Annotated in this window: 57 protein-coding genes and 1 pseudogene (2 of these 58 only partly in view); 30 read left to right on the top strand and 28 right to left on the bottom strand. The window is 71.9% G+C overall.

The window, feature by feature from the left end:
• Positions 1–619: the 3' portion of a short-chain dehydrogenase/reductase gene (locus tag AB0M56_RS18660; protein ID WP_364177392.1), read on the top strand. Its footprint begins 131 nt before the window's first position; only the last 619 of its 750 coding nucleotides appear in the window; its start codon lies beyond the left edge, outside the window; its stop codon occupies positions 617–619.
• 1 nt (position 620) lies between these two features.
• On the opposite strand, the gene AB0M56_RS18655 is transcribed toward AB0M56_RS18660, so the two are convergent.
• Entirely contained in the window at positions 621–1,280 is a 660-nt protein-coding gene (locus AB0M56_RS18655; protein ID WP_364177389.1) for a helix-turn-helix domain-containing protein, read from the bottom strand.
• Positions 1,281–1,415: 135 nt separating this feature from the next.
• Between AB0M56_RS18655 and AB0M56_RS18650 the strand changes: the two genes are divergently transcribed.
• On the top strand, positions 1,416–2,231 hold the full coding sequence (locus AB0M56_RS18650) for a class I SAM-dependent methyltransferase (RefSeq protein WP_364177387.1): 816 nt from the start codon (positions 1,416–1,418) through the stop codon (positions 2,229–2,231).
• Positions 2,232–2,461: 230 nt separating this feature from the next.
• On the opposite strand, the gene AB0M56_RS18645 is transcribed toward AB0M56_RS18650, so the two are convergent.
• Entirely contained in the window at positions 2,462–3,286 is an 825-nt protein-coding gene (locus AB0M56_RS18645) for an oxidoreductase (protein WP_364177384.1), read from the bottom strand.
• Between the two features lie 69 nt (positions 3,287–3,355).
• Here AB0M56_RS18645 and AB0M56_RS18640 point away from each other — a divergent pair, with 69 nt between their 5' ends.
• On the top strand, positions 3,356–3,895 hold the full coding sequence (locus AB0M56_RS18640; RefSeq protein WP_364177382.1) for a MarR family transcriptional regulator: 540 nt from the start codon (positions 3,356–3,358) through the stop codon (positions 3,893–3,895).
• A gap of 3 nt (positions 3,896–3,898) precedes the next feature.
• On the opposite strand, the gene AB0M56_RS18635 is transcribed toward AB0M56_RS18640, so the two are convergent.
• Positions 3,899–4,885 (bottom strand): aldo/keto reductase, encoded by a 987-nt coding sequence (locus tag AB0M56_RS18635; RefSeq protein WP_364177379.1) that lies wholly within the window; start codon positions 4,883–4,885, stop codon positions 3,899–3,901.
• Positions 4,886–4,975: 90 nt separating this feature from the next.
• Here AB0M56_RS18635 and AB0M56_RS18630 point away from each other — a divergent pair, with 90 nt between their 5' ends.
• A complete protein-coding gene (locus tag AB0M56_RS18630; RefSeq protein ID WP_364177376.1) occupies positions 4,976–5,377 on the top strand; it encodes a MerR family transcriptional regulator in 402 nt (133 codons plus the stop codon).
• A 47-nt stretch (positions 5,378–5,424) separates the two neighbouring features.
• Here AB0M56_RS18630 and fdhA read toward each other — a convergent pair whose 3' ends face one another.
• Entirely contained in the window at positions 5,425–6,639 is a 1,215-nt protein-coding gene (gene fdhA / locus AB0M56_RS18625) for a formaldehyde dehydrogenase, glutathione-independent (RefSeq protein ID WP_364177373.1), read from the bottom strand.
• 192 nt (positions 6,640–6,831) lie between these two features.
• Here fdhA and AB0M56_RS18620 point away from each other — a divergent pair, with 192 nt between their 5' ends.
• Positions 6,832–7,830, top strand: coding sequence for an acetamidase/formamidase family protein (locus tag AB0M56_RS18620; protein WP_364177370.1), 999 nt, complete (start codon positions 6,832–6,834; stop codon positions 7,828–7,830).
• 11 nt (positions 7,831–7,841) lie between these two features.
• Entirely contained in the window at positions 7,842–8,603 is a 762-nt protein-coding gene (locus tag AB0M56_RS18615) for an SDR family oxidoreductase (protein ID WP_364177367.1), read from the top strand.
• A 3-nt stretch (positions 8,604–8,606) separates the two neighbouring features.
• Here the strand turns inward: AB0M56_RS18615 and AB0M56_RS18610 are convergent, their stop codons facing one another.
• The 4 genes from AB0M56_RS18610 to AB0M56_RS18595 form a co-directional block, all read right to left on the bottom strand.
• The gene (locus AB0M56_RS18610) at positions 8,607–9,545 is read right to left on the bottom strand and encodes an alpha/beta hydrolase fold domain-containing protein (protein ID WP_364177364.1); all 939 of its coding nucleotides are present in this window, start codon (positions 9,543–9,545) and stop codon (positions 8,607–8,609) included.
• Positions 9,546–9,682: 137 nt separating this feature from the next.
• Positions 9,683–9,958: a YggT family protein gene (locus AB0M56_RS18605; protein WP_364177361.1), complete on the bottom strand. Its 276-nt coding sequence runs from the start codon at positions 9,956–9,958 to the stop codon at positions 9,683–9,685.
• An 88-nt stretch (positions 9,959–10,046) separates the two neighbouring features.
• The gene (locus tag AB0M56_RS18600) at positions 10,047–12,341 is read right to left on the bottom strand and encodes a glycoside hydrolase family 3 N-terminal domain-containing protein (protein ID WP_364177358.1); all 2,295 of its coding nucleotides are present in this window, start codon (positions 12,339–12,341) and stop codon (positions 10,047–10,049) included.
• Entirely contained in the window at positions 12,338–13,357 is a 1,020-nt protein-coding gene (locus tag AB0M56_RS18595; protein WP_360586953.1) for a LacI family DNA-binding transcriptional regulator, read from the bottom strand. Before AB0M56_RS18595 ends, AB0M56_RS18600 begins: the two co-directional genes overlap by 4 nt.
• A 133-nt stretch (positions 13,358–13,490) precedes the next feature.
• Here AB0M56_RS18595 and AB0M56_RS18590 point away from each other — a divergent pair, with 133 nt between their 5' ends.
• The 4 genes from AB0M56_RS18590 (at position 13,491) to AB0M56_RS18575 (ending at position 18,373) form a co-directional block, all read left to right on the top strand.
• On the top strand, positions 13,491–14,783 hold the full coding sequence (locus tag AB0M56_RS18590; protein ID WP_364177355.1) for an extracellular solute-binding protein: 1,293 nt from the start codon (positions 13,491–13,493) through the stop codon (positions 14,781–14,783).
• Positions 14,783–15,748, top strand: a complete 966-nt coding sequence (locus tag AB0M56_RS18585; RefSeq protein ID WP_364177352.1) for a sugar ABC transporter permease — start codon at positions 14,783–14,785, stop codon at positions 15,746–15,748. Before AB0M56_RS18590 ends, AB0M56_RS18585 begins: the two co-directional genes overlap by 1 nt.
• 1 nt (position 15,749) lies before the next feature.
• Positions 15,750–16,574, top strand: a complete 825-nt coding sequence (locus AB0M56_RS18580) for a carbohydrate ABC transporter permease (RefSeq protein ID WP_364177349.1) — start codon at positions 15,750–15,752, stop codon at positions 16,572–16,574.
• A gap of 65 nt (positions 16,575–16,639) precedes the next feature.
• Positions 16,640–18,373, top strand: coding sequence for an IlvD/Edd family dehydratase (locus AB0M56_RS18575; protein ID WP_364177346.1), 1,734 nt, complete (start codon positions 16,640–16,642; stop codon positions 18,371–18,373).
• Between the two features lie 29 nt (positions 18,374–18,402).
• Here AB0M56_RS18575 and AB0M56_RS18570 read toward each other — a convergent pair whose 3' ends face one another.
• The 3 genes from AB0M56_RS18570 to AB0M56_RS18560 all read right to left on the bottom strand — a co-directional run bounded on the left by AB0M56_RS18570 (position 18,403) and on the right by AB0M56_RS18560 (position 21,072).
• Positions 18,403–18,678 (bottom strand): hypothetical protein, encoded by a 276-nt coding sequence (locus AB0M56_RS18570; protein WP_364177344.1) that lies wholly within the window; start codon positions 18,676–18,678, stop codon positions 18,403–18,405.
• A 7-nt stretch (positions 18,679–18,685) separates the two neighbouring features.
• Entirely contained in the window at positions 18,686–18,925 is a 240-nt protein-coding gene (locus tag AB0M56_RS18565) for a hypothetical protein (RefSeq protein ID WP_364177341.1), read from the bottom strand.
• 188 nt (positions 18,926–19,113) lie between these two features.
• Positions 19,114–21,072 carry a LuxR C-terminal-related transcriptional regulator gene (locus tag AB0M56_RS18560; protein ID WP_364177338.1) on the bottom strand — a complete coding sequence of 653 codons (1,959 nt, stop codon included), beginning with the start codon at positions 21,070–21,072 and terminating at the stop codon, positions 19,114–19,116.
• Positions 21,073–21,435: 363 nt separating this feature from the next.
• Between AB0M56_RS18560 and AB0M56_RS18555 the strand changes: the two genes are divergently transcribed.
• The 7 genes from AB0M56_RS18555 to crcB (AB0M56_RS18525) all read left to right on the top strand — a co-directional run bounded on the left by AB0M56_RS18555 (position 21,436) and on the right by crcB (AB0M56_RS18525) (position 26,622).
• Positions 21,436–22,776: an alginate lyase family protein gene (locus AB0M56_RS18555; protein ID WP_364177336.1), complete on the top strand. Its 1,341-nt coding sequence runs from the start codon at positions 21,436–21,438 to the stop codon at positions 22,774–22,776.
• Positions 22,777–22,885: 109 nt separating this feature from the next.
• A complete protein-coding gene (locus AB0M56_RS18550) occupies positions 22,886–23,911 on the top strand; it encodes a 4Fe-4S binding protein (protein WP_364177333.1) in 1,026 nt (341 codons plus the stop codon).
• A 95-nt stretch (positions 23,912–24,006) separates the two neighbouring features.
• The gene (locus tag AB0M56_RS18545; RefSeq protein WP_364177330.1) at positions 24,007–24,288 is read left to right on the top strand and encodes an isoamylase early set domain-containing protein; all 282 of its coding nucleotides are present in this window, start codon (positions 24,007–24,009) and stop codon (positions 24,286–24,288) included.
• A 60-nt stretch (positions 24,289–24,348) separates the two neighbouring features.
• Entirely contained in the window at positions 24,349–24,987 is a 639-nt protein-coding gene (locus AB0M56_RS18540; protein ID WP_364177327.1) for a helix-turn-helix domain-containing protein, read from the top strand.
• Positions 24,988–24,999: 12 nt separating this feature from the next.
• Positions 25,000–25,671 carry an enoyl-CoA hydratase/isomerase family protein gene (locus tag AB0M56_RS18535; RefSeq protein WP_364177324.1) on the top strand — a complete coding sequence of 224 codons (672 nt, stop codon included), beginning with the start codon at positions 25,000–25,002 and terminating at the stop codon, positions 25,669–25,671.
• A 121-nt stretch (positions 25,672–25,792) separates the two neighbouring features.
• Entirely contained in the window at positions 25,793–26,260 is a 468-nt protein-coding gene (gene crcB / locus AB0M56_RS18530; protein WP_364177321.1) for a fluoride efflux transporter CrcB, read from the top strand.
• Positions 26,257–26,622: a fluoride efflux transporter CrcB gene (gene crcB, locus AB0M56_RS18525; RefSeq protein WP_364177318.1), complete on the top strand. Its 366-nt coding sequence runs from the start codon at positions 26,257–26,259 to the stop codon at positions 26,620–26,622. The genes crcB (AB0M56_RS18530) and crcB (AB0M56_RS18525) overlap by 4 nt, the downstream gene beginning before the upstream one ends.
• A 1-nt stretch (position 26,623) precedes the next feature.
• On the opposite strand, the gene AB0M56_RS18520 is transcribed toward crcB (AB0M56_RS18525), so the two are convergent.
• The 3 genes from AB0M56_RS18520 to AB0M56_RS18510 form a co-directional block, all read right to left on the bottom strand.
• Positions 26,624–27,220: a class F sortase gene (locus AB0M56_RS18520; protein WP_364177316.1), complete on the bottom strand. Its 597-nt coding sequence runs from the start codon at positions 27,218–27,220 to the stop codon at positions 26,624–26,626.
• A gap of 4 nt (positions 27,221–27,224) precedes the next feature.
• Complete coding sequence (locus AB0M56_RS18515) at positions 27,225–28,079, bottom strand: hypothetical protein (RefSeq protein ID WP_364177314.1); 855 nt, start codon at positions 28,077–28,079, stop codon at positions 27,225–27,227.
• 256 nt (positions 28,080–28,335) lie between these two features.
• The gene (locus AB0M56_RS18510) at positions 28,336–29,571 is read right to left on the bottom strand and encodes an alpha/beta fold hydrolase (protein WP_364177312.1); all 1,236 of its coding nucleotides are present in this window, start codon (positions 29,569–29,571) and stop codon (positions 28,336–28,338) included.
• An 810-nt stretch (positions 29,572–30,381) separates the two neighbouring features.
• Between AB0M56_RS18510 and AB0M56_RS18505 the strand changes: the two genes are divergently transcribed.
• Positions 30,382–30,849: a nucleotide disphospho-sugar-binding domain-containing protein gene (locus AB0M56_RS18505; protein WP_364177310.1), complete on the top strand. Its 468-nt coding sequence runs from the start codon at positions 30,382–30,384 to the stop codon at positions 30,847–30,849.
• Between the two features lie 25 nt (positions 30,850–30,874).
• Here the strand turns inward: AB0M56_RS18505 and AB0M56_RS18500 are convergent, their stop codons facing one another.
• Positions 30,875–31,177, bottom strand: a complete 303-nt coding sequence (locus AB0M56_RS18500; RefSeq protein ID WP_354868000.1) for a hypothetical protein — start codon at positions 31,175–31,177, stop codon at positions 30,875–30,877.
• Positions 31,178–31,406: 229 nt separating this feature from the next.
• Here AB0M56_RS18500 and AB0M56_RS18495 point away from each other — a divergent pair, with 229 nt between their 5' ends.
• Entirely contained in the window at positions 31,407–33,233 is a 1,827-nt protein-coding gene (locus AB0M56_RS18495) for a coagulation factor 5/8 type domain-containing protein (RefSeq protein ID WP_364177306.1), read from the top strand.
• 67 nt (positions 33,234–33,300) lie between these two features.
• Here AB0M56_RS18495 and AB0M56_RS18490 read toward each other — a convergent pair whose 3' ends face one another.
• The 3 genes and pseudogenes from AB0M56_RS18490 to AB0M56_RS18480 all read right to left on the bottom strand — a co-directional run bounded on the left by AB0M56_RS18490 (position 33,301) and on the right by AB0M56_RS18480 (position 36,346).
• Positions 33,301–33,918: an RraA family protein gene (locus AB0M56_RS18490; RefSeq protein ID WP_364177303.1), complete on the bottom strand. Its 618-nt coding sequence runs from the start codon at positions 33,916–33,918 to the stop codon at positions 33,301–33,303.
• Positions 33,919–34,019: 101 nt separating this feature from the next.
• Positions 34,020–34,673, bottom strand: coding sequence for a GPR1/FUN34/YaaH family transporter (locus AB0M56_RS18485; RefSeq protein ID WP_364177301.1), 654 nt, complete (start codon positions 34,671–34,673; stop codon positions 34,020–34,022).
• A gap of 792 nt (positions 34,674–35,465) precedes the next feature.
• Positions 35,466–36,346, bottom strand: a pseudogene (locus tag AB0M56_RS18480) (DMT family transporter).
• Between the two features lie 70 nt (positions 36,347–36,416).
• Between AB0M56_RS18480 and AB0M56_RS18475 the strand changes: the two are divergent.
• Positions 36,417–37,301: a LysR family transcriptional regulator gene (locus tag AB0M56_RS18475; RefSeq protein WP_364177298.1), complete on the top strand. Its 885-nt coding sequence runs from the start codon at positions 36,417–36,419 to the stop codon at positions 37,299–37,301.
• 99 nt (positions 37,302–37,400) lie between these two features.
• Here AB0M56_RS18475 and AB0M56_RS18470 read toward each other — a convergent pair whose 3' ends face one another.
• From AB0M56_RS18470 to AB0M56_RS18450, 5 genes are all read right to left on the bottom strand, one after another.
• Positions 37,401–38,255 carry an LLM class flavin-dependent oxidoreductase gene (locus AB0M56_RS18470; RefSeq protein WP_364177295.1) on the bottom strand — a complete coding sequence of 285 codons (855 nt, stop codon included), beginning with the start codon at positions 38,253–38,255 and terminating at the stop codon, positions 37,401–37,403.
• Between the two features lie 107 nt (positions 38,256–38,362).
• On the bottom strand, positions 38,363–39,793 hold the full coding sequence (locus AB0M56_RS18465) for an alpha/beta fold hydrolase (protein WP_364177293.1): 1,431 nt from the start codon (positions 39,791–39,793) through the stop codon (positions 38,363–38,365).
• A 105-nt stretch (positions 39,794–39,898) separates the two neighbouring features.
• Complete coding sequence (locus AB0M56_RS18460) at positions 39,899–41,155, bottom strand: bifunctional 3,4-dihydroxy-2-butanone-4-phosphate synthase/GTP cyclohydrolase II (RefSeq protein WP_364177290.1); 1,257 nt, start codon at positions 41,153–41,155, stop codon at positions 39,899–39,901.
• A gap of 92 nt (positions 41,156–41,247) precedes the next feature.
• Positions 41,248–42,153 carry a hydroxymethylglutaryl-CoA lyase gene (locus AB0M56_RS18455; protein ID WP_364177288.1) on the bottom strand — a complete coding sequence of 302 codons (906 nt, stop codon included), beginning with the start codon at positions 42,151–42,153 and terminating at the stop codon, positions 41,248–41,250.
• 9 nt (positions 42,154–42,162) lie between these two features.
• Positions 42,163–43,380 carry a CaiB/BaiF CoA-transferase family protein gene (locus AB0M56_RS18450; protein ID WP_364177286.1) on the bottom strand — a complete coding sequence of 406 codons (1,218 nt, stop codon included), beginning with the start codon at positions 43,378–43,380 and terminating at the stop codon, positions 42,163–42,165.
• A 161-nt stretch (positions 43,381–43,541) separates the two neighbouring features.
• Here AB0M56_RS18450 and AB0M56_RS18445 point away from each other — a divergent pair, with 161 nt between their 5' ends.
• Entirely contained in the window at positions 43,542–44,048 is a 507-nt protein-coding gene (locus AB0M56_RS18445; protein WP_364177283.1) for a flavin reductase family protein, read from the top strand.
• 8 nt (positions 44,049–44,056) lie between these two features.
• On the opposite strand, the gene AB0M56_RS18440 is transcribed toward AB0M56_RS18445, so the two are convergent.
• Positions 44,057–45,064 carry an AraC family transcriptional regulator gene (locus AB0M56_RS18440; protein ID WP_364177281.1) on the bottom strand — a complete coding sequence of 336 codons (1,008 nt, stop codon included), beginning with the start codon at positions 45,062–45,064 and terminating at the stop codon, positions 44,057–44,059.
• 313 nt (positions 45,065–45,377) lie between these two features.
• On the opposite strand from AB0M56_RS18440, the gene AB0M56_RS18435 reads away from it, so the two are divergent.
• The 3 genes from AB0M56_RS18435 to AB0M56_RS18425 all read left to right on the top strand — a co-directional run bounded on the left by AB0M56_RS18435 (position 45,378) and on the right by AB0M56_RS18425 (position 49,046).
• Positions 45,378–46,868, top strand: a complete 1,491-nt coding sequence (locus tag AB0M56_RS18435) for an aldehyde dehydrogenase (RefSeq protein ID WP_364177278.1) — start codon at positions 45,378–45,380, stop codon at positions 46,866–46,868.
• A gap of 30 nt (positions 46,869–46,898) precedes the next feature.
• The gene (locus tag AB0M56_RS18430) at positions 46,899–48,077 is read left to right on the top strand and encodes an LLM class flavin-dependent oxidoreductase (protein WP_364177275.1); all 1,179 of its coding nucleotides are present in this window, start codon (positions 46,899–46,901) and stop codon (positions 48,075–48,077) included.
• 120 nt (positions 48,078–48,197) lie between these two features.
• A complete protein-coding gene (locus AB0M56_RS18425; RefSeq protein ID WP_364177272.1) occupies positions 48,198–49,046 on the top strand; it encodes a helix-turn-helix domain-containing protein in 849 nt (282 codons plus the stop codon).
• Between the two features lie 3 nt (positions 49,047–49,049).
• On the opposite strand, the gene AB0M56_RS18420 is transcribed toward AB0M56_RS18425, so the two are convergent.
• On the bottom strand, positions 49,050–50,513 hold the full coding sequence (locus AB0M56_RS18420; RefSeq protein ID WP_364177269.1) for an amidase: 1,464 nt from the start codon (positions 50,511–50,513) through the stop codon (positions 49,050–49,052).
• Positions 50,514–50,688: 175 nt separating this feature from the next.
• On the opposite strand from AB0M56_RS18420, the gene AB0M56_RS18415 reads away from it, so the two are divergent.
• Genes AB0M56_RS18415 through AB0M56_RS18405 form a run of 3 tightly spaced genes read left to right on the top strand, consistent with a single transcriptional unit; the run spans position 50,689 to position 52,275 of the window.
• Complete coding sequence (locus AB0M56_RS18415; RefSeq protein ID WP_364177266.1) at positions 50,689–51,189, top strand: methylated-DNA--[protein]-cysteine S-methyltransferase; 501 nt, start codon at positions 50,689–50,691, stop codon at positions 51,187–51,189.
• A gap of 41 nt (positions 51,190–51,230) precedes the next feature.
• Positions 51,231–51,626 carry an RNA polymerase sigma factor gene (locus AB0M56_RS18410; protein ID WP_364177263.1) on the top strand — a complete coding sequence of 132 codons (396 nt, stop codon included), beginning with the start codon at positions 51,231–51,233 and terminating at the stop codon, positions 51,624–51,626.
• A 49-nt stretch (positions 51,627–51,675) separates the two neighbouring features.
• Entirely contained in the window at positions 51,676–52,275 is a 600-nt protein-coding gene (locus AB0M56_RS18405) for a methylated-DNA--[protein]-cysteine S-methyltransferase (RefSeq protein WP_364177260.1), read from the top strand.
• A gap of 10 nt (positions 52,276–52,285) precedes the next feature.
• Here the strand turns inward: AB0M56_RS18405 and AB0M56_RS18400 are convergent, their stop codons facing one another.
• Positions 52,286–52,468, bottom strand: a complete 183-nt coding sequence (locus AB0M56_RS18400; RefSeq protein ID WP_364177257.1) for a hypothetical protein — start codon at positions 52,466–52,468, stop codon at positions 52,286–52,288.
• A gap of 533 nt (positions 52,469–53,001) precedes the next feature.
• On the opposite strand from AB0M56_RS18400, the gene AB0M56_RS18395 reads away from it, so the two are divergent.
• Together AB0M56_RS18395 and AB0M56_RS18390 are read left to right on the top strand one after the other, a co-directional pair.
• On the top strand, positions 53,002–53,232 hold the full coding sequence (locus tag AB0M56_RS18395) for a hypothetical protein (RefSeq protein ID WP_364177254.1): 231 nt from the start codon (positions 53,002–53,004) through the stop codon (positions 53,230–53,232).
• Between the two features lie 138 nt (positions 53,233–53,370).
• Complete coding sequence (locus AB0M56_RS18390; RefSeq protein ID WP_364177251.1) at positions 53,371–53,676, top strand: hypothetical protein; 306 nt, start codon at positions 53,371–53,373, stop codon at positions 53,674–53,676.
• Positions 53,677–53,682: 6 nt separating this feature from the next.
• Here AB0M56_RS18390 and AB0M56_RS18385 read toward each other — a convergent pair whose 3' ends face one another.
• Complete coding sequence (locus AB0M56_RS18385) at positions 53,683–54,075, bottom strand: hypothetical protein (protein WP_364177249.1); 393 nt, start codon at positions 54,073–54,075, stop codon at positions 53,683–53,685.
• A gap of 106 nt (positions 54,076–54,181) precedes the next feature.
• Between AB0M56_RS18385 and AB0M56_RS18380 the strand changes: the two genes are divergently transcribed.
• Entirely contained in the window at positions 54,182–54,832 is a 651-nt protein-coding gene (locus tag AB0M56_RS18380) for a response regulator transcription factor (protein WP_364177681.1), read from the top strand.
• A 227-nt stretch (positions 54,833–55,059) separates the two neighbouring features.
• Here the strand turns inward: AB0M56_RS18380 and AB0M56_RS18375 are convergent, their stop codons facing one another.
• Positions 55,060–55,094, bottom strand: the final stretch of a protein-coding gene (locus AB0M56_RS18375; RefSeq protein WP_364177246.1) for a hypothetical protein. The gene runs 802 nt beyond the window's last position; the window shows 35 of its 837 coding nt (coding positions 803–837); the start codon falls outside the window, past its right edge; the stop codon is at positions 55,060–55,062.

Below are 55,094 nucleotides of genomic sequence, written 5' to 3'. Positions count from 1 at the left end.
CGAAGCCCTCGCCAGGAAGCTGCGGGAGGCGCACGGGGTCGAGGTGACCGTGCACGTCGTCGACCTGCGCGAAACGGCCGATCTCGAACGGCTCGCCGAGGCCACGGCCGACGCCGACATCCTCGTGAACAACGCCGGCGACATCCCGGCCGGCACGCTCGACCAGGTCGGCCCCGACCGCTGGCGGCACGCGTGGGACCTCAAGGTCTTCGGCTACGTCGACCTCACCCGGCTCGTCTACGCGCGGCTTCGCGAGCAGGGTCGCGGCGTGATCGTCAACGTGATCGGCGCCGGCGGTGAGCGGCCGAAGACGGAGTACATCGCCGGCGGCGCGGGCAACGCCGCGCTGATGGCCTTCACCCGGGCGCTCGGCGCCGAGGGCCCGCGCGACGGCGTGCGCGTGGTCGGCGTGAACCCCGGCCCGGTCGCGACCGAGCGAATCACCACCATGCGCGCGGCCAACGCCGACGTCGACGCGAGCTTCGCCGCGCTGCCCTCGCGCCGCGTCGCCGAGCCGGGCGAGGTCGCCGACCTGGTGGCGTTCCTGGCCTCGGCCCGCGCCGACTACATCAGCGGCACCATCGTGACCATCGACGGCGGGCTGTCCGCCGCGTCCTGATTCACCCGGCGGCGAAGACGTGCCGCCATCGTTCGGCCGAGTCGGCGAGGTCGCGGCCGACGTGGTCGAAGTAGTCGCCCATCGCGGCCAGCCGCGCGGCGGCGGGGGAGCCGGCCAGCAGGCCGGCGCCCTCGCGCGCCGAGGTGGCCCACGCGGTGCAGACGTCGGCTTCGCGGCGGCACGAGCGGTACCACGCGTCGTCGTCGACCCGGTAGTGCTCGCGGCCGCCGGGTTCGCGGACGCGGCGGACGAGTTCGAGCTGCTCCAGGTACGCGATCGCCTTCGACACCGACGCCGGGCTCACGCGCACGCGCGCCACGAGGTCCATCGCGGAGAGCGTTCGCCGGTCGCTGGTGAGGAGCGTGGCGAGCACGCGGGCCGGCATGCGCGGGAGTCCGGTGTGGACCATCATCTCCGTGAACCGCTCCTCGAACCCGCTCACCGCCGGGGCGCCCACGGGCACGCGCCGGCCCCGCTCGTGTGTGGCCTCCTGGGCGTGGTCGGCCCGGTAGCCGCGCGGGCCGCCGTTGCGCCGGACTTCCCGGCTCACCGTCGACGTCGGCCGCCCCAGCAGCCGCGCGATCTCGGCGTAGGCGAGCCCGGCTTTCAGCCCCTCAGCGACGCCTCGACGGTCCTCGTGGGTCAGACGGGTTCCCGGCATGTGCCCGAGCCTACCGCGTCATTGCAACAACGGCGCCCCGTTGCACTCGTGACAGCCATTGCAACACAAGGAAAACCCGAGTTGACGGACCCCGGTGGACAGTCGTAGTTTCCCGATCGGGAAAAGGGGGTCACCATGGACACGACGGCGTTCACCGCGGTGGAGAACAGCCTGTACCTCACGCTCGACGGCCGCGCGCTCGACGCCCGCGCACCCCGCCCGGTGCTCGGCGACCCCGCGGCCGCGGGCGTCGTGGCGGCACTCGGGCACGACCCCGCCGCGGGGCCGCTGGTGAAGAGCCAGGTGTTCGACATCGCCGTGCGCTCGCGCATGCTCGACGACGTGGTGCGCTCGTTCGTCGGCCGCCACCCCGACGCCGTGGTGCTGGAGCTCGGCTGCGGGCTCGACGGACGGATCGAACGCGTGCGGCCACCCTCCACAGTGGACTGGTACGACCTCGACCTGCCCGCCGTCGTATCGGTGCGCGAACGGCTCTTGCCGCCGCCCGCGAACGTCCACCCGGTGGCCGCCGACCTCACCGACCCGGCGTGGCTCGAGCGGATCCCGGTCGGCCGGCCCGCCGTCGCGGTCGCCGACGGGCTCGTCGCCTTCCTGCCGCAGGACGCGTTCGTCGCCCTGCTCGCCGGGATCGCCGGGCGCTTCCCGACGGGCGAGATCGCGTTCAACAGCTACACGCGCTTCCACGTCTGGGCCATCGAGCACTACGGCGGCACCGGTTCCATCGCGGGCGTCGTGGCCAACCCCGGCTTCGACGACCCGCGCGCCCCGCAGCGCTGGGTCCCGCAACTGGAGCTGGTCGACGAGCAGTTCGCGTCCCGCGCGCCCGAGGTCGCGCTGCAGCCGCCGGCGCTGCGCTGGTTCACCCGGCTGGCGGCCCGCAGCACGGCGGTGGCCAGGCGGGGGACGTGCGTGCTGCGCTACCGCTTCTGACTCCTCGTCGGGGCCGCGCTGCCTTGGACTGCTCACGCTGACGTACCCCCGCGACGAGCCCGCCGGTTCGGCGCACCCGCACGGCACTCACGGAAGTCGTCGCGGCAGCTGTAACGGCGCGGCCTGGTGAACCGCCGCGGGCACCGGCCCCCGCGGGGACCGGCGCCGGCGCCCGCGGGACGATCCCTGTCCCGCGCAGACAGGAGCGTGCCGCAGCCGACAGCCCTGACTCACGCGTCCGGATACCGCGTATCCAGCGCGAGCGCCTCCCACTCCACCAGGTCCGCGAGCTGCTTCTCCAGCTTCGCCCTGATCCGCGTCACCGCTTCAGGTCCGAGTGGCAGCCGCAGCGGTGCGTCGGGGGTGTCGACGAGCGTGAGGATGGCCGCGGCGGCGCGGGCGGGGTCGTTGGGCTGGTGGCCGTCCTGCCCGGAGAACTGGGAGCGCAGCCGGCCGGCGGGGGTGTCGGCGTAGTCGGCGATCGGGTCGGCGAAGGTCATGGACCGGCCGGCGAACTCGGTGCGGAAGGGGCCGGGCTCGACGATGCTGACGCGGATCCCGAGCGGCCCCACCTCGCCGGCGAGGGCTTCGGACAGGCCTTCCAGCGCGAACTTCGACGTCGCGTAGATCGCGTGGCCCGGGTTGCCGACGACGCCGCCCACGGAGGAGAGCTGCACGATGTGCCCGCTGCGCCGCGCGCGCAGGTGGGGCAGGACGGCGCGCGTCACGGCGAGCACGCCGAACACGTTGGTCTCCATGACCTTGCGCGTCTGCTCGTCGGTGAGCTCTTCGAGCGCGCCGATGAGACCGTGGCCCGCGTTGTTCACGAGGACGTCGATCTGCCCGTACTCGGCGAGCGCGGCGTCGACGGCCGAGTGGATCGACGCCGGGTCGGTCACGTCGAGGCGCGCGACGAGCGCGCGGTCGGCGAAGTCCTTCACCGACTCGACGTCCCGCGCGGTGGCCACGACCCGCTCGCCCCGCGCGAGCACCGCCTCGGCGAGCACCCGCCCGAAACCGGCGCTCGTGCCCGTGATGAACCAGACCCGGCTCATGTCCGTCTCCTCGATTCGCGGTATCTTGATACTCAAACCAAACTACCTTGAGACTCAAGGGAGTGTCCAGTGGACCAGGACTCGGTCGGCGCCGGCCTCGCGGCGTGGCTGCGTGTGATGCCCGCCGGGGTCGACGCGGACGTCGAGGCCGCGCGCCAGCGGATCGGCCGGCTGTCGCGGCAGTTCGAGCAGGTGCTGGGTCGCGCGGCCGTCGTCCACGACCTCACCCCCGGCGACTGGCAGGCGCTCTCGGCCCTGCACCGCTCCGGAGAACCGCCCGTGCTCACGCCCAAGGAGCTCGGTGACCTGCTGGGGGTCACGTCGGGCACCGTCAGCGTCCGCATCGACCGGCTCGCCCGCGCGGGGCTGGTCGAACGCGTCGCGGCCGCCGACGGCCGCAGCCGCCCGATCCGCCTCACCCGCAAGGGCCGCGCCCGTTGGGCCGCCGCCACGAAGCAGCGCACCGACGACGAACGCGGCCTCTTCGCCGGCGCCCTCGAACCCGACCGCCTGGCGGCGCTCAACGCGCTGCTGGCCGATCTCCTGGCCCGCTTCGAATCGGAGTTCGGCCCGGCGTCCACAGTGGACCGTATCAACGGCGAGTCCTGACTGTCACCGCAACCGGGCGAGGACGTTGTGCGGGAACGGCAGCTCCGGCGCGCTCACCTCCGTGAGCCGGTCGAGCACCGCGGCGGGCAGGTCCAGCGTCAACGCCCCGAGCGTGTCCGTGAGCTGCCGCGTCGAGCGCGCCCCCACGAGCGTTCCCGCGATGCCGGGCCGCCGCAGCACCCAGTGCATCGCGACCTGCGCCGGCGTGTGGCCGGTCTCCGCGGCGACCTCGCGCACGGCGTCGAGCACCGCCCAGCGCCGTTCGGAGTGCTTCGTGCCGTCGAGCCGGCCGGGCCCGGCGCCGTCGCGGGAGTACTTGCCGGTGAGGGAGCCGCCGGCCAGGGCGCTCCACGGCTGCATCGCGATGCCGAATTCCGCGGCGAGCCGGACGTGCTCGGTCTCGATCGAGCGCTCCACCAGTGAGTACTCCAGCTGCAGCGCCGTGATCAGCGGTCCGCCGAGCATCGCGGCCTTCGCGGCGTACCACGCGGGCACGTCGCTCAGCCCCACCGCGCGGACCTTGCCCGCGCGCACCAGCGCGTCGAACGCCGCCACGACCTCTTCGGCCGGGGTGAACCCGTCCCACACGTGCAGCCAGTACAGGTCCACGTGGTCCACCCGCAGGCGCCGCAGCGACCGCTCCAGCGAAGCGACCATGTTCTTGCGCCCGTTGCTGCGGCCCAGGACATCGCGCACCGGCTCGCCGTCGACGAACCGCGGGCCCGAGTACTTCGTGGCCAGCACCAGCTCGTCGCGGTCGGGCACCTCGCGCAGGAACTCGCCGACGAGCTCCTCGCTGCGTCCGTCGCTGTAGTTGTCGGCCGTGTCGACGTAGTTGCCACCGGCGCCGAGGTAGGTGCGGAACACCTCATGCGAGGTCGCGTCGTCGGAGGAGAGGCCGCTCGGGCCGAACGTCATCGCACCCAGCGCCAGCGGCGAGACCCGGAGCCCGGAACGGCCCAGGGGCCGGTAGTCGTCCAAACCAGTCATGCCCCGAGCGAACAACCCGGACCGAGGTCCGGGTCAAGTCCCGAACCCGGAGCTTGACCTGGAGCGCGCTCCAGGTGGGAGTCTGGACGGGTGGATTCCTACTCACCCTCCGAAGTGACCGCCCGGACCGGCTTCAGCATCGACACGCTCCGCTACTACGAACGCATCGGCCTGCTGCGCGACGTCCACCGCACCGCCGGCGGGCGCCGCCGGTTCACCGAGGACGACCTGCGGTTCCTGCACCTGCTGCGCTGCCTGCGCGACACCGAGATGCCGATCGCCCAGATGCTGCGTTACGTGGAGCTGCTGCGCGAGGGCGACGACACCCAAGCCGAACGCCTCGCCGTGCTGCAGGACCACGAGACGCGCGTGGCCGAGCAGATCGACCGGCTGCGCGGGCACCAGGAGCACATCCGGATGAAGATCGCCTTCTACGGTGCCGCGGTCGACCAGACGCCGCTGGAACAAACCGAAAACCTGGCAAAGGTCTGAGCCGAGCCGGTGGAGCGGCGCCGCGACGCCACCCCACCGGATGGTGCTCAGTTGAGCAGACCGTGCGGGTCAAGCACGTACTTGCGTGCCGCGCCCTGGTCGAACTCGTGGTAGCCGCGCGGCGCGTCGCCGATGCTGATCGGCGTCGCGTTCACGGCCTTCGCGATCTGCACGCGGTCGTTCAGGATCGCCATCATCAGCTTCCGGTGGTACTTCATCACCGGGCACTGGCCCGTGGTGAACGAATGCGACTTCGCCCAGCCCAGCCCGATCCGGATCGACAGCGAGCCATGGCGCGCCGCCTCGTCGCCGGCCCCGGGATCCCCTGTCACGTACAGGCCGGGAATGCCCAGCGCCCCGCCCGCGCGGGTGAGGTCCATCAGCGAGTTCAGCACCGTCGCCGGGTGTTCGGTCGCCGACTCCCGGCCGTGCCCGCGCGCCTCGAACCCGACGGCGTCGACCGCGCAGTCGACCTCCGGCTCACCAACGATGGCGGCGAGCTGGTCCTTCGGGTCGCCCTCCGACACGTCGATGGTCTCGCAGCCGAAGCTTCGGGCCTGCGCGAGCCGTTCGGCGTTGAGGTCACCCACGATCACCACCGCGGCGCCGAGCAGCTGCGCCGACGCGGCCGCGGCCAGCCCCACCGGGCCGGCTCCCGCCACGTAGACCGTCGACCCCACCGTGACGCCCGCCGTGACGCAGCCGTGGAAGCCCGTCGGGAAGATGTCCGAAAGCATCGTGAGGTCGAGGATCTTCTCCATCGCCTGGTCGTGGTCCGGGAATTTCAACAGGTTCCAGTCGGCGTACGGAACCATCACGTACTCCGCCTGGCCGCCGACCCAGCCGCCCATGTCGACGTAGCCGTACGCCGAACCCGGCCGGTCCGGATTCACGTTCAGGCAGATCCCCGTCTTGCCCTCCTTGCAGTTGCGGCAGCGTCCGCACGCGATGTTGAAGGGCACCGAAACCAGATCGCCCACCTTGATGAACTCCACGTCACGGCCGGTCTCGATCACCTCTCCGGTGATCTCGTGACCCAGCACCAGTCCTGCCGGTGCCGTCGTGCGGCCACGGACCATGTGCTGGTCGGAACCGCAGATATTGGTCGCGACGTTCTTCAGGATCACGCCATGAGGGGTCTCGCGACCCACGTTCGCCGGGTTTACACCCGGACCGTCCTTGAGCACGAAGCCGGGGTACTCGATCGTGTCGACCTCGACCTTGCCCGGGCCCACATAAGTGACTGCTTTGTTGCCTGCCATGAGTTTCTTGCCGCCTTTCCTCGTTCGTCGGTGAACAGGTGGCGCGGCGTGGAGTTCCCCCGTCACGTCAGGCACTCCATGCTAACCCTGTCACGGACGCCGGCGCGCTGACTTGTGCGCGGCCTCGAGGGTGGGCAAGATCGACCGCGGCGGGGGGCCGGTCGTGTGCAGCCTTCGGCATGAGGAGCCAGTGTGGAGATCGTCGAGTTCACCCCCGAGCGCGAGCAATACGCGTGGACCTTCGGCGGGGTCGCCCCCATCCGGAAGGTGAAGCCCGGCACGGTGTTGAAACTCTGGACCGAGGACGCGTTCAGCGGCCGGCTGCAGAGCGCGTCGGACAAACCGAGTGAAAAACTCGACATGCGGGAGGTCAACCCGCAGACGGGACCGTTCTTTGTGGACGGCGCGGAACCTGGTGACACATTGGCGCTGCACTTCGTGGACCTGGAACCGGCGCGTGACTGGGCCGCGTCGGCGACCATCCCGTTCTTCGGCGGGCTCACCGCCACCGACCGCACCGCGATGCTGCACGAGCCGCTGCCCGAGCTGACCTGGATCTACCAGCTCGACCGCGAGAAGCAGGTCGTGGTGTTCGAGGCGCTGCGCGGCGACTTCCGCGTGGACCTGCCGGTGGAACCGATGCTCGGCACGGTCGGCGTCGCCCCGGCGGGGCGTGAGGTGCGCACGTCGCTGGTGCCGGACATGTTCGGCGGCAACATGGACACGCCCGAGATGAAGGCGGGCGCCACCTGCTACCTCGGCGTGAACGTGCCGGGCGCGCTGTTCTCCGTCGGCGACGGGCACTACCGCCAGGGCGAGGGCGAGGCCTGTGGTACGGCCGTGGAAGGCGCCATGAACGTGACGCTGATCGTCGAGCTGATCAAGGGCGGTGCGCCGGTGTGGCCGCGCATCGAGCAGGACGAGAACTACGTGGTGGTCGCTTCCTCACGCCCGCTGGAAGACGCGTGGCGCTCGAGCCAGCACGGCATGATCGGCTGGCTCGGCGAGCTCTACGGGCTCGACCCGCTCGACGCCTACCAGCTGCTCACGCAGATCAGCCAGGCCCCGCTGGCCAACGTCGTCGACGCGAACTACAGCGCCGTCACCAAGATCGCCAAGCGCCTGCTGCCCACGGGCGAGGCTTACGGCGGAATGCACCGGTACCTGCGCGAGCAGGCCGCGAAGCTCTAGGAGGAAAACGCATGGATCTGCGGCTGGCCGGGCGCAAAGCCCTGGTGACCGGCGGTACCAAGGGGATCGGGCGCGCGGTCGTCGCCTCGCTCGCAGGTGAGGGCGCCGCGGTGGCGTTCTGCGCGCGTACCGAATCCGAGGTGCGCGCCACGGAGAAGGAGTTCCGCGACGCCGGCGCGACGGTGTCGGGCGAGGCCGTGGACGTCGCCGACGGCGCAGCGCTGACCGCGTGGGTCGAGCGCGCCGCGGCCGACCTGAACGGCCTCGACATCGTGGTGGCGAACGTCAGCGCCCTGTCCATCGGCCCGACCGAGGAGAACTGGCGCTCCAGCTTCGAGGTCGACCTCATGCACACGGTGCGCGTCGCCGAGACCGCGCTGCCGCACCTGGAACGCAGCGAGGCCGCCTCGATCATCGCCATCTCGAGCGTCTCGGGCCGCGAGATCGACTTCGCCGCCCCCGCGTACGGGACGATGAAGGCCGCGGTCGTGCACTACATCCAGGGCCTGGCGCTGCAGCTGGCGCCGAAGGGCATCCGCGCCAACACGGTGTCGCCCGGCAACACCTACTTCGAGGGCGGCATCTGGCACAGCACCGAGAGCGGCAACCCGGAGCTGTTCAACCAGGCACTGGGTCTCAACCCGATGGGCCGCATGGGCACGCCGGAGGAGATCGCCTACGCGGTGACCGTGCTGGCCAGCCCGCTGGCGTCGTTCATCACCGGCACCAACCTGGTGGCCGACGGCGCTCTCACACGAGGTGTGCAGCTGTAGGTCTCAGTTCTGTACGGCGCTGTGGCGTTCGGCGCTCCGGATCCTCGGGTTCGGAGCGCCGAGCTGTTCGCGGAGGAAGTCGATGCCCGCCGTGGTCATGGTTTCGCGGGTACCGAGACCGTAGACGTGGCCGGCGTCCTCGAGCCACCTGAACTCGGCATCGGCGCCTGCCTGCCAGTAGGTGGCGACGAGGGTTTCGCTCTGGGTGATGGGCACGACGTCGTCGGCGGTGCCGTGCACGACCAGCAGCGGCGCGGCGGACTCGCTCACGTGCGTGAGCGGGCTGGCCGCGGCGGCGAGCGCCGGGTGCTGCGCGGGCGCGCCGCCGAGCAGCCACGCGTGCGGGTCTTCCCCGGTGGCGTGGAACGGTGAGCTCGGCGGAGGCGGTGGCAGCCGCGTGAAGTCCGACGGCGGGCTCCACGCCACGGCCGCCTGCACGCCGCTGTCCGGGCCGAGCACGCCGATGTCGCCTTCGAGTTCGGGCCGGCCGCCGGTCACGGCGAGCATCACCGCGAGGTGCCCGCCCGCGGCGTGGCCCCACGCGGCGAACCGGTCCGGGTCCAGCGCCAGCGTCGTGTGGTGGTGACGCAGCCAGCGCACCGCGGCCTTCACGTCGTGCAGCTGTGCCGGGTACACCGCTTCGCGGCTGTGTCTGAAATGGACCAAGCTCACGGCGAACCCGGCCGCGGGCAAGCGTTGGGCGAGGTACCGGCCGAGCGGCGCGTGCTTGGGCGAACCCACGGCGAACGCGCCGCCGTGCACGAACACGACCACCGGCCATCCGGTGGGCGGCGGCGGACCGGCCGGCACGGCGAGGTCGAGCAGCAGCGGCCGGTAGCCGAGCAGGGGAGCGACCACGGCGTCGCGGTAGAGCACCCGGCCGGCGGCGGGCTCGGGGTCCGGCGGGGCCGTCTGCGGGAGAACGGGGAGCACCTGGGTCACGAGCCGACTATCACCCACCCCGGCTCCCGACCGGTAGCCGTACCAGGAAGCGGGACGAGGTGGTGTTTCCCGGCATCCGGACCGATTTCGCGCAACGGTGAGGTGCTGCCCCTCGCCCGGGCGGTGAGGGGCAGCCGTCACAGGGCGAACGCGATCGACCGCACGATCACCGCCGCGAAGAAAACCACGGTGAACGCGAGATCGATCGACAGCCCGCCGGCGCGCACCGGCCGCAGCACGCGGCGCACGGGCGCGATCACGGGCTCGGTGGCGCGGTGGCTGTAGTGGCGCGCCTTCCCGAGCCAAGACGGCCCGGTGGTCACCAGGCGCGTCCAGTCCAGGATCATGCGCGCGATCAGCACGAGGATGAACAGGGTCAGCACGTACCCGACCAGCGTTCCGATCAGGCTCATCACACACTCCTCAGGGTGGGTCGTTCACCTGGCTCAACGCCGGGAGCGCCCGCGGAGTGTCCCGTTTGCCGGAGTTCTCAGCGAGTTATCAGCCGGGGACCACCGTGACCTGCGGCTGGAGCACGCGGTCGAACCCCACGAGCCTTCGCGCGCCCGTGATCGGCACCGCGAGCACGGTGTGCGCGACGGCGCTCGACGGGCCCACGAGCAGCTCCACCGGCCCGGTGTCGACGATCCGGTCGCCGGCCCGCCCGGTGTAGGAGGCGAGGTCCGCGTGCAGGGCCAGGTGCACCACGCGGGTCTGCCCGGGTGGGAGCGGCACGCGCGGCGCGGCGATCAGCTGCCGCAGCGGGCGCGCGACCTCGGCGACCGGGTCGTGGAGGTAGACCTGCACGACTTCCGACGTCTCCGTGTCGTGCGGGTTGTGCAGCGTCACGCTCACCCGGCACGAGCCGTCGGCCGGCCACACGGTCGCGCCGGCCACCGAGACCCACGTGGCCGGGTGGTAGGTGAGACCGTGCCCGAACGGGAACACCGGCGTGGGGTCGACCGAGCTGACGTCGCTGCGCGCGGCCAGCGCCGCGCCGAGGTAGGTCGACGGCTGGGTCGCCCCGGCGGCGGGGAAGCTCACCGGCAGGCGGCCCGACGGCTCGACCCGGCCCGTGAGCACCCCGGCGAGCGCCGCCGCGCCCTCTTCACCCGGGTAGAACCCGCACACGACGGCCGCCAGGCGCTCGACCTGGCGCGAGAGCTCATAGGGCCGGCCGGACAACAGCACCAGCACCACGGGTGTGCCCGTCGCCAACACCGCTTCGAGCAGTTCCTCCTGCCGGCCGGGCAGCCGCAGGTCGGCGGCGTCGCAGCCTTCGCCGGACGTGCCGCCGCCGAACAAGCCCGCCCGGTCGCCGAGCACGGCAACGCAGACGTCCGCCGCCGCGGCCGCCTCGACGGCCGCGGCGAGGTCGGAGTCCGAGCCGCCGGTGACGCCGCAGCCCTCGGCGAAGGTGACGTCGAACGACTCCCGCAGCGCCTCGGCGACCGTGGGCACGTCGAGGCCGAACGGCACGTCCGGGTGGTGGACGCCGACGTGCATCGGGAACGAGTAGCAGCCGAGCATCGCGCCCGGTTCGTCCGCGCGCGGACCCACGACCGCCAGCCGAACACCGGAACGCAGCGGCAACGCTCCGGTGTTCGACAGCAGCACCACCGACCGCTCGGCGAGCTCTCGCGCGAGCGCCCGCGACTCGGCGTCGTCCAGCTCGGTCAACCCCCGGTGGGGCGACCACTCGGGATCCAGCAGGCCCAGCTCGAACTTCTGCGTCAGCACGCGGTGCAGCGCGCGGTCCACCAGGGACTCCTCGACGCTGCCGTCGGCCAGTGCGGCCAGCAGCGGCGTGCCGTAACAGTCCACTGTGGGCAGTTCGACGTCGATGCCCGCGCCCAGCGCCTGTCCTGCCGCGTCCGCCGGTCCGGTGGCGACGTGGTGCAGGGCGTGCAGGAACGCCACGGAGAAGTAGTCGGACACCACCGTGCCGGTGAACCCGTAGCGTTCGCGCAGCAGCGTGGTGAGCAGTTCCGGGTCGGCCGCGGCCGGCAGCCCGTCGAGGTCGGTGTAGGAGTTCATCACCGACCGCGCCCCGGCCCGCAGCGCGTGCTCGAACGGCGGCAGCAGCACGTCGGCGAACTCGCGCGGCCCGACCGACACCGGCGCGAGGTTGCGCCCGGCCTTCGACGCGGAGTAGCCCGCGAAGTGCTTGAGCGTCGCGACGATCCCGGCCGACTCGAGCCCGGCGACGTAGGCCGCGCCGATCGTGCCCACGAGGTACGGGTCCTCGCCGATGGTCTCCTCGACGCGGCCCCAGCGCAGGTCCCGCGCGACGTCCAGCACCGGCGCCAGCCCCTGGTGCACGCCGAGGGCCCGCATGGTCTCGCCGATGCGGAAAGCCATGCGGCCCACGAGGTCCGGGTCGAAGCTCGCGCCCCAGCACAGCGGTGCCGGGTACACCGTGGCCTGCCACGCCGCCAGGCCCGTGAGGCACTCCTCGTGCACCACGGCGGGGATGCCGAAGCGCCCGCGCGCCACGATCTCCTCCTGCGTCCGCGCGAGTCCCCGCGCGCCGATCTCCGGGTCGACCGGCCGCGTACCGAACGCGCGGGTCAGCTGCCCGACCCCGTGCGGCACGAGCGCGTCCCAGTCCGGCGGGTCGTGGGCGAAGTCGTGTTGGTGTGGCGCGACCTCGCCACCGGAGTCCATGCCGACCCAGATCCCGGACAGCTGCGCCACCTTCTCGCGCGTGGTCATCCGGGCCACGAGATCGCGGACACGCTCGGCTACGGACAGCCGCGGGTCGCGCCAGGGCTCGGGCGCGGTCTCGGTCGTCACGAGCCGGCCCGCGGCGCGGCGCTCGATGAGCGCACAACCAGTTCCGTGTCGAGCACCACGGGCTCACGCTCCTCGGGGTCGCCGTTGATGAGTCCGATGAGGACGGTGATGGCGCGGTGGCCCATCTCGCGGATGGGCTGTTGCACCGTGGTCAGCGGGGGAGTGCACAGCGCCGATTCGGGGATGTTGTCGAAGCCGACCACCGACACGTCGTCCGGTACGCGCAGGCCCAGCGCCGCCGCGGCGGCCAGGGTCGCGATCGCGGAGGTGTCGTTGGCGGCGAACACGGCCGTCGGCCGGTCGGGGCGCGTCAGCAGCTCCCGCGCCGACGCGGCCGCCAGCTCGCCGTCGTAGTCGCCGGCCACGACGAGGGTTTCGTCCACCTCGACGCCCGCCGCGGCCAGCGCGCGCCGGTAGCCGGTTTCGCGCAGCTGCGCCGACTGAAGGTCCGGCCGGCCGGCGAGCAACGCGATCCTGCGGTGCCCGAGCTCCAGCAGGTGCTCGGTCGCCAGCTGCGCGCCGCGCAGGTTGTCGGAGACGATCGCCGGCAGCGGCGAGCGCCCGGTGTGCGGATCGACCGCGACGACCGGAGTTCCGGGCAGGCCTTCGAGCTCGGCCGCGGGCGTCACGAGCACCGCGCCGTCGACGAGCGTGCCGCTCAGCCGCGACAGGTACCGGCGCTCCCAGCCCACCGGGTCGCCGGTGCGCCCGCCCGCCGAGTACACGACGAGCTCGAATCCGGTGCCGCGGATCGCGTCCGCCGCGCCCTTGAGCAGCTCCGTGCTGAACGGCTCGAGGTCGGCCACGAGGATGCCGATCACGTTGGTCTTGTGGTTGCGAAGGCTCTGCGCCACGAGGCTCGCCTCGTACCCCAGCTCGTCGATCACGGCGCGGACGCGCGCGAACGTGTCGGCGGCGACGCCGTAGCGCTGGTTGATCACTTTCGAGACCGTCGCGACCGACACTCCGGCGCGGGCGGCGACGTCACGGATCGTGACACGGGAACGAGGCTGCACCGGCCCAGACTAGCGATGTAAAACGTTATCGACAACGATTGACACAGGATTTTCGGACGCGCAGACTCTTCGCCATCCCGGGCACCGTCACGCCCCGTCCAACTCGGCCGAAGTCGTCAGGAGTGGATCCGTCATGCGTCACAGCCGGAGATTCCCCCTCGCCGCGCTCGTCGCGGCAGCCGCGCTCGTGCTCTCCGCGTGCGGGGGAGGTGGCGACGAAGGCCCGGCCGCCGCGTCGGGTCCGGTCACCCTGACCTGGTGGCACAACGGCACAGCGGAACCCGTGCGGTCGCTGTGGCAGCAGGTCGCCGACGACTACCACCAGGCGCACCCCGATGTGTCGTTCACGGTGCAGCCGATCCAGAACGAGGAGTTCCCCACCAAGGTGCCGCTGGCGCTGCAGTCGAACACGCCACCGGACCTCTACCAGCAGTGGGGCGGCGGGGACGAGGCTTCGCAGGTCGACTCGGGCCGCGTGGCGGACCTGACGTCGTCCGTGCAGGGCTGGATCGGCGGCCTCGGCTCGATGGCGCAGGGCTGGCAGGTCGGCGGAAAGCAGTACGGCGTGCCGTACGTGCAGCACGTCGTCGGGTTCTGGTATCGCAAGGACCTCTTCGCGCAGGCCGGGATCACGGCCCCGCCGACGACCATGGCCGATTTCGCCGCCGCCGTCGGCAAGCTGAAGTCCGCGGGCATCGCGCCGATCGCGCTCGGGGGCAAGGATCGCTGGCCCGACGCGTTCTACTACGACTACTTCGCCGTGCGCGCGTGCTCCACGCAGGTGCTCAAGGACGAGATCGCGGCCGTGAAGCTGCAGAACCCGTGCTGGGTCAAGGCCGGCCAGGACCTGCAGGGCTTCCTCGCGACGCAGCCTTTCCAGACCGGCTTCAACGGCACGCCGGCGCAGCAGGGCGCCGGCAGCTCGGCCGGGCTCGTCGCCAACGGCAAGGCCGCGATGGAGCTGCAGGGCGACTGGGACCCGAGCACGATGTCCTCGCTCACCGACGACAAGGACCTCGACTCGAAGCTCGGGTGGTTCCCCTTCCCGTCGGTGCCCGGCGGGAAGGGGAACCCCGCCGTGCTGCTCGGCGGCGGTGACGGGTTCTCCTGCACGACGCGCGCGGCGGCCGCGTGTGCCGGGTTCCTGCAGTACCTCACGAGCGCGCCGGTGCAGCGGAAGATCGCCGAGGCCGGCTCCGGTCTGCCGGTGAACGCGGACGCCGTGGCGTCGTTGAAGAACGAGTCGCTCAAGTCCGTTGCGGAGCAGACGCGCAAGGCGTCGTACGTGCCGATGTACTTCGACCGCGCGTTCCCGACCGCTGTCGGTCAGGCGCTCAACGACGCCGTCGCGAACCTGTTCGCGGGGCAGGGCAACCCGGAAGCGGTGGTGCAGGCCGTGAACCAGGCCGCCACCGGGAACAAGTGATGGCGGCTCCCGCCCCGCCCCGGCCGCTCGCGCGGACCGTCCACAGTGCACCCCGGCGCCCGGCGCGGCGCCGGGGCCGCACTCGGCTCGAGCTGGTTTTGCTGCTCGGCCCCGCGCTGGTGCTGTTCGCCGGGTTCGTGCTCGTGCCCATCGGCATCGCGGTGTACTACAGCTTGTACTCGTGGAACGGGTTCGGCCCGCTCACGAACTTCGTGGGGTTCCAGAACTACGCCGACGCGTTCGGCGGCGCCGTGTTCCGCGGCGCGATCGGGCACAACGTGCTCATCGCCGTGCTGTCGATCGTGGTCCAGCTGCCGCTGAGCATCGGCATCGCGCTGCTGCTGGACCGCAAGCTCAAGGGCCGCACGTTCCTGCGGATGGTCGTGTTCGCGCCGTACGTGCTGTCGGAGGCGATCACCGCCGTGATCTGGCTGCTGATGCTGCAACCGAACGGGTTCGTGGACGAGCTCCTGCGCGGCGTGGGCTTGGGCGGGCTCGTGCACCAGTGGCTCGCGGACCCGGGCATCGTGCTGTACACGCTGTTCGTGGTCATGACCTGGAAGTACCTCGGCTTCGGCATCATCCTGCTGCTCGCGGGCCTGCAGGGCGTGCCGCCGGAGCTGCGGGAAGCCGCCGCGCTGGACGGCGCCACCTCGTGGCAGACCACGCGCCACGTGGTGCTGCCGCTGCTGGGCCCGACGATCCGGATCTGGGTGTTCCTGAGCGTCATCGGTTCGCTGCAGCTGTTCGACCTCGTGTGGATCATGACGCTCGGCGGCCCGGCCAACGCGTCGACCACGATGGCCAGCTATCTCGTGGACCACGGGTTCAAGCGCTACGAGTTCGGCTTCGGCAGCGCGGTCGCCGTGGTGCTGTTCGCGATCTGCTTCGTGTTCGCTCTGGCCTACCAGCGGTTCGCGCTTCGCCGCGACACCGCGGGTGCCCTGACCCGGGTGGTGGGCTGACGTGGCGGGCCGGCGCTGGGGCCTGGTCGTGGGCTACGCGGCGGCGGTCGTCGTCGTGGTGGTCACGGTGGTGCCGCTGCTGTTCGTGGTGCTCGGCGGCTTCCGCACCAACGGGCAGCTCAACACCGACCCGGCCGGCCTGCCGGGGCCGTGGGTGTGGGACAACTACCGCAGTGTGCTCACCTCACCCGATTTCTGGCGGTTCCTCGGCAACAGCGCGTTGATCGCGGTGATCGCGACGGTGCTGGCCGTGGGCCTGGGTTCGATGGCGGCGTTCGCCTTGTCCCGCTATGCCTTCAAAGGCCGCGAAGCCGTGTATGTCCTGTTCACGCTCGGCCTGCTGTTCCCGCTGGGCGTCGCCACGCTGCCGCTGTACCTGTGGTTGCGCCAGCTCGGGCTGCTGGAGAACCCGCTGGGCGTCGCGATCCCGGAGGCGGCGTTCTCGCTGCCGGTGACCATCGTGATCCTGCGGCCGTTCATGCACGCCGTGCCCGGGGAGCTCGAAGACGCGGCCGTGCTCGACGGCGCGAGCCGGCTCGGGTTCTTCTGGCGGATCATGCTGCCGCTCTCGGCGCCCGCGCTCACCACGGTGGCGGTGCTCGCGTTCGTCACGAGCTGGAACGCGTACCTGCTGCCGTTGCTGGTGTTCAACGACAGCGCGCACTTCACGCTGCCGCTGGGCGTGGCGACGTTCCAGTCGCAGTATTCGCAGGACACGGCGCGGGTGCTGGCGTTCACCGCGCTGTCGATGGTGCCGGCGCTGGGGTTCTTCGTGGTGGCGCAGCGCCGGATCGTCGGTGGGCTGACCGGGTCGGTCAAGGGCTGATCACTTGCCCCGCCGCGTGGTCTGCGGTGGAGTGGGGGTTCGGGCACCGGGCACGGGAGGTTCGTGTGGAGCAACGGCAGGGCGAGCGGCGCAGCGCGGCTTGGTTCGGCGCGTCGGGCCGCGCCGGGATGATCCACCGGTCGTGGATGCGGTCGCAGGGCTTCGGCTCGGACGTGTTCGACGGCCGGCCCGTGATCGGGATCGCGACGAGCGCGTCGGAGCTGGCGCCGTGCAACGTGCACCTCACGCGCGTGGCCGAGGCGGTGAAGCGCGGTGTGTGGCAGGCCGGTGGGTTCCCGTTGGTGTTCCCGACGATGGCCACCGGCGAGACGCTCATGCGCCCCACCGCCATGCTCTATCGCAACCTGATGGCGATGGAGGTCGAGGAGCTCATCCGCGCCAACCCGCTCGACGGTGTCGTGCTGCTGTCCGGTTGTGACAAGACCACCCCGGCGATGCTCATGGGCGCGGCGAGCGTGGACCTGCCCGCGGTGATGGTGACCGGCGGGCCAATGCTTAACGGCAAGTTCCGCGGTGAGGACGTGGGGTCCGGCACGCACGTGTGGAAGTTCGAGGAGGAGCTCAAGGCCGGGCGGATGAGCCAGGAGGAGTGCTTCTTCGCCGAGGGCTGCATGGCACGGTCCAACGGCCACTGCATGACCATGGGCACCGCGTCCACCATGGCGTGCCTCGCCGAGGCGCTCGGCATGCAGCTCCCCGGCTCGGCGACGTGGCCGGCCGTCGACGCGCGCCGCTTCGAGACGGCGCAGGCCGCCGGGCAGCGGATCGTGGCGATGGTGGACGAGGAACTGCGGCCGTCGTCGATCCTGACCCGCGAGGCGTTCGAGAACGCGATCAGGGTGAACGCGGCCATCGGCGGCTCCACCAACGCGATCATCCACCTGCTGGCGCTCGCCGGCCGCGTCGGCGTCCCCCTGGAGATGGCGGACTTCGACGCGCTGGGCCGCGAAGTGCCGACGCTCGTGAACCTCATGCCGTCGGGCAAGTTCCTGATGGAGGACTTCTGTTACGCCGGCGGCCTGCCCGTCGTCGTGCGGCGCTTGGCCGAAGCCGGGCTGCTGCACCCCGGCACGGTCACGGTGACCGGGAAGTCCTTGGCCGACAACGTGTCCGACGCCGAATGCTGGAACGACGAGGTGATCACCCCGATGGCCGAGCCGTTCCAGCCCACGAGTTCGGGCACGGCCGTGCTCACCGGGAACCTCGCTCCCGACGGCGCGGTGATCAAGCAGTCTGCCGCCTCGCCGGAGCTGCTCACGCACACCGGCCCGGCTCTGGTGTTCGACACCGCCGAGGACTACCACCGCGTCGCCGACGACCCGGATCTCGACGTCACGGCCGACACCGTCCTGGTGATCCGCGGCGCCGGCCCGAAGGGCTACCCGGGCATGCCGGAGGTCGCCAACGTGCCCCTGCCGGCCAAGCTGCTCAAGGACGGGGTCACCGACCTCGTGCGCATCTGCGACGGCCGCATGTCCGGCACCGGCTACGGCACAGTCGTGCTGCACGTCAGCCCCGAGTCCGCCGCGGGTGGCCCACTCGCCCTGGTGCGCACGGGCGACCGGATCACGCTGGACACCCCTGCGCGTTCACTGACCCTGCACGTGTCCGACGAGGAGCTGGCGGCCCGGAGAGCGGAGTGGTCGGCGCCGGAATCGCCCTATGTCAGCGGGTACACGTGGCTGTACACGCACCACGTGACCCAGGCGCACCGAGGTGCGGACTTCGACTTCCTGCACGGCTCCCGCGGCCCTGGTGTGCCGCGCGATTCGCACTGAGATCGACGCCCGCGAGTTCGACGCTCAGCTCAGACGTGAGAAAGTTTGTCCGGGTTGACCACCCGCCGATACGCGGTGATCAGGCCGTCGGTGATCTGCACGGTGTCGACGGAGTACACGCGGCCCTGCCAGTGGCACACGAGGGCGAGCTCGCCGCCCACTTCGATGACCCCGATGTGGTCCGGGCGCCACATCCGGCCCACCCGCACCATCACGTCGGCCATGCGCTCGGCACCGCGGATGATCTTGCGTGCCGCCGTGACCTTGCCACCGCCGTCGGTGATGTAGACCGCGTCCGGGTGCACGCGCCGCCTAGAATCCGGTGACCTGGCCGGCCTGGCCCGGCTCCTCGGTGACGCGGATGATCGTTTTGCCGGGCCTGCGCTTCGAGCCGAACGCCTGAACACGTTCGTCGAGACGGACCGGCTGGAGGACGCCGGCGAGGTCGACGTGGTGTTCAACGTGTTCGGCGGGGACATCCTCGATCGCTCCACCGCTCTGGTGCGCGCCGGCGGCACGCTCAGGACGTCGTTCTCCGCCGTGCGCGGACAAGGTATGTCCTCAACGGACAGTCCGGCGACACCGGCGTCACGTTCGCGGACGGTGATGGCTTGCATGGAGGTCCTCATCTGCTAGCCCGGTTGTCGTCAGGGAGACGAGGCAGCCCCGGCGCGTGTGACAGCCCGAGTGGTCCGAGTTGATCACCCGATCGTGGGCACGCGCTGCACCCGCCACACGCTCTAGTCGGTTTCGGCTGTCGTGCGGGTGAACCACGCGGCCAGCGCCGAGCGGGGGCGCACGCCCAGTTTGGCGCGGATGCGTTCCAGGTGGGTGGCGACCGTGCGGGGCGCGATGCCGAGGCGGCGCGCGATCTGCTGGTTGGTCAGGCCGTCGGTCACCAGCGCGGCGACGGTGTGCTCCTGGGGGGTCAGCCCGCCGTGGCCCGTGGCGTGGAAGTGCGCGCTCGCGTCGAGGGCGTGCGCGACGGCGGCGACGAGGGAGACGCGGGCGCCCGCGCGGGTGGCCGCCCGGGCGCGGCGCGGGTCCAGACCAGCGGTCGCGGTGTCCAGGGCGTCGCGGACCCGCCGGCGCCACGCGGGTTCCGCCACGGCGCCCAGGCTCCGGCGGACGGCGTCGGCGCAGGCGAAGAGGCTCAGGGCGCGCTCGTGTTCGCCGCGGGTGGTCAGGACCACGGCGACGCCTTCGGTGAAGTAAGGCACTTTGAGGCCGTCCGTGGGGTTCGTGACGAGCAGGGCCTCCACGAACCGCGCCTCGGCCGTGGCGTGGTCGCCGGCGGCGAGGGCGACGGCGCCGGCGGTGTGCAGCACGCTCGCGAGCCGGCCGGGTGTCGCGTGGGTGCGGGCCAGCGGCAGGCCTTCGGCGAGCACTTCGCGGGCCCCGTCGAGGTCGCCCGATTCCAGGGCGCCCCACGCGAGGTCGTTGAGCAGCAACGAGATCACGGCCGGATCGGCGAGGCCACGCGCGATCGCCAAGGCCTCGTGGTAGCGCGCGGCGGCGTCCGCTCCCGACGCGCGCAGCCCGGCGGCGAGCAGGTCGAGGACCGAGGCGACCCGAGCAGGGCGGTCCAGTGTGGACTCCAGCGCCAATGCCGCTTCCCCGAAGCGCAGCTGCTCGGCGTACCGGCCCGCGCGGTGTGCCGCCTTGCACAGCCCGGCCAGCAGCGACGCGGTGAGGTCCGGCCGATCGGCGACGTGCGGCAGAGCTTCGCGCAGCAACCGTTCGCTGTCGGCGAGGTTGCGGCCCAGCGCGAGCCACGACCGCGCGAGCCCGCACGCCAGCACCGCGAGCCGGGCGTCGCCGCGGCCGGTGAGCCGGCGGATCACCGCGAGCACGGGCTCGGCGCGCGCGACTAGCCGCCGGCAGAGACCGTCGGGCAGGAGGAACGCCGGCAGGTGCGGCTCGACCTGCGCCACGAGGTGGGCCGTCAGCAGTTCGAACGCGGCGTCGGTGCCACCCTCGGCTTCGAGTGCCTCGCGGCCGAACGCGCGCGCGGCCGCCCACAGCCGCAGCCCGGTCGTGCCGTCGGCGGCGGGCTCGGGGACCAGCAGAGACACCGCGACCAGCCGCTCCAGCACCTCGGGCCCGGCGCCGAGAGCGGCCGCCAGCTCCGGGTCGAACGGACCGGGCAGCACCGAAAGCCGGTGCCACGCCTCGCGTTCGGCGGGCGAAAGTCGCCGGTGGTCGCTCTCCAGATCCGCGCGCACCTTGCCCGGGGCCAAGTCGAGGGCGGTCGCCAGACCTTCGGCTGCCCCGGTCACGCCCAGAAGCCGCACGCGCGGCGCGGCCAGCTCCAGCGTCGCCGGCACCCCTTCGAGCACGCGGCACAACTCCGTCACGTCGGCCGGCGCGACGGTGAGGAACGGGTCCAGCAGGTGGATCCGCTCCACGAGCAGCTGGGCCGCGTCGGCGGGGGAGAGGCCGCGCAGCGGCAGCACCTGCTCACCCTCGACCCCGAGCGCGACGCGGCTCGTGGCCACCACCCGCAGGCCCGGGCGCTCACGCAGCAGCTGCGTGACGAGTGCCGCGCACGCGCCGAGCCTGTCTTCGCAGCCGTCCAGCACGAGCAGGTCCCCGAGCTCGGCCGGAAGCTCCACAGTGGACGGATCGACGCGCACCGCGCCCGTCAGCTCGGCCGCGAGCCGCGTCTTGCCGACGCCGGCCGGGCCGGTGATCGTCACGAGCCGGTGGCTCGCGAGCAGCCGGCGCAGCGTCGCAGTCTCAGCTCGCCGCCCGGTGCACCCGGCCCCCGGCCGACGCGCCCGCACCCGTCGGCGGTACGCGCGCTGGCGGCAAGCGCCGGAGCAGAACCGCGGCCGTCGTCCGCCCTGGCGCCCGGCCGCTGCCGGCAACGGTGCACCACAAGTGAGGCAGAGCGTCGGCATGGCGGAAGCCTAGATGTAACGCAGCCAGTGGCCAATTGATGCGCCTGTTGCTGGGGTTTCGTAACGGCAGGCCGTGCTGCCGACTGGGCTCCACCTGTTCGACTCCCTAAGTTGAATTCACATATCTGCTAGTTATTCAGATACTTGAATGGAGTTGCAGTGCTGCCTCCTTCACGGTCCCGTTTCCGGCTGGGTCGGATCTCCCTCGTCTTCGCCACCGTCGCCGGCCTGCTCACCGCCACCGCGGGCGCGGCCGGAGCCGTCCCGGCTCAGCAGCCACCGAAGTCGGTGTGCGACCTGCCGATCGTCTCGCTCGCATGCCGGCCCGACACCGTCGTGCTCGACGGGGCGCGGCTGACGAAGAACCGCGTCGGGTTGCTGCTCGGCGACAGAACCCTGCGCACGTCGCTGACCGACCTCCTCAAGCAGGCCGACACGGCGCTCACCAAGGGCCCGTGGACGGTCGTCGACAAGCAGCGCGTGCCGCCGAGCGGCGACAAGCACGACTACCTGAGCCTCGCGCCGTACTGGTGGCCCAGCCAGCCCGCGACGGCCGACAACCCGCAGGGCTGCCCCTACGTCCAGCGCGACGGCGTGCTCAACCCCGAGACCACCGCCGTACCCGACAAGGCCGAGCGGCTCACCGCGTTCAGCTCGATCTACCAGCTCTCGCTCGCCTGGTTCTACACGCGCAAGCCCGAGTACGCGCAGCGCGCGGCCCTCGACCTGCGCACCTGGTTCCTCGACGCGGCCACGAAGATGAACCCGAACCTGAACTTCGCGCAGGGCATCCCCTGCAAGAACGACGGCCGCGGCATCGGCATCATCGAGTTCGCCTACACCTTCACCCAGGTCCTCGACGCGGCGCGGATCCTCGACGCGGGCGCGCCCGGCTGGTCGAAGACCGACGCCACGGCGATGAAGGGCTGGTCGGCCGACTTCCTCACCTGGCTGCGCACGAGCAAGAACGGCACGGACGAAGCCGCCGAGACCAACAACCACGGCTCGTTCTACGACATGCTCTCCGCCGGCATCGCGCTCTACACCGGCGACAAGGCGCTCACGAAGCAAATCGTGGTCGACGCCGAGAAAACCCGCCTCGACCACCAGATCGCGGCCGACGGCAGCCAGCCCGAGGAGTCGACGCGCACGCGCAGCTTCCACTACCACACGTTCAACCTCGTCGCGCTGACCCGCCTCGCGCAGATCGGCCGCCACGTCGGCGTGGACCTGTGGGCCTACCGGACGCCGGAGGGTGGCAGCCTGTTCAAGGCCGTCGACCACCTGCTGCCCGCCGCGACCGGTGGGGCGTCGCAGTGGCCGCTGCCCGACCTGAACTTCCTGCAGTACGCGGCGCTCGACAGCGTCCACGCCGCCGCCGACGCGGGTGACGCCCAGGCGAGGGCCGCGCTCCCGCACATCCCCGCCCCGCCGGGAGGTGATCTCTACCCGGTCCGCCCGGCCGCCGAGCAACTCGACGACATCTCGGTCACCGGCTGAGCCCGGCGCCGCGGCGGGGGTGGGTCCCCGCCGCGGCAGGATCGGTCTTGTTATCAGACTCAGCACGTGGGACTGTTGGTTGGAAATTCCTACCGATGGAGGACTCCTCGTGACCGAGCTGCCGCGCAAACTCGCCGCCCACCCGTCGGTGCGGGCCGTGCTGGAGCGCGGCACGCGGCCGAAGCCCGGGCCGATCGACGCCGCGTGGCTGCGCGAGCTGGCGCTGGCCGCGGGTGCCGACGACGTCGCGGCCGTGTCGCTGGAGCACCCCGACCTGACGGGGGAGCGGCCGCACGTCCTCGCCGCACTGCCTGGCACGCGCAGCCTCATCTCGCTCGTCGTGCGGATGAACCGCGACAACGTGCGCACGCCGGCACGCAGTGTCGCGAACCGGGAGTTCCACCGCAGCGGCGAGATCATCAACGAGGCGGCTCGCACGATCACCCGCGAGCTGCAGGACGCCGGCTACCGGGCGCTCAACCCGTCGGCGACCTTCCCGATGGAGATGGACCGCTTCCCCGGCCGGATCTGGGTGGTGGCGCACAAGACCGTCGCGGTCGCGGCCGGCCTCGGCGTGATGGGCCTGCACCGCAACGTGATCCACCCGAAGTTCGGCAACTTCGTGCTGCTGGCCACGCTGCTCGTCGACGCCGAGGTGACCGGCTACGGCGAGCCGCTGGACTACAACCCCTGCGTGGAGTGCAAGCTGTGCGTGGCCGCGTGCCCCGTCGGCGCCATCGCCAAGACGGGCGAGTTCGACTGGGCCGCCTGCTCCACGCACAACTACCGCGAGTTCATGGGCGGGTTCACCGACTGGGTGGAAACCGTGGCCGACAGCGCCGACGGCGCGGAGTTCCGCGAGCGCGTCACCGATTCCGAGAACGCGTCAATGTGGCAAAGCCTTTCCTTCAAGGCCAATTACAAGGCGGCCTACTGCATGGCGGTGTGCCCGGCGGGCGAGGACGTGCTCGGCCCATACCTCGAAGATCGTCGCGAGTTCATGCGCACGGTGCTGCGACCGTTGCAGGACAAAGAAGAAACGATCTACGTGACCCCGGCATCGGCTGCGAAGTCCCATGTGGAACGCCGGTTCCCGAACAAGACGGTGAAGGTCGTCCCCGGCCGCACGCCGTGAGTTCACCCGGACGGGCAGGCGGTTCTCACGCCCGCGAGCCCGAACGCGTGGAACGCTTTTCGGCGGAACCGGCCGGAAAGTGAAGGGGAGCGCTCGTGATCAAGACCAGCCGAGGCGGCGGCGGGGTGCGGAAGGTGACGTTCGTCCTCCCGCACGACACCCCGCCGGGGCCCGTCAGCGTGGTCGGCGACTTCAACGACTGGCAGCCCGGGTGCCACGAGCTGCGCAAGCGGTCCAACGGCACGCGCTCGGCCGCCGTCGAGGTGCGGCCCGGTGTGAAGCTGCGCTTCCGCTACCTCGCGACGGGCGGGCAGTGGCTCGACGACCCCGACGTGACCATCCGCGACGGGTACGACTGCGTGTTCGTCGCCGAATAGAGGAACGTGTGCTCCACAAAACCGTTGTTGTGGAGCGCGTGTTCCTTTACGCTCGGGTTCGTGCCCAGGCCGCGGATCCACGACCCCGAACGGCTGCTCGACGTCGCCGAGCGGCTCGTCGCCGACCGCGGGCCGGAAGAAGTCACCGCGCGCGGACTTGCGCTGGCCGCGGGCGTGCCCAACAGCGTGATCTACCACAGCTTCGGCTCGCTGCCCGCGCTCGTCGGCCGCGCGTGGCTGCGGGCCGCGACCCACTTCGTCGACGTGCAGGAGGGCCTGGTCGACGCCGCGCTGGCCGAGGCGGGCCCGGTCGCGGCCGTGGTCGCCGCGGCCGACGCGCCGGCCGTGGTGGCGGCGCAACGCCCCGACGCCGCGCGCCTGATGATCACCGTCTCACCCGACCGCGTGCTCGGCCCGCAGCTGCCCGACGAGGTCGTCGAGGCGCTGCACGCGCTGGACAAACGCCTGGTGTGCCTGCTCGTGCGCCTCGCGCGCGAGCTGTGGCAGCGCGGCGACGGCGTGGCCGTCGAGGTGATCACCACGTGTGTCGTCGACCTGCCGAGTGCGATCTACCGCCGTGAGCTGGCCGAAGGCCGCGTCGGCGAAGACAGCCGCCGCCGGCTCGCCGCCGCCGTCCGCGCGGTGCTCGCTCTGCCGCCGCCGAAGCGGCGTTCGTCCCGTACCGCAACCACCGGCTGAAAAGACTCTCGCATGCCCGCACTGACCAGCCACGATGCCGTCCACGTCCTGGACTTCGGCGCCGACGAGAACCGGTTTTCACCCGCGTGGCTGGAGGAGGTGAACACCCACCTCGACACCGTCACGGCCGGCTCCGCGCCCGCGGCGCTCGTGACCACGGGCAGCGGCAAGTTCTACTCCAACGGCCTCGACCTCGACTGGCTGACCAACCACGGTGACGAAGCCGGCAAATACGTCACCGACGTCCACGAGCTGCTCGCCCGCGTGCTCGCGCTGCCGGTGCCGACCGTCGCGGCGGTGAACGGGCACGCGTTCGGGGCCGGCGCGATGCTGGCGATGGCCCACGACTTCCGCGTGATGCGCACCGATCGCGGGTTCTTCTGCTTCCCCGAGGCCGACATCAACATCCCGTTCACGCCCGGCATGGCCGCGCTCATCCAGGCCAAGCTCACGCCGGCCACGGCGGTCGCGTCGATGACCACCGGGCGCCGCTTCGGCGGCCCGCAGGCCAGGGAGCTGGGCCTGGTCGACGCGACGGCCGACGAGGCCGCGCTGGTCAGCACGGCGACCGAGGTCGTCGCGCCGCTGGCAGGCAAGGACCGCGGCACGCTCGGGGCGATCAAGTCCACCATGTTCGCGCCCGCGTTGACCGCCCTGCGCACGCCGGCGGATCTGGTCCGGTAAGCTGAGCGCGCGGCGGTGGGGCTCGCCGCTCCGGGCCTTCCGGACAACCGCAGCGCTCGCTGCCAACAGTCCCTACTCGAACCGAGGGCGCTAGCATGCCCGCGTGGAGTAGGAGACGTTTGTGCCCGAATCAACTGGGTCTTCGCAGCGGACGCCGCTGTGGCGCCGCACGGCCGTGCGGGAGAACGCGCCGGTCCTCGCCGTGGTCGCCCTCGGCGGCGGCCTCGGCGCGCTCGCCCGGTACGGCCTCGCGGTCCTGCTCCCCACCGCACCCGGGCACTTCCCGCTGGCGACGTTCCTGATCAACTTCACCGGCTGCTTCCTCATCGGGGTGCTCATGGTCGCGGTCACCGAGGCGTGGACCGTGAACCGGCTGGTGCGGCCGTTTCTCGGGGTCGGGATCCTGGGCGGCTACACCACGTTCTCGACCTACGCCGTCGAGATCCACGGGCTGCTGCGGCCGGGCACGGTCGGGCTCGCGTTCGGCTACCTCGCGGGCACGCTCGTGGCGGCGCTGCTCGCGGTCGTGGCCGGCATGGCGCTCGCGCGAAGACTGTTCGTCCGTCCGGAAAGGACGGTCGAGGCGTGACGGCGCTGCTCGTGTTCCTGGGCGCGGTGGTCGGGGCACCGCTGCGGTACGTCACCGATCGCTTCGTGCAGGCGCGCCACCACAGCGCGTTTCCGTGGGGCACGTTCACGGTCAACCTGGTGGGATCCTTGGTGCTCGGCTCGCTCGCCGGCGCCGGGTCGGCGTTGCCCGGTACCGTCTCGATTCTAGTGGGCACGGGGTTCTGCGGGGCGCTGACGACGTACAGCACTTTCGGCTACGAGACCGTGCGCCTGCTGGAGCGGCGGGCGTACGGCGCGGCGGTGGCCAATGTGGTGCTGAGCGTGGCCGCCGGACTGGGGGCGGCCACGCTCGGGTACGCGGTGGTCCACGCGCTCGTCTGAGTTATGTGGCGAGGTTGGCGTACACCACGATGTTGTCCTCGTAGCTGTGCTCGGCGTGATCGAACACGCCGCCGCAGGTGATCAGGCGCAGCTCGGGTTTGGTGCTGTTGCCGTAGACCGCGTCCTGGGGAAACTGGTCCTTGGGGACCTGAGTGAGGTGGTCGACGGTGAACTTCAGCTTCTTGCCGTCGCTGCGGTCGACGTCCACCTCGTCGCCGGGGACGAGATCCTTGAGCTTGTAGAAGATGCCGGGCTTTTTGTCGCCGTCCACGTGGCCGAGGACGATCGCCGGACCGACCTCGCCGGGGACGGGGGAGAGGCGGTACCACGCGGCCTGCATCGGCGTTTTCACCGAGGGCACGGAGATCTTGCCCTCGAGGTTCACCGCGACGGAGACCAGGCTGGACTGCGCCCCGATCTTCGGGATGCTGACGGAGGTCGGGCGCAGGCCCTTGAACGGTTGGGTGACGGGGACACTGCTCGGGACCGGCGTCACCGCGGCAGCCGGCGCCGGAGTGGGAGCAGAACTGCAGCCGGCCAGCACCGCGGTGACGGCCAGCACGGTGGCTGCCGTCGCCACGAGTTCGATTCGCTTCATCGGCTCAGAACCAGAACCGCGCGGTTCCGCCGAAGCCGGTCTCGACGCCGCCCTGGGGCGCGTAGCGGACCTGGACCGCCGGGCGGGTGACGACGGGGCCGGATGTGATCTTCGTGGTGTCCGAAGTGGACGCCGAGGTCGTCGGGGAGGTGGTGCTGCTGGTCGGGGTGTCGCTGGTGGCCGGGGTTTCGCTGGTGTCCGAGGTGGGCGGTGCGACCTGCTCGAAGGTCACGTCGCCGTGGCCTTCCTGGCCGTCGCAGGTCCAGCTGAACGGCGCGGTGGTGCCGGTGAATCCGTCGACCACGCGCACGTCGTAGTTCCAGTAGCGGCCGTCGGCGCCGTCCTGGTCCGGGCCGGCGGTCACGGTGAGGCCGGCGGTCGCGACGTTCCCGGGCGCGCCGGACGCGCAGGCGATGACCAGCACGCCTTCACCGCCGAGGCCAACGAAGCCGTGGCCGGCGTTGTCGGTGTACGGGTCGGTGGGGGCGGTGGTTTCGGTGGTCTCGTCGGCGTTCTGGTCGTCTCCGGAGTCTTTGGCGTCTTCAGCGGTGCGGGGCTTGGCGGCGGCCGGGGCGCGGCGGCCTTCGGTGGTCTGCACCTCGGGGTCGGCCGGCGTTTCGATGTCGCCGGTCGTGCTCGGCGGAGTGGCGGACGTCGGGGTGCTCGAGTCGCTGGTGGGGCTCTCGGAGGTGCTGGAGTCCGATGTGGTCGGTGCCGGCGAGTCCGTCGACTCGGACGTCGTCGTGGTCTCGACCGCCGCGGTGGGTTCGTCCTGCGCGAAGGCGGCCGGCGCGGACGCGAGCGTGAGGGCGGCGCCGGCGAGCACGGCACCTGCGAGACGGCCCAACGGTTTCTTCACGGTGACTCCCTGCTGCGACAGTGCCCGACGTTGGGCAATGGCGGGATTCTGCCGCAGAAAAGCGTCGAAGGGAAATGATTCCCGGGTGGGGAAAACCACGCTCGAATTCTGTAACGTTCCGCGTTTCCGGGCCGATGGAATTGATCCGGTCTGGTCTAAGGAAACGACCTGATAACGAAGGCGGTGGGCGTGATAACGAAACCGATCGTAACACGCCCACCATTCCCGTGGGCTATCCGGGACTTCTTTTCGATCTTCAGGCGCGGCCGCGGACGAGGTCGATCAGCCGGCCGAGCACGTGCTCGCCCGCCGCGCGCAGGCCGTTGTGCTCGTACTCGTTCGTGACCCACGGGCGCATCGTCGGGATCAGCCCGGCGGTCTCCTCGGAGAACCGGCGTTCCACATACGCGTCCTCGGCGTAGATCGCGGCGGCGCACGGCACTTCGCAGCTTCGCAGCGCGTCGGCGTCGTAGAGGCGCGGCCACTCGCGCTCGGCGAGCAGCTCGGCGGCTTCGCGCAGCGGCGCGAGGCCGGGCAGGTCGGTGAACACCGAGGGGAAGACGTGCTCGCCGGTGAAGAGCGTGACGTCGTCGTCGTACTCCGCCGGGCGCGTGCGCTCGGCCGACCAGCGGGTGGCGTGGCCGTCGGCGTAACAGGCCTCGTGGATCACCGCGTAGAGCGGGTTGCGCGCCGAGAACGGCAGCGTCGCCGCGACGTCGTGCGCGAAGGCCGGGGAGTCGGGGTCGCGCTCCAGCAGGTAGTGCAGCGTCTCGGCGCCCTCGCTCGACCCGAGGACGTTGCCGAGCTGGCGGAACAACCGGGACGTGATCGGCGTGCCGTCGGGCAGCGCGAGCTCACCGGCGTGCAGGCGTGTGTGCAGCTTCCGCACGCGCTCGCGGTCTCCGGGGTAGCGCCGGTAGTAGCGGCGGTTGCGCTCCAGCAGCGTCGCGTACGTCGCCTGGTACACCTCGTCGGGGTGCCGTTCGACCGGAGGCAGGCCCCCGGTGAAGAACGCTTCCCGCAGGCCCTCCGGCGCTTGCGAGAGGTAGGCGAGCGAGGTGAACCCGCCGAACGACTGGCCCAGCACGCTCCACCGGTCCACGCCCAGCCGCCGCCGGATCAGCTCCGCGTCCCGCACGATCGAGTCGGCGCGGAAATGCGCGAGGTACTCCGCCTGCTCGGCGGGCGTGCGCCCGGGCAACATGCCGACGGGGGTGGAGTTGCCGGTGCCCCGCTGGTCCAGCAGCAGCACCCGGTAGTCCCGCAGCGCCCGCCCCAGCCACCCCGCGGCCCGACCCGCGGGCCGCGGCGCCTCGTGCCCGGGCCCACCCTGCAGGAACACGAGGAACGGCCGCTCCTCCCCGCCACCCGGCTCCGCGACCTCCCGCGCGAACACGGTGATCCGGTCGCCCTCGGGCCTGCCGTGATCCAACGGGACGTCGAACTCGTGCTCGGTGAGAACCAGACCGGGGACGCGCACGGAGGTAGGCATGGGTCGATCAAATCACGCCGGGGCCGGGTGGGTGGGGTGGTTTTCGGTGGGCTCTTCCGTCCGGGTCTCGGCGGGTGCGAGTGGGGCGCGAGTGGTCTGGTCGTGGGGTAGGTGGTGTGTGAGTGGGGGTTTCGTGCGGGGTAGGTGCCGCATGTGGTCTGCTCGCGTTGTTGCTGCGGTTCGAGTGGTCAGGTCGTGGGGACGGTGTGGTGTGAGTGGGCGGCTCGCGTGGGGTGGGTGCCGCGAGTGGTCCACTCGCTCTGCTGCGCGAGTGGTCAGGTCGCAGGGTCGGTGGTGTCTGAGTGGGCGGCTCGCGCGGGATAGGCGCCGCGAGTGGTCCGCTCGCGCTGTTGCTGCGGTGCGAGGGGTCCGGTCTTCGGGTCGGTGGTGTGTGAGTGGGCGGGCTCGCGTGGGGTAGGCGCCGCGAGTGGTCCGTTCGCGTCGGCAGTCGAGGTGTGCGGAGGTGCCACGGGGCGCCGCTCGGCGTGCGGGCAGGACGAAGGCGGTTCCTGCGTTGTGTTGTCTCGTCGGGTGCCGCGAGTGAACCGTTCGCACTGCTGCTGTGGCGCGAACGGTCCCGTCGTGGGGTCGGCGGTGTGCGAGTAGGCGTTCGCGCGGGCCAGACGCCGCGAGCGGTCCGGTCGAGCCGGGCCGGCGACGTGCGGGTCTGTGCGGCCGGCGCCGGCGAGAGAGTATCGGCGGGAGGTGTCGATCCAGGTGGTGCGGGGTGGTCAAACGGGAAGTGTCCCGTCTGAAGGGCCCCGGGTGCGGCTACGGTGATCTTGTCCGGACTGCGAGGGGAAACCACCTTTGGGCAAGCACCTGTTCTTCGTCGCCGCGCCGGCGGCGGGGCATGTCAACCCGGCATTGCCGCTCGTGGCGGAGCTGGTGGAGCGCGGGCCGGCGCTGCTGGGCGAGCTGCCGCCGAACGTCGAGGCGCTGCCGACGGTGGCGCAGCAGGCGGTGCTGGGCCACGCGGCCGCGTTCGTCTCCCACGCCGGCATGAACTCGATCATGGAGGCGCTGTCGCTGGCCGTGCCGCTGGTGACGCTGCCCCAGGTGCCCGAGCAGGCACTCAACGCTCGCCGCGTCCAGGAGCTGGGACTGGGCGAGGTGCTCGACTCCGAAGCCCTCACCCCGGAGCTGGTCCGCGAGACGGTCGACCGCGTCGCCGGCGACCCCGTCGTGCACGACCGGCCGGCCTGGATGGCCAAGGAGATCACTGCGGCCGGCGGCGCGAAAGCCGCGGCCGACGCGGTGCTGGACCTGCTGGGCTGACCGTCCACAAAGGACGCAAGGGACGTTACTGCTTGCCCATCGACCGGCGGATCTCGGCGAGCTTGTCCTTCGCGGCCTTGTCTCGGTCGGCGATCTTCTTGTCGAGCGACTCGATCGTCTCCGGCCCGCCGATGCCCGCGAGCTCCTGAGCGCCCACCGACGTGTTGTAGCGGTTCTCGATGCGGTCGCGGACGAAGTCGAACGACGGCACGCCGCCCTCGCTGTAGTCGGGCTCGGGCAGGTCCGCCGCCGGAACGCCGGGGGTCGCCGGGCTCTCGACGATCTCGGCGTCCAACGGCTCCTGGTCGCCGGGCTGGTTCGTGGTCATGTGGCACTCCTGTCGTCGCGGTCCCCACCCCCGACCCTAGCCGTTTCCGCAACCTGTCGCCTTTGCCCGGTACTGCCGCGGCAGGGGCGTTCAGGACTTTCGGCTGTCCCGGTCACCGACAGGCGTCTTGACACCGGTGAGCCCGGCTCGGAAATGTCGGTGCCGCACGGATTCCTCGGCCCGCACACGCCGCCACGTGTCGTGTCGTGTCGAAAGGACGGTCTCCCCGTTGCCAGCACAGTCCGAACACCCCGACCCCACACTCGCGAGAAGAAGCTTCCTGGCGCTGGGCTCCGGCGCCGCCCTCGCGGCGACGTCCGCGCTCACCCTGACGAGCCCCGCCGCGGCTGCACCCGCGACGGAAACCCCAAAAGCGATGGAAACCCCGAACCAAGCCCCTCCTCCGGCCACCCACGCCGCCGGCCAGCCCGACTTCGGCCCCAACGTCCACGTCTTCGACTCGAGCACCGCGAACATCCAGGCCACCCTCGACGCCATCTACGCCCAGCAGCGTGGCAGCCAGTTCGGCGAGGGCCGCTACGCCTTGCTGTTCAAACCCGGCGCCTACTCCGTCGACGTCAAGCTCGGCTACTACACCCAGGTCGCCGGCCTCGGCCTGCAGCCCAGCGGCGCCAGCATCACGGGCTCGCTCGGCGTGGAGGGCGACGCGCACGGCAACGGCACGCTCGTGAACTTCTGGCGCGGCGCCGAGAACCTCAACGCCGTCCCGAAGAGCGGCGTCGACACCTGGGCCGTCTCGCAGGCCACCTACTACCGTCGCATCTACCTGCTCGGGGACCTCAAGCTGTCCGACGGCGGCTACTCCAGCGGCGGGTTCATCGCCGACTGCCAGCTCACCGGCCAGGTCAACTCCGGCACCCAGCAGCAGTGGCTCACGCGCAACTCGGTCGTCGGCTCGTGGGTGGGCTCGAACTGGAACTTCGTGTTCGTCGGCTCGCCGGGCGCGCCGGCGACCTCGTTCCCGACGCCGCCGTACACCTCCATCGAGCGCACGCCGGTGATCTGCGAGAAGCCGTTCCTCTACGTGGACGGCGCCGGCGCCTACCAGGTGTTCGTGCCCGCCGTCCGCACCAACGCGGAGGCCACCAGCTGGGAGGCGCGCAAGCCGGAGGGCACCTCGCTGTCCATCGACGCGTTCCACATCGCCAAGCCGACGGAGTCCGCCGCCGACCTCAACGCCGCCCTCGCGCAGGGCAAGCACTTGCTGCTCACCCCGGGCATCTACCACGTCGACCAGCCGCTCACCGTCACGCGGGCCAACACCGTCGTGTTCGGTCTCGGCTACGCCACGCTGATCCCGGACAACGGCGTCACCGCGCTGGACGTCGCCGACGTGGACGGCGTGCGCGTCGCCGGCCTGCTCGTGGACGCGGGACCGGTCGCGTCCGACCCGCTGATCCGCTTCGGGCCCGACGGGTCGCGCCGCGGCCACGCGCGCAACCCGAGCTCGATGCACGACGTGTTCGTGCGCGTCGGCGGTGCCGGCGTGGGCAAGGCCAAGCGGTGCGTGGTCGTCAACAGCGACGACGTGCTCATCGACAACATGTGGCTGTGGCGGGCCGACCACGGCGCGGGCGTCGGCTGGGACGCCAACACCTCCGACGTCGGCCTGGTCGTGAACGGCTCGGGTGTGATCGCCTACGGCTTGTTCGTCGAGCACCACCAGAAGGCCCAGGTGCAGTGGAACGGCGAGGGTGGCCGCACCTACTTCTTCCAGAACGAAATGCCCTACGACCCACCGAACCAGGCCGCGTGGATGGACGGGACCCACCGCGGCTTCCCCGCCTACGCGGTGGGCGACAACGTCCGCACGCACGAAGCGTGGGGCCTGGGCAGCTACTGCATCTTCTCGCGTGACCGCACGATCGTCTCCGACCGCGCCATCGCCGCGCCGCACCGGCCGGGCGTGCGGTTCCACAGCATGATCACGTTCTCGCTCGGCGGCGGCCAGGGCACGATCGCCCACGTCGTCAACGACACCGGTGGCCCGTCGGACGCCGTCACCGGGCTGGCGATGCTGAAGTCGTACCCGTAACAGCGAACCCGGACGAAGAAACCCGCGCCGCGACTGTCCATTCACGACGGTCGCGGCGCGGGACCCCTCAGCCTTCGAACCCGCGCTCCTTCAGGATCGCGTCGATCCGGGCCTCGTGGTCGGCGTCCCACTCGTCGAGCGTTTGCGTCTCCTCCTTGGCCAGGCGTGCCTGTGCGGCCAGGAGGATCCGCTCCGCGTCGGCGGCCGGCGTGACCACGACGCCCTCCTCGTCGGCGGTCACGATGTCACCCGCGTGCACGGTGACCCCGCCGCAGCTCACGGGCTCACCCAGCGGCGCGACGGCCGCCTTCGTCCCGGGGATCGGGATCAGGCCGCGCGCGAACACGGGGAACCCCAGCTCGCGCACCTCGGCGAGGTCGCGGATCACGCCGTCGAGGACGAACGCCGCGATCCCGTTGCGCTGAGCCACGGCGCAGACGTTGCCACCCGCCAGCGCGTAGTCCAGGTCGCCGGACTCCACCACGACGATCGAGCCCGCGGGGGCGCGGTGGATGGCCGCGTGCAGCATCAGGTTGTCGCCCGCCGGGCACTGGACGGTGTAGGCCGGGCCGGCGACGCGCGGCACCGGGCCCCACAGCGGGCGGACACCGATGTCCATCACCTGGTCGCGGCTCAGCAGGTCGGCGAGGGTCGTGGTCGGGATGTCGCGGAATCCGTCGGGCATGGTCCTCCTGTCACGTCTTGGTGTCCCCTGGACGAGACCGCGATCGTCGCAGGAAAGTGCCCCGGAGTCGCGGACTCCGGGGCACGTGTGACGCAGTTCGCTCAGCGCATGATCGGCGGGCCGAGCGGGAGCGCGGACCCGCCCGTGGCCGTCGAGGCCGAGCTGAAGAACAGGTACACACCGACGGCGGCGAACACGAGCACCACGTACCCGCCGACCTGGAGGATGCCGGCCGAGCCCTGGAGCGTGCCGACCAGCACGAGCACGAGCGCGACCTCGATGAGGACGAACAGCACGGTGTAGGCCACCGGCAACCGCAGGGTCGCGAGCGTCAGCATGCCGACGATGACGAGCCAGGAGATGAGGAACAGCCCCTGGGTGTCGACGGCGGCTGTCGCGTCGATCCCGAACCAGTTGTGGGTCAGGCCGAGCACGAGCAGCGCGTAGCTCAGCCAGAACCCGGAGAAGATGGCGAACACACCCGCCACCGCGCTCTGGCCCACGGCGGCGGCCCAGCCGGCTGCGATGAGCAGGCCGATGCCGGTCGCGGCGATGATGACGGCGAGTGACGCGCCGACGGCGGTCGCGGGCACGTAGCCGATGAGGACGAGCCCCAGCGCGACGGATCCGACGACGAAACTGGGCAGGCCGACCATCATCGGGTCGGCGGCCGGGGGCGCTTCGGGTGCGGCCTCCGCAGTGTGCTGGGCAGGTACTCGGGGGACACTTTCGGCACTGGCATCGAGGGTGGTCATGAGCGGGCTCCCTGGTCGGGCATCCGGAATGTGCCTGGTCGTGTGCCTGGTCGTCGCGGTGGCACATGGCTCGGTATACGCCTGTCCCCGCACGGCGGGAGTCTCATTTAGAGACGCCGCCGACAAGGTGGAAACCGGGGCACACCGCCCACATCCGGCCCCTACGCTGCGGTGATCGCCCTCACAGGCCCCGGCCGACGGCGCCGCGTGGCGCTTCACGCGGAGCAACGACTGGGCCACGAAACGGCGTAGCTCCGGCTACGCCGAGTGGATCCGGCGAAATGTCACGCAGGGTGGCCGCCGGAGTGCTCCGTCAGGGCAGCCGGTTTCCGCCCCGCCCGACCCGAGAGGGTCGTAGTCCGGTCGGACAGGTCCGAACCGGGCGTCCGGGTCGATACCGTGCTGGCAGGTCACCGGAGCGGAGCCCGTCCACGGCCGGGCTGCTGGCCCGGTTCACGATCGCCGGGGTGGTCGTGCTCGCGGCGCCGGCCGGGCTCTTCGCCTACCTCGCGCGCGAAGCGGGCACGGCGCAGGCCACGCAGTGGGCGTGTGGGGCGGCACGGCCGTGTGGTCGCTCGTGGACCCGGGCAGCACAGCGAACGCGCCGGCCCCGTTGTGGATCCCGCCGCCTCCGCTCGTCACAGCGGTGTCGACCCCGCCGTCGGACGACAACCCGCGTACGCCCGGGACCAGGGCTCCGGAACCGGCGACGACCACGGCGGTGACCGCGGTGGCCGGGGTTCCGGCGACGACGGCGGCCACGGGCGAGGTCGCGGCGGGGGCCGTTGACCCTCAGCCCACGGGCTCGCGGACGCGGGCCTTGCGCCGCGCGGTGATGAGCACGACTCCGCCCACGGCGATCGCGCCGCCGGCCAGCTCGACGGGCGCGGGGACTTCGCCCAGCCAGACGTAGGCGACGGCCAGCGCCACCACCGGCACGAGGTAGAGCGCCGACGTCGCCGCGGTGACCGTGTTGCGCGCGACGCCGTAGCCCACAACACGAACCCGAGCGCGGACGGCAGCAAGCCCAGGTACAGCACGGCCGCGTGCGCCGAAGCGGGTGCGGTTTCCAGGCCGTGCCAGGCCGCCGGAGCCAGCGGCAGCGAGAAGAGCGTGCCGGTCCACATCGCATTACACGCGACTTCGAGGCCGGAATAGTGGCGCAGCAACAGTTTGCTGCAGAAGTGGTACGCGCCCTGCACGAGCGCGGCGGCGAGAACCACCCACGCGGCGGTGGAGTACTGCACATCGCCGCCGGACAGTGCGATGAGCGCCGAACCGCCGAGCGCGACGGCGCTGCCGAGGATGCCGCGCGCGCCCAGCCGTTCGCCGAGGAACGCGGCGGCCAGCACCGCGCTGAACACCGGCGCAGTGGCCACCAGCAGGGTCGCCGTGCCGGCGGGTACGTGCACCTCGCCCCAGTTGAGCAGCACCTGGTACGCCGCCATGCCCGTGAGCCCGCACAACGCGATGAGCGGCAGGTCCTTGAGCCGCGGCGGCCGCACGCCCAGGAACGACGCCGCGACGGCCAGCGCGACCGAGGCCACGACGAGCCGCGCCAGCGAGAGCCCGAACGGGCCGTAGCCGTCGAGCCCTACGCGGATCGCGGGGAAGGCGGATGCCCACAGGACGACGGTGCCGCCGATGGCCAGAACGGGTTTCGAGGTGCTCACCGGGCCAGTGTGGGCGTTAGAATGCGGTAGATCCAGTTAGTCTTTGCTTCGAGATCGGGAAGTTCGGCTTATGTTGGAAGTCCGCCGCCTGAGGCTGTTGCACGAGCTCGCGCACCACGGCACCGTCGCCGCGACGGCCGAGGCGCTCAACCTGACCGGTCCCGCCGTGTCGCAGCAGCTCGCGGCCCTGGAACGCGAGGCGGGGACCCCGCTGCTGGAACGACGCGGGCGCACGCTCGCGTTCACCGCCGCCGGTGAGCTGCTGGTGTCGCACGCCGACGTGATCCTGAGCGACCTCGCGGCCGCCGAGTCCGCACTGGCCGCGGTGCGGTCGGACGGCGCGGGCACCGTCCGGGTGGTCGCGTTCCCGTCCGCGGCCAGGACTCTCGTCGCTCCACTGTGGACGAAGTTGCCCGGTGTGTCGCTGCGGCTGGTGGAACAGGAGCCGGAGTCGGCGATCGGCACGCTGCTGCACCAGGAGGCCGACGTCGCCGTGGTGCACAGCTACAGCCTGCTGCCGCGCGAAACCCCGGCCCGGTGCGAAGAACACCACCTGGCCGACGACCCGGTGCTGCTCGCCGTGCCCCCGGCACTGGCCGAGGCGCGGGCGCTGGCGGACGGCCAGAAGGTGCGCCTGGCGAGGTTTTCGACGGAGCCGTGGCTGGTGCCGTCGAAGGAATACTCGTGCCACGAGCTGATCCAGCGCGCGTGCGGCGCGGCCGGGTTCGTGCCCGACGTGGTCGCCGAAGCCACCGATTTCGCCGTGCTGACGGCGCTGGTGGCGGCCGGTGCCGGGGTCGCGTTGATTCCGCGCATGGCGCTGCCGGCCTCGCACGCGCCGGTGAGCCTGCACCCGCTGGCGAACCCGTTGTCGCGCAAGGTGTACGCGGTCACGCGGCTGGGCACGGGACGGCGGCCGGACGTGCGGGCCGTGCTCACCGGCCTCGGCGCATAACGGCGTGGCGCGCGAGGGCACGGTGCACGAAAGAACGGTGCACGAAAGAACGGCGCACGAGGGCACGGCGCGCCCCTCGGCCGCGCCGTGCCCGCCGCGTCAGAGGACGATCTCCGCCAACCGCGCGACATCGTCGACGTCGTCGGTGGTCGGGTGGAAGATGAGCTCGTCGGCGCCGATGTCCTGGAACGACTTCACGGTTTCGCGCAGCACATCGGCGCTGCCGTTCACGCCCGCGGACACGAGGTCGGCGTACTCGGGGCCGGCCACGGAGTAGTAGTGGTGGGCGTTGCCGCGGCCCTTCTCGACGTCGCCGAGCGCGAAGTAGGCGATGGCGACCAGCCGCGGCTCACCGTCGCGGCCTTCCTCCCGCCAGGCTGCCCGCGCGGCGTCGAACACGGGCACCACCTGCTGCGCCGGCATCGCGCCCGCGACGTACCCCTCGCCCCACCGGGCCATCCGGCGCAGCGCGGCGGGCGCGAACCCGCCGAACAGCATCGGCACCTCGACCGAACCACCCGGCACGCCAGCGTTGTCCCCGCCGCCGACGGGCTTGCCCGACCACAGGTCGCGGTACGCCTCGAGCGCCGCGTCCATCCGCTTGCCGAGGCCCTTCGTACTCGTGCCCTCGACCACGAAGTCGTCGGGCCGCCCGCCCACGCCGACGCCGAACGTGAGCCGCCCGCCGGACACCGCCTGGATGCCCGCGAGCTCCTTGGCCAGCAACGTCGCCGGCCAGACCGGCGCCAGCATCACGGTGCTGAGCAGCCCGATCGTCTGCGTGGCACCCGCGGCCGCGGCCAGCGCGACGGTGTCGAGCACCGCCGGGTAGGCGATGCGCCCGACCGTGCCGAGCGTCGAGAACCCGGCTTCCTCCGCCTTCGCCGCCCACGCCGGGATCACCGTCGCGTCGACTTCGCGCACCTGGCTGGATAGGCCGATACCGATTTTCATGCAACTCCTCGTGGTCGTGGTGGAACCCCCGGTGACCATGATCGAAGTCCGCCCGAGGGCTCTGCCACTCCACGTCGTGGGTCCCCAGGCACCGGGTCCACAAAGGACTATTCGGAACAGGTGCCGTTGGACGTCGCCCCGGTGGTGAAGAACTCGACGCCCTTCGCGGCGCACGGCAGGTGCGCGAACGACGAGTGCACGTCGTTCGCCACGGTCAGCAGCGCGCCGCCGACCTCGGCCTGCATCTCGCGTGCCCACGGGAACGGGGTGTTGGTCTCGTACTGGTGCGCGACGAGCTGCAGCGGACTGGAGCCGCGTACAAGCTTCGTGGGTTGCGGCGCGAACGGCCAGCCGGCGCACCGCGCGTCGCCACCCGGTTCGTAGGCGGCCACCGGGAACCGGGCGGCGAGCTCGAGCCCGTGCTGCCACGCCTGGTCGATGTCGCGGGCCCCGGCAGCGTCGTTGCAGTTCACAGCGGCGAGGACGAACCCGATCTCCCCGTCGCGGTAGCCGACGTCGAACCCGTTGCCGGCCGGGGCGGCCGCGGGCGCTGCCGTGGTTGACGGCGGCTTCCCGTCGCGGGCGGCGGCGAGCGCTTCGGCCGCCGTGGCCCAGTCGGCGCGCGTGGCGAGCAGCTGCCGGTTGGCCCAGTGGTCGTCGCGGTCGGCCAAGGGCTGCGTCGCGAGCCGGCTCCGCAGCGCGAGCAAGGCCTGCGAGACGGCCGGGGCGGTGCTGCCGAACCCGTACGTCGCGTCGCGCTCGGCGAGCCAGCGCGTGAAGTCGTCGAAATGGGCTTCGGAAGCAGCGGTCTGGTCGTCGGACCGCGCGACGGCCTCGCCCGGCGCGAGCACGGAGTCCAGCAGCATCCGGTCGACGTGGCCGCCGAACAGGCTGCGGTAGGTGGTGCCGAGCGCCGTGCCCCACGAGTTGCCGAAGTAGCCGATCTTCTCCTCGCCCAGCGCCCGGCGAATCACATCCATGTCGCGGGCGACGTTGGCGGTGGTCATCGACCGGGCGAGGTCGGGGTCCTTCCCGGCGCAGGTGCGCACCCGGTCCGCGATGGTCTTCGCCTGGGCCTTGAAGCGCTGCTCGGCGGTGTCGGTGGCGGGCGGTCGCGGCACGTTCGCCGGATCCAGCTCAGGGCAGAGGATCTTGTCGCTGTAGTCCGAGCCGCGGATGTCGAACCCGATCAGGTCGTGCGTGCGGCCGATCCCGGCCAGCTCCGTCTCCGTGAGCTCGTCCGGGAAAGTCGTCCCCTGCTCGCCGGGCCCGCCCGGGTTGACGAGCACCACGCCTTGCCGGTGCGCCGGATCGCTCGCAGGCACCCGGCTGACGGCGATCGTGAGCTGCCGCCCGCCCGGTCGGCGGTAGTCCAGCGGCACGCGGACCGTCGCGCACTCGCTCGCTTCGCCTCCCGTCCAGCCTTCGGCGATTTTCGCGCATTGCTGCCACTGCAGGCCTTGCGCCGGCGGTGGCGCCACCGCCGTCGTGAACGGCACCGCCAGAACCGCCAGCACCACGGCCGCACCCTTGGCCACGTCGTCCCGCCTTCCCGTTGTCTGCACCGTCGATCTTCGTCGGGACCGACGGTGCCGGGCGGGTGTGCGCGGGCTGTCCGCGGCGCGTACTGGTTCGGTAACGGCTCAGCCGGTGCTCTCGTCGACGTCGAGGGTGTGGCCGAGGCGCTGCTGCTTGGTCCGCAGGTACCGCAGGTTGTGCGCCGTGGCGGCGGCAGGCAGGCCGACACGGTCGACGATCTCGAGGCCGTAGCCGTCGAGACCGCCGTACTTGGCGGGGTTGTCGGTGATCAGGCGCAGGCGCGTGATGCCGAGGTCGGCGAGGATCTGGGCGCCGACGCCGTAGGACCGGGAGTCGACGGGCAGGCCCTGGGCGGTGTTGGCGTCGACGGTGTCGAGGCCGGTCTCCTGCAGGGCGTAGGCGCGGATCTTGTGCGCCAGCCCGATGCCGCGGCCCTCGTGGCCGCGCAGGTAGACCACGGCGCCCGCACCTTCGGCGGCGATCGCGCGCAGGGCTTGTTCGAGTTGCGCGCCGCAGTCGCAGCGCAGGGAGCCGACGATGTCGCCCGTGAGGCATTCGCTGTGCACGCGCACGAGGGCGCCGAGCGGGGTGCGGCTCGCGGCGGCCGCGTCGCCGTGGACGATGGCGAGGTGCTCGGTGCCGTCGGTCGTCGAACGGTAGGCGACGGCGCGGAACTCACCGAAGACGGTGGGCATGGCGGAGGTGGCGACGTGCTCCACGAACCGTTCCGTGGCCCGCCGGTAACGCACGAGGTCGGCGATCGCGAGCACCGGCAGGTCGTGTTCGGCCGCGAACCGCGTGAGCCGTTCGCCGCGGCACATCGAGCCGTCCTCGGCGACGATCTCGCCGATCACGCCCACCGGTTTCTGCCCGGCCAGGCGAAGCAGGTCGACGGCCGCCTCCGTGTGCCCGGCGCGCACGAGCACCCCGCCTTCCCTGGCGCGCAACGGGAACACGTGCCCGGGCCGCCGCAGGTCGCCGGGCCGGGTGCCCGGCGCGGCGAGCGCGCGCAGCGTGGTGGCCCGGTCGGCCGCCGACACGCCCGTGCCGCTCCCGACGTGGTCGACGGTGACGGTGAACGCGGTGCCGTGGGCGTCGGTGTTGTCCTCGACCATCGGCGGCAGGCGCAGCGCGTCGGCGCGCTCGGCGGTCATCGGCGCGCAGACGATGCCGGTGGTGTGGCGCACGACGAACGCGAGCCGCTGTGCGTCGGCGACCGCGGCGGGAAGGACCAGATCACCCTCGTTCTCCCGATCGGCCGCGTCCGTCACGACGATCATCCGGCCCGTGGCGAGCGCCGCGACCGCGCGCTCCACCGCGAGCGTCGAGGGCCGGCCGGCCGGGGTGGGGGGCTGGGTCATCGTCGGCTCCTGGGAGGTCGGGGGTCGCTCCGGGCGTGAGGTTACGAGTGCCGCGGCGCGCGGGATATCCGTTGCCCGCGGGGGAATGTCCGTCAGCCGCGCCCGCGGGGCCGGTTCGGGCCGCCCGCGCGGTAGAGGTTGCTCGGCAGCCCGTGTCCCACGGCGCGTTCCACCACGGCGGCGGCCTCGAGCACCTTGCCGAGGTCGACGCCGGTGTCCACACCGGACTCTTCCAGCAGGTACACCACCTCCTCGGTGGCGATGTTCCCGCTCGCTCCCGGTGCGAACGGGCAGCCGCCGAGCCCGCCTACCGACGCGTCGATCTTCGTGACACCTGCCTGCAGCGCGGCGAGCACGCACGCGAGCCCGGAGCCGCGGGTGTTGTGGAAGTGCACGCCGAGCTCCACGTCCGGGCACGCGTCGCGCACCCGGCCCAGCAGCTCGGTGACCCGCCCGGGCACGGTGGTGCCGATGGTGTCGCCGAAACACAGCTCGTCCGCGCCGAGGTCGACGGCCCGCCGCGCGAGGTCCACGGTGCGGCTCACCGCCGTGCGCCCGTCGAAGGGACAGTCCCACGCCACGGCGAGGATCGCCTCCAACCGTCCGCCGGTGTCGTGCGCGAGCTTCGCGATGTCCGGCACCGCGGCGACGGCCTCGTCCGTGGTCCGGCGCGCGTTGGCGAGGCTGTGCCCGTCGGACGCGGAGATCACGTACTCGACGTCGGCCATCCCGGCGGCCACGGCCCGGCGCGCGCCGCCGCGGCCGGCCACCAGCGCCGAGAACGCGAGGTCCGGCCAGCGGCCGAGCTCGGCCGCGAGCTGCTCGGCGTCGGCGAGCGCGGGCACGGCGGAGGGGGAGACGAACGACGTCACCTCCACGCGCCGCACGCCCGTGGCGGCGACGGCGTCGAGGATTTCCAGCTTGGCGGCGAGCGGGATCGGTGCTTCGAGCTGAAGACCGTCGCGCAGCCCGACTTCACGCAGGTTCACGGAGCTCATGCTTGCCTCTCAGACGATTCCGGCTTCGGTGAGCTCGGCCAGCTCGGCGCCGGTGAGGCCGAGCAGTCCGGTGTAGACCTCCGCGTTGTGCGTGCCCGGCTGAGCGGGCCCGGCCCAGCGCACTGCGCCCGGCGTACCGCTCAGCACCGGCATCACCCCAGGCCCCAGTACGTCCTTGCCGATCGCTTCGTCGAAGTGCGGCAGCAGCATGTCGCGTGCCTGGAATTGCGGATTGGCGACGACGTCGGCGACGGTGGCGACCGGACCGACGACGACGCCGGCGGCTTCGAGGATCGAGGTGAGCGTGGCGGAATCGTGGCGTGCGGCCCATTCGCCGACGAGCGCGTCGATCTGGTCCTGATTGCGCCCGCGCGCCACGTGGGTGGCGAACCGCTGGTCGGTCACGAGGTCCTCGCGCTCCATCGCCGTGCACAGCCGCGCGAACACCGTGTCCTGGTTGGCGGCGATGACGATCCAGCGTTCGTCGGCGCAGCGGTAGAGGTTGGACGGCGCGAGCCCGTCGAGCCGCGTGCCCGACGGTTCGCGCACCAGCCCGGCGGCGTCGTAGTCGGGGATCACGGACTCGAGCATCGCCAGGCACGCCTCGGCCAGCGCGACGTCCACGACCTGGCCGCGCCCGCTCGCCCCGCGTGCGTGCAGGGCCGCGAGCACCCCTTGCGCGGCGAACATCCCGCCGAGCGAATCACCGAGCGACAGCGCCGCGCGCGGCGGCGGGCCGCCCGGGAACCCGTTGAGATAGCGCATTCCGCCGATCGCCTCGGCGACCGACGCGTAGCCGGGCCGCTGGGCGTGCGGGCCGGTCTGCCCGTAGCCGGAGACGCGGGCGAGGATCAGGCCGGGGTTGCGTGCGGCGAGTACGTCGAAGCCGAGGCCCCAGCGCTCGAGCGTGCCGGGCCGGAAGCTCTCGACCACGACGTCGGCGGTGTCGACCAGGCGCAGGAACAGCTCGCGTCCCTCAGGCCTGCGCAGATCGAGCGTGACGCAGCGTTTGTTGCGGGCGTGGACGGTCCAAAAGAAGTGGTGCCCGTCGAGCTCGGCCTGGCCCCACACGCGCAGCGGGTCGGGCCGGTCGGGGGCTTCGAGCTTGATCACGTCCGCGCCGTGGTCGGCGAGCAGCCGGCCGCAGAACGGCCCGGCGATGAGCGTGCCGAGCTCGAGAACGCGGATCCCGGCGAGCGCGCCGGCGGGGAGGTCGGTGGCAGACACGACGCACACCGTAGGAACGCGGGCGCGCGGCGAGATATCCGATCGCGGTGGCGGGTTATCCGTCCTGTGCGCCGCCGGGGAAAGCCGGTCCGCGCGCCGCGGCTATTCGCCCGCGGTTGGCGGATGGTGCCGGGACGGAACTGCTCTTACCGTTGCGGCGCATGGACAACCGGACACGCACCGAGCCGCCGCAGGTCGAGCCCACGCACATGCGGGAGGTCCTCGGGCACTTCGCCTCCGGCGTCGTGGTCGTCACGGCCCTCGCGCCGGGCGGCCCCGCCGGGTTCACTTGCCAGTCGTTCAGCTCGCTGTCCCTCGACCCGCCGCTGGTGTCATTCGCGCCCGCCCGCTCGTCCACGAGCTGGCCGAAGATCCGTGCGGCCGGCCGCTTCTGCGTCAACGTCCTCGCCGACGGCCACGCCGAGCTGAGCAGCGCGTTCGCCCGCTCGGGCACCGACAAGTACGCCGGCGTCGAGTGGCGCCCGGCCCCGTCCGGCGCGCCCATCCTCGACGGCGTCGCGGCGTGGATCGACTGCACTCTGGAACACGAACACGCGGGCGGGGACCACACGATCGTCGCCGCCCGCGTGCGGGCGCTGGGCGCGGATCCCTCGCGCGCGCCGCTGCTGTTCCACCGCGGCGCGTACGGGATCCGCTCGGAGAACTGAGCCGCGGCTCAGGCCGACACGGCCCGCAGCGTCTCGCGCGGCAGCTCACCGAAGCGTTCCCGGTACTGCTGCGCGAAGCGGCTCTGGTGGAAGAAACCCCAGCGCAGCGCGATGTCCGTGACGCGGGTGAGCCCCGGGTCGCTGCGCAGCAGCTCGGCCCGCACGTGGTCGAGGCGGATGCGGCGCAGGTGGTTCATCGGTGACTCGCCCAGCACCTGCTGGAACGTGGCGTGCAGCGTGCGCACGCTCATGCAGCCGACCTTCGCCAGCTCCTGCGGAGTGAGGGGCTCGTCGGCGTGGGCTTCCATGTACTCGATCACCGGGCCGAGCCGGCTCTGGCGCACCGGGTCGTCGGGTGCGGTGAGGTCGTCGGTGAACTGGTGGCGGCCCGCGTGCAGCACCTGCGTCATCACGAACGCTTCGAGCTGCTCCCGCGCGATCGGCATGTCCGCGAGGCCGCCGGGACGGTCGAGCTCGCGGGCGAGGAACTCCACGGACGAGAGCAGCGTGCTGCCGGCGGGCGTGGTGAAGTCGATGCCGAAGTCGAAGTCCAGCACCTCGTCCACGGGGCGGTTGAGGTGCTCGCCGAGGTGGCCCTCCAGCGTCCGGCGGCCGATCTTGAGGATGAGCTGCGCGGCGTCCGGCGACCAGCGCACGGTGTTGACCTGGTCCGGCAGCAGCACGACGCCGCTGGTGCGCGCGCGCGTGGTGGCGCGGCGGCCGTCGGTGCGGTCGGCGTCGGTGCGTCCGGCGATGGTGAGGTTGACGTGGTAGCAGTCCTCGGTCGGCGGCATCACGAGCTTCGCGCACGACTGGTAGCTGAGGTAGCCGACGGTGAACATGCGGTCGGCGGTGGAGTTCAGCGTCATGTCGAGCTCGTTGCCGGGCACCGTCAGGTCGTGGTCCAGGTAGATCCTGGTGACCGCGTCGCGGGCCTCTTCGAGCGAGCGGGTGCCGAGCACCCGGTAGCGCGACAGGGGCGCCTCGGCCGGGACGGCCTCGGGACGGGCAGCCATCCGACACCTCCTTGTGTCGTCCATCTGCTCAGTGTCGGTTCTGTCCGGTGGCCTCGGCGGCGAGACCGGTGGTCCGGGTCCGCTCGACACTAGGTGGTCGCCGCGGCCCCTTACTAGCCCGAAAGCGCGTGGCGCTATCCGCTGAGTGCAGCACTGCCCGGCTGCGTGTGCTTCTCGTCTCGCCGGGTGGGACGGGCACCTTCGCGCTGAGCGGATCCGAGGCTGCCGTCCGGGGATATCGGCGGGCCGCCGCCGATCCCTAGCGTTTCCCGGCATCCCCAGGCGCCAGCCCCCTGCAACGAAGGAGAGGTCGATGACGACCACCTCAGCGCCACCGCTGGAGGAACTCAAGCTCTTCATCCACGGCAAGTCCGTCGATGCCCGTTCGGGCCGGACCTTCGAGTCGCAGAACCCCTACGCCGGCAAGCCGTGGGCCCGGCTCGCGGACGGCGGTCCCGAGGACGTCGACGAGGCCGTCGCGTCGGCCCGGGCGGCGTTCGAGGGCGAGTGGGGCGCGATGACCGGCTTCCAGCGCGCCGCGATCATCCGCCGCTGCGGCGACGCGATCTCCGCCAACGCCGAGCGCCTCGCCCGGCTGGAGGTCAACGACTCGGGCAAGCTGCTGCGCGAGATGCTGGGCCAGCTCAACAGCCTGCCGCAGTGGTACTACTACTTCTCCGGCCTGGCCGACAAGATCGAGGGCCGCACGGTCCCGCCGGTCAACCCGAACTACTTCGGCTACACCCGCCGTGAGCCGGTCGGTGTCGTCGGCGCCATCACGCCGTGGAACTCGCCGCTGTTGCTGCTCACCTTCAAGCTGGCCCCCGCCCTCGCCGCGGGCTGCACGATGGTGGTCAAGCCGTCGGAGCACGCGCCGGCCTCGACCGTCGCATTCGCCGAGGTGCTGCACGAGGCCGGGCTGCCAGCGGGTGTGCTCAACGTCGTCACCGGCTGGGACCGCGCAACCGGCGAGGCCCTGGCCAAGCACCCGGGCATCGACAAGGTCGCGTTCACGGGCTCGTCGGCGACCGGCGCCAAGGTCGCGCAGGCCGCGGTGGCGAACTTCAACCGCGTGACGCTGGAGCTCGGAGGGAAGTCGCCGCAGGTCGTGTTCCCGGACGCCGACCTCGACGCGGCCGCCAACGGCCTGGTCGCGGGCGTGTTCGCGGCCACCGGGCAGACCTGCATGGCCGGCTCGCGCCTGATCGTGCACGCCGACGTCCACGACGCGCTGGTCGAGAAGGTCGTCGCGCGGGCCAACGCCATCAAGCTCGGCGACCCGACCGACGCCGCCACGGAGATGGGCCCGGTCGCCAACCGGCCGCAGTACGAGAAGGTGCTCGGCTATCTGCAGGGCGCGGCCGCCGAGGGCGCCACGTTCGCCTGCGGCGGTGAGCCCGACGCCGCTCGCGGTGGCCTGTTCGTGAAGCCGACCGTGGTCACGGGCGTGACGGCGGAGAACACCATCGTCCGCGAGGAGGTGTTCGGCCCGGTGCTGGCCGTCTACCCGTTCCACGACGAGGACGAGGCGCTCAAGCTCGCCAACGACACGCCCTACGGCCTGGCCGGCGCCGTCTGGACGAAGGACGTGCACCGCGCCCACCGCGTCGCCGCGAAGCTGCGCGCGGGGACCGTGTGGATCAACGCCTACCGCGTGATCGCCCCGAACATGCCCTTCGGCGGCTACGGCGCCAGCGGCATCGGCCGGGAGAACGGCGTCGACGCGATCAACGAGTACACGGAGAACAAGTCCGTGTTCGTCGAGCTCACCGGCGGCACCCGCGACCCGTTCCAGCTCGGCTGAGCCACCCCCCATTCCGCGAAGGAGACCCCCATGACGATGACCGCCAACGAACGCCTCGGCCTCGCCCCGACGGACCCGCGCCCGGCGGACGAGACCCGGCCGCTGGTGGACCGGGCCGAGACGAACCCGCTGTTCGGCGACCAGAAGATGAAGCTGGGCCTGTTCGGCACCAACTGCTCCTACGGGCTGATCATGAGTCACGCCCCCAGCACCTACAAGATCACCTGGGAGCACACGCGCGAGATCGCGCAGCGCGCCGACGGCCTCGGCTTCGACGTGCTCGTGCCGGTCGCGCGCTGGAAGGGCTTCGGCGGCTCGACGAACTTCAACGGCAACTGCTTCGAGACCTACGCGTGGGCCGCCGGCCTGGCCGAGGCGACGGAGCGGATCGCCATCGCGTCGACCTCGCACCTGCCGACCGTGCATCCGATCGTCGCGGCGAAGGCCGCCACGACGATCGACCACATCTCGGGCGGTCGCTTCGCGCTCAACCTGGTGATGGGCTGGGTGCCGCCGGAGATGGAGATGTTCGGCGGCGAGCAGCGCCAGCACGACGAGCGCTACGCGTTCGGCCAGGAGTGGATCGACTACGCCATCCGGCTGTGGACCGAGGAAGGTTCGTTCGACATCGCCTCGAAGTACTTCCAGGGCAACGACGTCGAGGCCTACCCGAAGCCGCACCAGGCACCCCGCCCGGCGCTGCTCAACGCGGGCAACTCGCCCGCGGGCATCGAGTTCTCCGCGCGCAACGTGGACATCAACTTCGCCTCGCTCGACACGCTGGAGAACATCAAGGCCTACACCGCGAAGGTCAAGGCCAAGGCCCGCGACGACTACCAGCGCGACATCAAGGTCATGACCTACGGCCTCGTCGTCTGCCGCGACACCGAGGAAGAGGCCAAGCGCGCCTTCCAGCAGGTCGTGGACGAGGGCGACTGGGGTGCGGCGGGCAACGTCATCAAGATCGCCGGGTCGGGCGCGAGCCAGTCGTTCGACCACGCGGTGAAGGAGATGCAGGAGCGCTTCATCGCCGGCTGGGGCGGCTACCCGATCGTGGGAACTCCGGAGCAGGTCACCGAAGAGCTCGGCGCGCTCAACGAGGCCGGGATGGAGGGCATGATCTTCGGCCTCATCGACTACAACGAGGAGCTGAAGTACTTCGGCGACAACGTGATGCCGCTGCTGAAGCAGGCCGGTCTGCGCCACTGAATCCTGCGGCCGGACGTGCGGTTCCGGGCGGGTGGCGGAGCCGTCCGGAGCCGAACGCCTTTCCAGGCTTGCGAAAAGCGGCGGTAGGATCACCGGCCGCGATTTGCGAGGATGGGTGGTGTGAACAGCCCGGACGAGCTGGCGTCGACGCTGCGGGGCTGGCGGGAACGGCTGGTACCCGGCCGGGCCGGCCTGCCGGTGCACGGGCCGAGACGAGCGCGCGGGCTGCGGCGCGAGGAGTTGGCCGTGCTGGCCGGGCTTTCGGTCGACCACGTCGTGCGCCTGGAACAGGGCCGCGCGCCGGCTCCCGGGGTGCAGGTGTGCGTCGCGCTCGCGCGGGCGTTGCACCTGTCCGACGCCGAGCAGGAACGGCTGTTCCGGCTCGCCGGCCATGAGCTGGGCGGCGGCCGCGTCGGGCGGCTGGTGCCCGAAAGCACCCGGCGGCTGCTGGAACGCCTCGACGACCACCCGATCGCCGTGCACGACGCGATGTGGACACTCATCGCGTGGAACCGGCCGTGGGTGGGGCTGCTGGGCGAACCGGCCGCGCGCGAAGACGAGCGTAACGCCGTGTGGCGCCACTTCACCGGCTGCCCGACGCGCACGGTGCTGACCGCGGCCGAGCGCGAGGACTACGAGACGGCGCTGGTCGCCGACCTGCGGCTCGCGCAGTCGCGCTACCCGCGTGACCCGGACCTGTCGGCGCTGGTCGGACGGGTGGGCTCGGTGAGCGAGGGGTTCCGCAGCCGGTGGGACACGCCCGGCGTCGACGACCTCGCGCGCCAGCCGACGTGCCTGACCGTGGTGCACCCCGACGTCGGGCGGCTAGACCTGGACCGCGACGTGCTCGCCAGCCGCCACGGCGACCTGCGGATCGTCGTCTGCACGGCGCGGCCCGGCACGGAGTCGGCCGCGCGGCTCGCATTGCTCGGCGCTCTCGAGTTCGAATCCATGGCCCCGCCGGGTTAGGAACTATCGGCGCTCGAGGTCCGGTGCGGTGAACCCGCCGATCTCCCGCTCCAGCAGCTCGGCCAGACGCAGGGGAGTGCGGTCCTCGAACATCGGCCCGACAAGCTGGACCCCGACCGGCAGTCCCGCGTCGTCGAGGCCCGTGGGCACGACCGTGGCCGGCAGACCCGGCAGCGTGGCGAGGCCGGCCCACACCAGCTGATCGCCGTAGCCGTGCTCGACGCCGTCGACGACGACGCGCCGCAGCTCCTGGTGCGGTGAATGGTCGTGGGCGAACGCGTGGGTCGGCGAGGCCGGGCAGAGCACCACGTCGTACTCGGCGAACACGGCGCGCCAGGCGTGGCGCTGCCGTTCGCGGGCGAGGTCGGCCGCGAACCAGTCGCGGTAGCTCAGCCGGGTCCCGCGCACCCGGGCGGCGTGGAGGCTGTCGTCGCCCGGCGGGAGGTCCGCCAGCAGCTTGCCGAACCGTTCGTAGACCTCGGCGGGGAAGTTCGTGCCGAAGGTGGCGAACAGCAGCCGCAGGTACAGCCGCGCCGATTCGGCCAGGTCGGGCACCAGCCCGCTGCCGGGGTCCACGCGGGCGCCGGCCGCGGTGAGCGCGTCGGCCACGCGGGTGAGGCCGGCACGCACGCTCGCCGACGTCGGGATGTCCGGGTGGTCTTCGAGCACGAGCACGCGGAACTCCGCCAGGCGCTCGTGGCGGGCCGGCGGCAGGCGCAGCTCGTAGGCGACCCCGAGCGTGAGCGGATCCGGCTCGGCGAGCAGGTCGAGCAGCACACTCAGGTCGGCGGCGCTGCGCGCCATCGGGCCGATCACGGCCAGGTCCACCTCGGTCGGCAGCGCGGGGGCCGGCGGCGGCGTGTGGCCTCGCGAGGGCAGCAGCCGGTACGACGGTTTGTGCGCGTAGACGCCGCAGAAGTGCGCGGGGGTGCGCAGCGAGCCGCCGATGTCCGAGCCGATCGACAGTGCGCCGAACCCCGCGGCCAGTGCGGCCGCCGAGCCGCCGGACGAACCGCCGGGCGTGCGGGCGAGGTCGAACGGGTTGGCCGTGGTGCCGTAGATGTCGTTGTAGGTCTGCAGATCGCCGAGGGCGAGCGGCACGTTGGTCTTGCCGAGCAGCACCGCGCCGGCCGCCTTGAGCCGGGCGACGGGCAGCGCGTCCTGGGCCGAGACGAAGCCCGCGAACGGCGGGAGACCCCACGTGGTCGGCAGCCCGGCCACGTTGAACGACTCCTTGACCGTGATCGGCACGCCGAGCAGGGGACCGTCCGCACCGCGGGCGCGCGCCGCGTCGGCCGCGCGGGCGGCGTCGAGCGCGCGGCCGAAATCGGGCACGCAGATCGCGTTGACGGCCCCGTCGTACTTCCCGATGCGCTCGATCGCCGACTCGGCCAGCTCGACGGCCGTCACCTCGCCGGCGCGCAGGGCCGCGCCGAGCTGCCCGGCCGAAAGCAGGGTGGCGTCCATGCGTTCCTCTCGCGACGTCGGCGTTCGAGGGCGACGTTAGCGGCTCGTCCGACCGGCCGTCCCGGACTTCGCCGGACTATCGTGGCGCGGCGGGAAGTCGCTCGCCTCGCGGATCTCACATTCGGGCGCGCCCGCGCGTCTACCTGGTGAGAGGCGAGAAGAAGGGAACGGGGACATGAGCGTTCGGCACACGGTCACGGCGTCGCCGGTCGGCGACCTCACGCTGGTCGCGGACGGCACGGCGCTCGTCGGGCTCTACTTCGAGGGCCACAAGCGCGAACCGCGGCTGGCGAGCCTGGGGCCGCGCTCGGACGAGGGCTTCGCCGAGGCGATCCGGCAGCTGGGTGAGTATTTCGCGGGGGAACGCCGGGAGTTCGACCTCGAGCTCGCGCCGCGAGGGTCCGGCTTCGAGCGCAAGGTGTGGGGCCTGCTCACGAAGATCCCGTACGGCGAGAAGCGCACGTACGGCGAGCTCGCCGCCGAGCTGGGCGACCCCGGCGCCGCGCAGGCGGTGGGCAACGCGAACGGCTGGAACCCGATCAGCATCGTCGTGCCGTGCCACCGGGTGGTCGGCGTGAGCGGCGGCCTCACCGGGTACGCGGGCGGCGTGGACCGCAAGCGGTTCCTCCTGAGCCTGGAGGAGCCGCCAGCCGAGGACGACGGCAGGCTGTTCTGAGCTCGCGCCCGTTCGACGAGCTCGTCGCGGACCACGGGACGATGGTGCTGCGGGTCTGCCGGGCGGTGGTGGGCCCGCACGACGCCGAGGACGCGTGGTCCGAGACGTTCCTGGCCGCGCTCAAGGCCTACCCCGATCTGCCGGCCGGTGCCAACGTGGCGGCGTGGCTGGTCACCATCGCGCACCGCAAGGCCGTGGACATCACCCGCGCCCGCGCGCGCCACGCCGTGCCCGTGGAGCGGACCCCCGACGAGCCGAGCCGCACCGGCCGTCCGGAGGACTGGGACGGCGACCTGTGGGACGCGCTGGCCGCGTTGCCGGACAAGCAGCGGGCGGCCGTCGCGTACCACTACCTCGCCGGGTTCCCGTACGAGGAGGTCGCTGCCATCACCGGCGGCACCGCGGCCGCCGCCCGCCGCGCAGCCGCCGACGGGTGAAGGCCCTGCGCGCGGCGTCGCGCCGAGGAGAGCTGGAAGGAGCAGCGCCATGACCACCGATCTGTTCGCCGCGCTGCCGGTGGACGATGAGACCGCGCAGGACCGCCTGCGCGCCCGGCTGATCGCCGCGGCCGCACGCGACGGTCTGCTCGACGTCGCGTACCGCACGGTCGACTCGCCCGTCGGCCCGCTGCTGCTGGCCGCGACCGGTGCCGGGCTCGTGCGGGTCGCGTTCTCCGTGGAGGACCACGGTTCCGTGCTCGCCGAGCTGGCCGCGGCCATCAGCCCGCGGGTGCTTTCCGCGCCGGCCCGTCTGGACGCGGTGTCTCGGGAGCTCGACGAGTACTTCTCCGGCCGGCGCCACGCGTTCGACGTCGCGGTGGATCTGCGGCTGGCCAAGGGTTTCCGCCGCGAGGTGCTGCGGCGGCTCGGCGAGATCCCGTACGGCAGCACGCGCAGCTACTCCGAAGTCGCCGCCGCGGCCGGCAGTCCCCAGGCGGTGCGCGCCGTCGGGACGGCGTGCGCGCGCAATCCGGTGCCGCTGGTCGTGCCGTGCCACCGCGTGGTGCGTTCCGCCGGCAGCTCCGGGCGGTACCGCGGTGGTGAGGAAGCGAAACTGGCGCTGCTGGCCTTGGAAACGACCGCCTGACGCGAATTCGTCAGCGGTGGTCCTGGGCGAGGCCGTCGGCGGCGTCGAGGCCGAGGATCGCCAGAAGCAGCGCGCAGTCGTCGACGTCCTCGGCCGAGGAGGCGACCAGGCGGACCACGTGGCGGCGCTGATCGTCGGGGAGCTCGTGGGCGCTGTGCAGGTCGGCGACGGATGGCACCGTCGTGCGCTTCACGGCTGCCCGCCAAGGATGACGGCGCAGGTGTGTGGGGCAGAGGTCCATGGGGCAGAGGTCCATGGGGCAGAGGTCCATGGGGCAAGGGCGGTCATCGGGCCCTCCGTTCTTCCGGCCGCGGGTGCTGCCGCCGGGGACCGGGGCGGACCGTTCAGCATATCCCGTTCCCGGCTTGCCCGGTGGGGTGACGAGCACCGGGAAAACGCTTCCCCGCGGACTCCGAAGAGGCTCCCGTCCACTGTGGATCTTCGATTCGGACACGGACCGTGCCCGGCCGCTCGCCGGAACCACCCGGGTGGCCGAGCGACCGCCGGCCTGCGCGGGCCTAATCTGTGAACTTCTTGCCCAGGACCCCGGCGACCGAAGATGTTTTTCACGCGGGATCGGGGTGACCGGCGGTGTTGGGGGACGACAGTCCGCGCGATCCGTCCGTTGAGGGCGGCGATCTGAAGACCGGAAGCGCTTTCCATGGCTGGCCGTTGCGCCACGGTGGCGGGTATCCGCGGGGCTGGCAGGTGCGGTATCGGTGCCGGGTGCGCCGTACTGCTCGGGAATCCGCAGAACCGTTGTGGCAGGAGAAGACGGGCACGATCGCGGGCCGCAGCCTGCGCGACGAGCACACCAGCACCACGTGGGTCCCGGTGCGCCCGCGCGGCGCGGCTGCCGACACCCCGGTGAGCCTGGTGCGGGCCACGGACATCCTCGACGCCCGCCCGCCTTCCGGGAGGGCGAACCGGGCCGGGGAAAGGCCTTGGCCGGCCTGATGATCCACTGAGGACGGTGCGACTGTTCGGGTGAAAAACCCGGGAACCGGAAATCATGAGGTAGATTCGCGACGAGGGCGTCAGCCCGCCCCCGGAACAGGCTTCCGCAATCCTGGGGCCGGTGAAGGGTGGAGGCGGATGACCAACGGAATCGAGACGGAAACCGCGCCGTTCGCGGTGGGGCGGAAGTTCGCCTACCTGGCTCGGGAAGACGACGGCGTGACCGTGCGGACCGGGGTGGTCGCGGGCGAGTGCGTCGACGCGGCGGCGGTTTCGCACGTGCCGATCGTCGACGCCGAAACCCCGGATCCGAGTTCCAGCAAACTGGTTCCGGTCACGGACGTCACCGACGTGGCATCGGGCCGTAACCGCCATTCGGCGGGGAACCGGCCGCGTTCGTTGCCCTGGCGGGTTTTTCACGTCGGGCGCCACCGGCGCGCCTGAGCGGGTTCAGCGTGCGGCGCCGGACCGGATGACGGTCGTCGGGCCGGGCGGGGGAGATTCCACGGAGTCGTCGGGGGCTTCGTGGGCGACTCCCGCCCTGTCGAGGACGCTTGTCACACCGGGGTTTCCGGCGCGCACGCGGAACCGTTCGCCGGCGAGCGCGGCCACGGACTCCGGGCCGAGGGAGGTGCACGCCGTCAGGTCCACCACCACGGCCGCGGCGCGCAGGGTCACGGCTTCGGCGAGGTGCGCGGCGAGCACGGCGTCACCGGCGGGACTGAGCGCGCCGGAGACCTCGACGGTCACGAGCCCTGCGCTCACGAGCGTGCGCACTCGCGAAACCCCAGGCGGTGCAAGGGCTTGCGGTACGTCGGCCTTCGGCTGGTTCTCCACGGACATCCCGCGCCTCTCCCCGAATCCGCGGTGACCGGGGGCTGGGGTCCACGTGTTCGGCCAGTCTAACCGGCCGGGCGGGGCGTAACCTCGGTCCGTGGCCGGACCGCGGGTGATCACCGTCTTCCTCGTCGACGACCACGAGCTGGTGCGCCGCGGCGTGGCCGACCTCGTGGAGGACGAGGACGACCTCACGGTGGCCGGCCAGGCCGCCTCCGTCGCCGAGGCACTGGCCCGGATTCCCGCTGTGCGCCCGGACGTCGCGGTACTCGACGTCCGCCTCCCCGACGGCGACGGCGTCCGCCTGTGCCGCGACCTGCGCGCCACGCTGCCCGGCCTGCGCTGCCTGATGCTCACGTCCTTCACCGACGAGCGCTCGATGGTCGACGCGGTCCTGGCCGGCGCCGACGGCTACGTCATCAAGGACATCAAGGGACTCCAGCTCGTCGACGCCGTCCGCCGCGTCGCGGCCGGCCACAGCCTGCTCGACGAACGCGCGGTCGCCGCCCTGATGGCGAAGCTGCGCGAGAGTACCCGAGGCCCCGGCCCGCTCGCCGCGCTGACCGACCAGGAGCGCGTGCTGCTGGACCTCATCGGCGAAGGGCTGACCAACCGGCAGATCGCCGAACGGATGTTCCTGGCGGAGAAGACGGTGAAGAACTACGTTTCCCGCCTGCTCGCCAAACTCGGTGTGGAACGCCGCACCCAGGCGGCTGTTCTCGTCACCGCGCTCCACGACGAGGAACGCCGCGCCGGAGGCTGATCACTGCTGCGGGAGAACGTCCGTTCCCCTCAGGAGGTCGCGATTTCACCGGGTATCGCACGCGAGGTCACCGAAACCGGTGCGGTGGTGCACCTGCACTACACCGTGCCGCCGCGCGGCCGGCCGCCGGTCTGGCGAAAAGCGTTGTGCGGGCCGGTGATCACGGTCGATCGGGAGAGAACGGTCGTTCTCCGCGTGTGTCGGTGCACTCCGCTCGGGCCGGGGGATCACGGCCAGCCGCGGGAGAACGGGCGTTCGTCGC

The organism is Amycolatopsis sp. NPDC051372, assembly GCF_040682095.1.
GTDB lineage: Bacteria > Actinomycetota > Actinomycetes > Mycobacteriales > Pseudonocardiaceae > Amycolatopsis.
Note: the sequence above shows the minus strand (reverse complement) of the source record. Positions and strands in the feature narration are given on the sequence as shown.

Excerpts from the sequence above, each read along its gene's own strand:
- AB0M56_RS18655 (WP_364177389.1), bottom strand. The coding sequence starts at position 1,280 with ATGCCGGGAACCCGTCTGACCCACGAGGACCGTCGAGGCGTCGCTGAG.
- AB0M56_RS18650 (WP_364177387.1), top strand. The coding sequence starts at position 1,416 with ATGGACACGACGGCGTTCACCGCGGTGGAGAACAGCCTGTACCTCACG.
- AB0M56_RS18645 (WP_364177384.1), bottom strand. The coding sequence starts at position 3,286 with ATGAGCCGGGTCTGGTTCATCACGGGCACGAGCGCCGGTTTCGGGCGG.
- AB0M56_RS18635 (WP_364177379.1), bottom strand. The coding sequence starts at position 4,885 with ATGACTGGTTTGGACGACTACCGGCCCCTGGGCCGTTCCGGGCTCCGG.
- fdhA (WP_364177373.1), bottom strand. The coding sequence starts at position 6,639 with ATGGCAGGCAACAAAGCAGTCACTTATGTGGGCCCGGGCAAGGTCGAG.
- AB0M56_RS18615 (WP_364177367.1), top strand. The coding sequence starts at position 7,842 with ATGGATCTGCGGCTGGCCGGGCGCAAAGCCCTGGTGACCGGCGGTACC.
- AB0M56_RS18605 (WP_364177361.1), bottom strand. The coding sequence starts at position 9,958 with ATGAGCCTGATCGGAACGCTGGTCGGGTACGTGCTGACCCTGTTCATC.
- AB0M56_RS18590 (WP_364177355.1), top strand. The coding sequence starts at position 13,491 with ATGCGTCACAGCCGGAGATTCCCCCTCGCCGCGCTCGTCGCGGCAGCC.
- AB0M56_RS18585 (WP_364177352.1), top strand. The coding sequence starts at position 14,783 with ATGGCGGCTCCCGCCCCGCCCCGGCCGCTCGCGCGGACCGTCCACAGT.
- AB0M56_RS18535 (WP_364177324.1), top strand. The coding sequence starts at position 25,000 with ATGCCCGCACTGACCAGCCACGATGCCGTCCACGTCCTGGACTTCGGC.
- AB0M56_RS18520 (WP_364177316.1), bottom strand. The coding sequence starts at position 27,220 with ATGAAGCGAATCGAACTCGTGGCGACGGCAGCCACCGTGCTGGCCGTC.
- AB0M56_RS18510 (WP_364177312.1), bottom strand. The coding sequence starts at position 29,571 with ATGCCTACCTCCGTGCGCGTCCCCGGTCTGGTTCTCACCGAGCACGAG.
- AB0M56_RS18500 (WP_354868000.1), bottom strand. The coding sequence starts at position 31,177 with ATGACCACGAACCAGCCCGGCGACCAGGAGCCGTTGGACGCCGAGATC.
- AB0M56_RS18490 (WP_364177303.1), bottom strand. The coding sequence starts at position 33,918 with ATGCCCGACGGATTCCGCGACATCCCGACCACGACCCTCGCCGACCTG.
- AB0M56_RS18485 (WP_364177301.1), bottom strand. The coding sequence starts at position 34,673 with ATGACCACCCTCGATGCCAGTGCCGAAAGTGTCCCCCGAGTACCTGCC.
- AB0M56_RS18475 (WP_364177298.1), top strand. The coding sequence starts at position 36,417 with ATGTTGGAAGTCCGCCGCCTGAGGCTGTTGCACGAGCTCGCGCACCAC.
- AB0M56_RS18470 (WP_364177295.1), bottom strand. The coding sequence starts at position 38,255 with ATGAAAATCGGTATCGGCCTATCCAGCCAGGTGCGCGAAGTCGACGCG.
- AB0M56_RS18460 (WP_364177290.1), bottom strand. The coding sequence starts at position 41,155 with ATGACCCAGCCCCCCACCCCGGCCGGCCGGCCCTCGACGCTCGCGGTG.
- AB0M56_RS18455 (WP_364177288.1), bottom strand. The coding sequence starts at position 42,153 with ATGAGCTCCGTGAACCTGCGTGAAGTCGGGCTGCGCGACGGTCTTCAG.
- AB0M56_RS18445 (WP_364177283.1), top strand. The coding sequence starts at position 43,542 with ATGGACAACCGGACACGCACCGAGCCGCCGCAGGTCGAGCCCACGCAC.
- AB0M56_RS18440 (WP_364177281.1), bottom strand. The coding sequence starts at position 45,064 with ATGGCTGCCCGTCCCGAGGCCGTCCCGGCCGAGGCGCCCCTGTCGCGC.
- AB0M56_RS18435 (WP_364177278.1), top strand. The coding sequence starts at position 45,378 with ATGACGACCACCTCAGCGCCACCGCTGGAGGAACTCAAGCTCTTCATC.
- AB0M56_RS18430 (WP_364177275.1), top strand. The coding sequence starts at position 46,899 with ATGACGATGACCGCCAACGAACGCCTCGGCCTCGCCCCGACGGACCCG.
- AB0M56_RS18420 (WP_364177269.1), bottom strand. The coding sequence starts at position 50,513 with ATGGACGCCACCCTGCTTTCGGCCGGGCAGCTCGGCGCGGCCCTGCGC.
- AB0M56_RS18415 (WP_364177266.1), top strand. The coding sequence starts at position 50,689 with ATGAGCGTTCGGCACACGGTCACGGCGTCGCCGGTCGGCGACCTCACG.
- AB0M56_RS18410 (WP_364177263.1), top strand. The coding sequence starts at position 51,231 with ATGGTGCTGCGGGTCTGCCGGGCGGTGGTGGGCCCGCACGACGCCGAG.
- AB0M56_RS18405 (WP_364177260.1), top strand. The coding sequence starts at position 51,676 with ATGACCACCGATCTGTTCGCCGCGCTGCCGGTGGACGATGAGACCGCG.
- AB0M56_RS18390 (WP_364177251.1), top strand. The coding sequence starts at position 53,371 with ATGACCAACGGAATCGAGACGGAAACCGCGCCGTTCGCGGTGGGGCGG.
- AB0M56_RS18385 (WP_364177249.1), bottom strand. The coding sequence starts at position 54,075 with ATGTCCGTGGAGAACCAGCCGAAGGCCGACGTACCGCAAGCCCTTGCA.